The organism is Leminorella grimontii, assembly GCF_039789245.1.
In the GTDB taxonomy this organism is placed as follows: domain Bacteria; phylum Pseudomonadota; class Gammaproteobacteria; order Enterobacterales; family Enterobacteriaceae; genus Leminorella; species Leminorella grimontii.
In genome coordinates, this window is record NZ_CP146357.1 from 542,672 (window position 1) to 600,177 (window position 57,506).

The 57,506-nt window shown below is 52.7% G+C and carries 49 protein-coding genes and 1 tRNA gene (1 of these 50 cut by a window edge); 31 read left to right on the forward strand and 19 right to left on the reverse strand.

Annotated elements, in window-relative coordinates; all coding sequences use genetic code 11:
• A protein-coding gene (gene mgtE, locus V8L73_RS02685) for a magnesium transporter (RefSeq protein ID WP_347254058.1) crosses the window boundary here: on the forward strand, positions 1-126 show its 3' portion. Its footprint begins 1,317 nt before the window's first position; 126 of the gene's 1,443 nt are visible here — the last part of the coding sequence; its start codon lies off the left edge, out of view; its stop codon occupies positions 124-126.
• 18 nt (positions 127-144) lie between these two features.
• Here the strand turns inward: mgtE and ulaR are convergent, their stop codons facing one another.
• Together ulaR and ulaG are read right to left on the reverse strand one after the other, a co-directional pair.
• The gene (gene ulaR / locus V8L73_RS02690; RefSeq protein ID WP_027275313.1) at positions 145-900 is read right to left on the reverse strand and encodes an HTH-type transcriptional regulator UlaR; all 756 of its coding nucleotides are present in this window, start codon (positions 898-900) and stop codon (positions 145-147) included.
• 133 nt (positions 901-1,033) lie between these two features.
• A complete protein-coding gene (ulaG, locus tag V8L73_RS02695) occupies positions 1,034-2,098 on the reverse strand; it encodes an L-ascorbate 6-phosphate lactonase (protein WP_347254059.1) in 1,065 nt (354 codons plus the stop codon).
• 409 nt (positions 2,099-2,507) lie between these two features.
• On the opposite strand from ulaG, the gene ulaA reads away from it, so the two are divergent.
• Genes ulaA through V8L73_RS02725 form a run of 6 tightly spaced genes read left to right on the forward strand, consistent with a single transcriptional unit; the run spans position 2,508 to position 6,975 of the window.
• The gene (gene ulaA / locus V8L73_RS02700) at positions 2,508-3,929 is read left to right on the forward strand and encodes a PTS ascorbate transporter subunit IIC (RefSeq protein ID WP_027275311.1); all 1,422 of its coding nucleotides are present in this window, start codon (positions 2,508-2,510) and stop codon (positions 3,927-3,929) included.
• Between the two features lie 3 nt (positions 3,930-3,932).
• Positions 3,933-4,238 carry a PTS ascorbate transporter subunit IIB gene (gene ulaB / locus V8L73_RS02705; protein WP_027275310.1) on the forward strand — a complete coding sequence of 102 codons (306 nt, stop codon included), beginning with the start codon at positions 3,933-3,935 and terminating at the stop codon, positions 4,236-4,238.
• Positions 4,239-4,250: 12 nt separating this feature from the next.
• On the forward strand, positions 4,251-4,724 hold the full coding sequence (gene ulaC / locus V8L73_RS02710; RefSeq protein WP_347254060.1) for a PTS ascorbate transporter subunit IIA: 474 nt from the start codon (positions 4,251-4,253) through the stop codon (positions 4,722-4,724).
• A 25-nt stretch (positions 4,725-4,749) separates the two neighbouring features.
• Entirely contained in the window at positions 4,750-5,406 is a 657-nt protein-coding gene (locus V8L73_RS02715) for a 3-keto-L-gulonate-6-phosphate decarboxylase UlaD (RefSeq protein ID WP_261832641.1), read from the forward strand.
• A gap of 10 nt (positions 5,407-5,416) precedes the next feature.
• Complete coding sequence (locus V8L73_RS02720; protein ID WP_347254061.1) at positions 5,417-6,277, forward strand: L-ribulose-5-phosphate 3-epimerase; 861 nt, start codon at positions 5,417-5,419, stop codon at positions 6,275-6,277.
• The gene (locus V8L73_RS02725) at positions 6,277-6,975 is read left to right on the forward strand and encodes an L-ribulose-5-phosphate 4-epimerase (protein ID WP_347254773.1); all 699 of its coding nucleotides are present in this window, start codon (positions 6,277-6,279) and stop codon (positions 6,973-6,975) included. Before V8L73_RS02720 ends, V8L73_RS02725 begins: the two co-directional genes overlap by 1 nt.
• A 76-nt stretch (positions 6,976-7,051) precedes the next feature.
• Here V8L73_RS02725 and panE read toward each other — a convergent pair whose 3' ends face one another.
• Complete coding sequence (panE, locus tag V8L73_RS02730) at positions 7,052-7,984, reverse strand: 2-dehydropantoate 2-reductase (RefSeq protein WP_027275305.1); 933 nt, start codon at positions 7,982-7,984, stop codon at positions 7,052-7,054.
• A gap of 189 nt (positions 7,985-8,173) precedes the next feature.
• Between panE and V8L73_RS02735 the strand changes: the two genes are divergently transcribed.
• The gene (locus V8L73_RS02735) at positions 8,174-8,770 is read left to right on the forward strand and encodes a phosphatase PAP2 family protein (RefSeq protein WP_036024204.1); all 597 of its coding nucleotides are present in this window, start codon (positions 8,174-8,176) and stop codon (positions 8,768-8,770) included.
• A gap of 179 nt (positions 8,771-8,949) precedes the next feature.
• Positions 8,950-9,978, forward strand: a complete 1,029-nt coding sequence (locus tag V8L73_RS02740; RefSeq protein WP_027275303.1) for a TerC/Alx family metal homeostasis membrane protein — start codon at positions 8,950-8,952, stop codon at positions 9,976-9,978.
• Positions 9,979-9,987: 9 nt separating this feature from the next.
• Here V8L73_RS02740 and V8L73_RS02745 read toward each other — a convergent pair whose 3' ends face one another.
• The 3 genes from V8L73_RS02745 to V8L73_RS02755 all read right to left on the reverse strand — a co-directional run bounded on the left by V8L73_RS02745 (position 9,988) and on the right by V8L73_RS02755 (position 13,645).
• On the reverse strand, positions 9,988-10,353 hold the full coding sequence (locus V8L73_RS02745) for a 5-carboxymethyl-2-hydroxymuconate Delta-isomerase (RefSeq protein WP_027275302.1): 366 nt from the start codon (positions 10,351-10,353) through the stop codon (positions 9,988-9,990).
• A gap of 147 nt (positions 10,354-10,500) precedes the next feature.
• A complete protein-coding gene (locus V8L73_RS02750; protein ID WP_027275301.1) occupies positions 10,501-11,853 on the reverse strand; it encodes a sigma-54-dependent Fis family transcriptional regulator in 1,353 nt (450 codons plus the stop codon).
• Positions 11,840-13,645, reverse strand: a complete 1,806-nt coding sequence (locus V8L73_RS02755; RefSeq protein ID WP_347254062.1) for an ATP-binding protein — start codon at positions 13,643-13,645, stop codon at positions 11,840-11,842. Before V8L73_RS02755 ends, V8L73_RS02750 begins: the two co-directional genes overlap by 14 nt.
• Before the next feature lie 337 nt (positions 13,646-13,982).
• Here V8L73_RS02755 and V8L73_RS02760 point away from each other — a divergent pair, with 337 nt between their 5' ends.
• On the forward strand, positions 13,983-14,498 hold the full coding sequence (locus V8L73_RS02760) for a periplasmic heavy metal sensor (RefSeq protein ID WP_261832635.1): 516 nt from the start codon (positions 13,983-13,985) through the stop codon (positions 14,496-14,498).
• A 73-nt stretch (positions 14,499-14,571) separates the two neighbouring features.
• On the opposite strand, the gene V8L73_RS02765 is transcribed toward V8L73_RS02760, so the two are convergent.
• On the reverse strand, positions 14,572-18,894 hold the full coding sequence (locus V8L73_RS02765) for an acyl-CoA dehydratase activase-related protein (protein ID WP_347254063.1): 4,323 nt from the start codon (positions 18,892-18,894) through the stop codon (positions 14,572-14,574).
• Between the two features lie 809 nt (positions 18,895-19,703).
• Here V8L73_RS02765 and V8L73_RS02770 point away from each other — a divergent pair.
• Positions 19,704-20,501 carry a peptidoglycan DD-metalloendopeptidase family protein gene (locus tag V8L73_RS02770; RefSeq protein ID WP_051155775.1) on the forward strand — a complete coding sequence of 266 codons (798 nt, stop codon included), beginning with the start codon at positions 19,704-19,706 and terminating at the stop codon, positions 20,499-20,501.
• A 126-nt stretch (positions 20,502-20,627) separates the two neighbouring features.
• The gene (locus V8L73_RS02775; protein WP_347254064.1) at positions 20,628-21,779 is read left to right on the forward strand and encodes a YbfB/YjiJ family MFS transporter; all 1,152 of its coding nucleotides are present in this window, start codon (positions 20,628-20,630) and stop codon (positions 21,777-21,779) included.
• Here the strand turns inward: V8L73_RS02775 and pbpC are convergent.
• The 4 genes from pbpC to V8L73_RS02795 all read right to left on the reverse strand — a co-directional run bounded on the left by pbpC (position 21,760) and on the right by V8L73_RS02795 (position 31,154).
• Positions 21,760-24,165 (reverse strand): penicillin-binding protein 1C, encoded by a 2,406-nt coding sequence (gene pbpC, locus V8L73_RS02780; RefSeq protein WP_347254065.1) that lies wholly within the window; start codon positions 24,163-24,165, stop codon positions 21,760-21,762. The genes V8L73_RS02775 and pbpC overlap by 20 nt on opposite strands.
• Positions 24,166-24,174: 9 nt before the next feature.
• Positions 24,175-30,210: an alpha-2-macroglobulin gene (locus V8L73_RS02785; protein ID WP_347254066.1), complete on the reverse strand. Its 6,036-nt coding sequence runs from the start codon at positions 30,208-30,210 to the stop codon at positions 24,175-24,177.
• A 177-nt stretch (positions 30,211-30,387) separates the two neighbouring features.
• Positions 30,388-30,852 (reverse strand): NifB/NifX family molybdenum-iron cluster-binding protein, encoded by a 465-nt coding sequence (locus V8L73_RS02790; RefSeq protein WP_347254067.1) that lies wholly within the window; start codon positions 30,850-30,852, stop codon positions 30,388-30,390.
• The gene (locus tag V8L73_RS02795) at positions 30,849-31,154 is read right to left on the reverse strand and encodes a DUF134 domain-containing protein (protein ID WP_027275294.1); all 306 of its coding nucleotides are present in this window, start codon (positions 31,152-31,154) and stop codon (positions 30,849-30,851) included. The genes V8L73_RS02790 and V8L73_RS02795 overlap by 4 nt, the downstream gene beginning before the upstream one ends.
• 138 nt (positions 31,155-31,292) lie before the next feature.
• On the opposite strand from V8L73_RS02795, the gene V8L73_RS02800 reads away from it, so the two are divergent.
• Positions 31,293-31,625 carry a hypothetical protein gene (locus V8L73_RS02800; protein WP_027275293.1) on the forward strand — a complete coding sequence of 111 codons (333 nt, stop codon included), beginning with the start codon at positions 31,293-31,295 and terminating at the stop codon, positions 31,623-31,625.
• Between the two features lie 62 nt (positions 31,626-31,687).
• On the opposite strand, the gene V8L73_RS02805 is transcribed toward V8L73_RS02800, so the two are convergent.
• On the reverse strand, positions 31,688-33,391 hold the full coding sequence (locus V8L73_RS02805; protein ID WP_347254068.1) for a phosphoethanolamine transferase CptA: 1,704 nt from the start codon (positions 33,389-33,391) through the stop codon (positions 31,688-31,690).
• Positions 33,392-33,816: 425 nt separating this feature from the next.
• Between V8L73_RS02805 and inaA the strand changes: the two genes are divergently transcribed.
• The 10 genes from inaA to V8L73_RS02855 all read left to right on the forward strand — a co-directional run bounded on the left by inaA (position 33,817) and on the right by V8L73_RS02855 (position 43,940).
• The gene (gene inaA / locus V8L73_RS02810; RefSeq protein WP_347254069.1) at positions 33,817-34,467 is read left to right on the forward strand and encodes a lipopolysaccharide kinase InaA; all 651 of its coding nucleotides are present in this window, start codon (positions 33,817-33,819) and stop codon (positions 34,465-34,467) included.
• Between the two features lie 459 nt (positions 34,468-34,926).
• On the forward strand, positions 34,927-35,985 hold the full coding sequence (gene rfaQ / locus V8L73_RS02815; RefSeq protein ID WP_347254070.1) for a lipopolysaccharide core heptosyltransferase RfaQ: 1,059 nt from the start codon (positions 34,927-34,929) through the stop codon (positions 35,983-35,985).
• Positions 35,982-37,106: a glycosyltransferase family 4 protein gene (locus tag V8L73_RS02820; protein ID WP_027275288.1), complete on the forward strand. Its 1,125-nt coding sequence runs from the start codon at positions 35,982-35,984 to the stop codon at positions 37,104-37,106. Before rfaQ ends, V8L73_RS02820 begins: the two co-directional genes overlap by 4 nt.
• Positions 37,099-37,896, forward strand: coding sequence for a lipopolysaccharide core heptose(I) kinase RfaP (gene rfaP / locus V8L73_RS02825; RefSeq protein WP_027275287.1), 798 nt, complete (start codon positions 37,099-37,101; stop codon positions 37,894-37,896). The genes V8L73_RS02820 and rfaP overlap by 8 nt, the downstream gene beginning before the upstream one ends.
• A gap of 26 nt (positions 37,897-37,922) precedes the next feature.
• Positions 37,923-39,008, forward strand: a complete 1,086-nt coding sequence (waaB, locus tag V8L73_RS02830) for a lipopolysaccharide 1,6-galactosyltransferase (protein WP_027275286.1) — start codon at positions 37,923-37,925, stop codon at positions 39,006-39,008.
• Positions 39,008-40,051: a lipopolysaccharide 3-alpha-galactosyltransferase gene (gene waaO, locus V8L73_RS02835; protein WP_422655619.1), complete on the forward strand. Its 1,044-nt coding sequence runs from the start codon at positions 39,008-39,010 to the stop codon at positions 40,049-40,051. The genes waaB and waaO overlap by 1 nt, the downstream gene beginning before the upstream one ends.
• Positions 40,044-41,051, forward strand: a complete 1,008-nt coding sequence (locus V8L73_RS02840; protein WP_347254072.1) for a glycosyltransferase family 8 protein — start codon at positions 40,044-40,046, stop codon at positions 41,049-41,051. Before waaO ends, V8L73_RS02840 begins: the two co-directional genes overlap by 8 nt.
• A gap of 5 nt (positions 41,052-41,056) precedes the next feature.
• Positions 41,057-41,764: a lipopolysaccharide core heptose(II) kinase RfaY gene (gene rfaY / locus V8L73_RS02845; RefSeq protein WP_347254073.1), complete on the forward strand. Its 708-nt coding sequence runs from the start codon at positions 41,057-41,059 to the stop codon at positions 41,762-41,764.
• Between the two features lie 35 nt (positions 41,765-41,799).
• Positions 41,800-42,588, forward strand: a complete 789-nt coding sequence (locus tag V8L73_RS02850) for a glycosyltransferase family 25 protein (RefSeq protein WP_347254074.1) — start codon at positions 41,800-41,802, stop codon at positions 42,586-42,588.
• A gap of 56 nt (positions 42,589-42,644) precedes the next feature.
• Positions 42,645-43,940 (forward strand): O-antigen ligase family protein, encoded by a 1,296-nt coding sequence (locus V8L73_RS02855; protein ID WP_347254075.1) that lies wholly within the window; start codon positions 42,645-42,647, stop codon positions 43,938-43,940.
• A gap of 54 nt (positions 43,941-43,994) precedes the next feature.
• Here V8L73_RS02855 and V8L73_RS02860 read toward each other — a convergent pair.
• Positions 43,995-44,070, reverse strand: a tRNA-Phe gene (locus V8L73_RS02860).
• A 287-nt stretch (positions 44,071-44,357) separates the two neighbouring features.
• Between V8L73_RS02860 and V8L73_RS02865 the strand changes: the two genes are divergently transcribed.
• Both V8L73_RS02865 and V8L73_RS02870 read left to right on the forward strand, forming a co-directional pair.
• Positions 44,358-45,038: a MarC family NAAT transporter gene (locus V8L73_RS02865; RefSeq protein ID WP_261832616.1), complete on the forward strand. Its 681-nt coding sequence runs from the start codon at positions 44,358-44,360 to the stop codon at positions 45,036-45,038.
• 157 nt (positions 45,039-45,195) lie between these two features.
• Positions 45,196-45,738 (forward strand): DUF2628 domain-containing protein, encoded by a 543-nt coding sequence (locus tag V8L73_RS02870; RefSeq protein WP_027275280.1) that lies wholly within the window; start codon positions 45,196-45,198, stop codon positions 45,736-45,738.
• A gap of 55 nt (positions 45,739-45,793) precedes the next feature.
• Here V8L73_RS02870 and V8L73_RS02875 read toward each other — a convergent pair whose 3' ends face one another.
• A complete protein-coding gene (locus V8L73_RS02875; protein ID WP_347254076.1) occupies positions 45,794-47,221 on the reverse strand; it encodes a sodium:proton antiporter in 1,428 nt (475 codons plus the stop codon).
• 119 nt (positions 47,222-47,340) lie between these two features.
• The gene (locus tag V8L73_RS02880) at positions 47,341-48,216 is read right to left on the reverse strand and encodes a LysR family transcriptional regulator (RefSeq protein ID WP_027275278.1); all 876 of its coding nucleotides are present in this window, start codon (positions 48,214-48,216) and stop codon (positions 47,341-47,343) included.
• Between the two features lie 230 nt (positions 48,217-48,446).
• Here V8L73_RS02880 and V8L73_RS02885 point away from each other — a divergent pair, with 230 nt between their 5' ends.
• The 6 genes from V8L73_RS02885 (at position 48,447) to V8L73_RS02910 (ending at position 54,044) form a co-directional block, all read left to right on the forward strand.
• Complete coding sequence (locus V8L73_RS02885) at positions 48,447-49,760, forward strand: CitMHS family transporter (RefSeq protein ID WP_027275277.1); 1,314 nt, start codon at positions 48,447-48,449, stop codon at positions 49,758-49,760.
• A gap of 35 nt (positions 49,761-49,795) precedes the next feature.
• Positions 49,796-51,133: an acyclic terpene utilization AtuA family protein gene (locus V8L73_RS02890; RefSeq protein ID WP_027275276.1), complete on the forward strand. Its 1,338-nt coding sequence runs from the start codon at positions 49,796-49,798 to the stop codon at positions 51,131-51,133.
• Between the two features lie 2 nt (positions 51,134-51,135).
• The gene (locus V8L73_RS02895) at positions 51,136-51,435 is read left to right on the forward strand and encodes an AtuA-related protein (protein WP_027275275.1); all 300 of its coding nucleotides are present in this window, start codon (positions 51,136-51,138) and stop codon (positions 51,433-51,435) included.
• 116 nt (positions 51,436-51,551) lie between these two features.
• On the forward strand, positions 51,552-52,211 hold the full coding sequence (gene atoD / locus V8L73_RS02900; RefSeq protein ID WP_347254077.1) for an acetate CoA-transferase subunit alpha: 660 nt from the start codon (positions 51,552-51,554) through the stop codon (positions 52,209-52,211).
• Positions 52,208-52,855 (forward strand): 3-oxoacid CoA-transferase subunit B, encoded by a 648-nt coding sequence (locus V8L73_RS02905; RefSeq protein WP_027275273.1) that lies wholly within the window; start codon positions 52,208-52,210, stop codon positions 52,853-52,855. Before atoD ends, V8L73_RS02905 begins: the two co-directional genes overlap by 4 nt.
• A gap of 10 nt (positions 52,856-52,865) precedes the next feature.
• On the forward strand, positions 52,866-54,044 hold the full coding sequence (locus tag V8L73_RS02910; RefSeq protein WP_027275272.1) for an acetyl-CoA C-acetyltransferase: 1,179 nt from the start codon (positions 52,866-52,868) through the stop codon (positions 54,042-54,044).
• Positions 54,045-54,087: 43 nt separating this feature from the next.
• Here the strand turns inward: V8L73_RS02910 and V8L73_RS02915 are convergent, their stop codons facing one another.
• The 4 genes from V8L73_RS02915 to mutY all read right to left on the reverse strand — a co-directional run bounded on the left by V8L73_RS02915 (position 54,088) and on the right by mutY (position 57,383).
• A complete protein-coding gene (locus tag V8L73_RS02915; protein WP_027275271.1) occupies positions 54,088-54,834 on the reverse strand; it encodes a nucleoside/nucleotide kinase family protein in 747 nt (248 codons plus the stop codon).
• An 86-nt stretch (positions 54,835-54,920) separates the two neighbouring features.
• Positions 54,921-55,994, reverse strand: coding sequence for a membrane-bound lytic murein transglycosylase MltC (gene mltC, locus V8L73_RS02920; protein ID WP_261832661.1), 1,074 nt, complete (start codon positions 55,992-55,994; stop codon positions 54,921-54,923).
• 46 nt (positions 55,995-56,040) lie between these two features.
• Positions 56,041-56,313 carry an oxidative damage protection protein gene (locus V8L73_RS02925; protein WP_027275269.1) on the reverse strand — a complete coding sequence of 91 codons (273 nt, stop codon included), beginning with the start codon at positions 56,311-56,313 and terminating at the stop codon, positions 56,041-56,043.
• A gap of 14 nt (positions 56,314-56,327) precedes the next feature.
• Positions 56,328-57,383, reverse strand: coding sequence for an A/G-specific adenine glycosylase (gene mutY / locus V8L73_RS02930; RefSeq protein WP_027275268.1), 1,056 nt, complete (start codon positions 57,381-57,383; stop codon positions 56,328-56,330).
• Between the last annotated feature and the right edge of the window lie 123 nt (positions 57,384-57,506).

The window sequence follows — 57,506 nt, forward strand, 5'->3', positions numbered from 1 at the left end:
ATCCCTATGGCGATGAACAAGTTGGGCCGCGATCCCGCTATCGGTTCCAGCGTGATGATTACTGCGCTGACCGATACGGGGGGCTTTTTCATTTTCTTGGGGCTGGCGACGCTGTTTTTGGTTTAAGGGCGAAGACGCCCTTGGCTAAACCAGAATAACCTGAACGCCCTGAGCGATAAGCTGTTCTACGATGCCGCGATCGGCATTTTGCCCGGTGATGACGATATCGATAAGATCTGCGCGGCTAAACAGCATGCCCGCACGCTGCCCGACCTTGCTGCTGTCGACCAACACCACCAGCTTGCCGACGTAGTTGAGCATTTTCTGTTCCGCCATGGCGGTGAGCATATCCGTTTTGTACAGGCCGTCTGCAGTCAGCCCCTTGCCGCTGGTAAACATCCAGTGCCCGGCATAGAGGGAAGCGTCTCCGTCCTGCGGCGCCAGGGTGATCGCCTGACTCTTGTTGTATTGACCGCCCATAATGACCACGCTGTCGTGCTCCTGCTCAATCAGAAAGTTAGCCAGCGGCAGGTAGTTGGTAATGATTTGCGCATCTTTGCCGCAGATCTCCCGCCCTAGCAGAAAGGCGGTGGAGCCACAGTTAATCACCACGCTTTCTCCGGGCTTCACCAGTTGGGAAGCCGCCCGGGCGATTTTCACTTTCTCATCGTGATTTTGCGCCTGATGGATGTTCATCGGCGTCCAGGCGATGCGGTTTTGGCTAACGGCCTGAGCGCCGTTGCGGACTTTCTTCAGCTTGCCGGCGTCGTTAAGCTTGTTGATGTCCCGACGCGCGGTCGCCGGTGAGACGTCCAGGCGTTGAATGACCTGTTCAACGGTAACGAAGCCAGCCTGCTGCAGCATTTCCTGAATAATCTGGTGTCTTTGTGATTCAGTCATGAAAAGTCCGGAAGTTTAGTGATTACTCGGTGATTATATTTGAAACAAAGCCCGTCGCCTACTCTCAAATGAGGGAAATGACATAAGCCGGAAATGTCCGGCTTATGTTTTATCGCGCATAGCGTCTGAGCAATTACAGGAATGATTTAAACGGTAGGTCCGGCTCGATGGTGAAGCAGTCGTCAAATCCTCTCGGATAGTGATATTCAAAGTTGTCCTTATCTAACGGCCAGACAAACTTGCCGCCCACTTGCCAAATATAGGGCTTGAACTGGTACTGTAGCCGGTCTTTCTTCATGTCCCATAGAACCCGGATTTCCTGTGGGTCGGCCTGGAAGTTCGACCAAATGTCGTGGTGGAATGGAATAACGACTCGGGCATTAAGGGCTTCTGCCATGCGCAGGATGTCGGCGCTGGTCATTTTGTCCGTGATGCCGCGGGGATTTTCACCATAGGAGCCCAGCGCTACGTCGATATGGTGCTCGTTGCCGTGCTTGGCATAATAGTTGGAGTAGTGCGAATCACCACTGTGGTACAGGGTGCCGCCCGGCGTTTTGAACAGATAGTTGACCGCCCGCTTGTCCATGCCGTCCGGCAGCTTGCCTTCGGCTTTCTCTGTGCTGGGCAGCGTAATGAGCGCGGTGCGGTCAAAGGCGTCCAGCGCGTGGATCTCGATATCTTTAATCTTTACCACGTCGCCAGGCTTAACCACGATGCAGCGCTCTTTAGGCACTCCCCAGCCGATCCACATATCCACGCAGGTCTGCGGGCCGATGAAGGGGACGTCGGCGCTGCAGTTTTTCATTACCGCCGCCGCGACGTTAACGTCGATATGGTCGTTGTGGTCGTGGGTCGCAAGAATCGCGTCCACCTGGCGAATAGCGAACGGATCGAGAACGAAAGGCGTCGTTCGCAGATTAGGCTGAAGCTTCTTTACGCCCGCCATACGCTGCATCTGGTGGCCGGTTTTCATTAGCGGATTCGCGTGACTTTGCTTGCCCGTACCGCACCAGAAGTCGACGCAGACGTTGGCGCCGCCCTGCGATTTTAACCAGATTCCGGTACAGCCTAGCCACCACATGGCGAACGTGCCCTGCGCGACTTCCGTCTGTTCTATTTCTTCATTCAGCCAGGACCCCCATTCAGGAAACGTACTCAAAATCCAGGATTCTCTGGTGATGGCGTCAATTTTACTCATGGCGTCTTTCCTCATTGCATTATGTTGTAGTCATATTTAATCACAAAAAGATTATTTATGATTAAATTTTCATGAAAATATCATTTTATAACTAAGATTGAAAACGTTATTTCCAGAATAATCGGACGCTTTTTATTCCATTGAGAGGCGGAGATAAAGGAAGCATGAGGGGATATTCTCATTTTATTCAAGGTAATGAGAATGTCTCTGATTTGGCTTTGGCGGTAAGAAACCTAATAGTTACTGAAATAATTAAGTTGGGATATAAATCACATATAGTCAAATTTAATCTTTTTGTGATCAAATTTGATTGATAGAGTGTGCGGGAAAACAAGACAGCCTGTCGCTCATGGGAAGCAGAAAACAATTATCGAGCTACGGGTCCACCGAGTGCTGAATGGAGTGCTTTATGGAAACCCTCTACACCATTTTTACCGTTTTTTTCAATCAGGTAATGACCAATGCTCCTCTGCTGTTGGGCATTGTAACCTGCCTTGGCTATATGCTGCTGCGTAAAAGCGCAACGGTCATCATCAAAGGGACAATCAAGACCATTATCGGCTTCATGCTGCTACAGGCGGGTTCCGGCATTCTAACCGGAACGTTCAAGCCCGTTGTCGCCAAAATGTCGGAAGTTTACGGCATTAACGGCGCAATTTCCGACACCTATGCCTCCATGATGGCCACTATCGAACGCATGGGCGACGCCTACAGCTGGGTAGGATATGCGGTTTTATTGGCGCTGGCGTTGAACATCACATACGTTCTGCTGCGCAGGATAACCGGCATTCGAACCATCATGCTGACGGGACACATCATGTTCCAGCAGGCGGGGCTTATCGCCGTATTCTTCTTTATTCTGGGCTATCCGATGTGGACGACGATCGTGTGCACCGCCGTGCTGGTCTCCCTTTACTGGGGGATTACGTCCAACATGATGTTTAAGCCGACTCAGCAGGTGACGGACAACTGCGGCTTCTCCATCGGGCACCAGCAGCAGTTCGCCTCTTGGATAGCCTACAAGCTGGCGCCCTACTTGGGGAAAAAGGAGGAAAGCGTTGAGGACCTTAAGCTGCCGGGCTGGCTGAATATTTTCCACGACAACATCGTTTCTACTGCCATCGTGATGACGGTGTTTTTTGGCGCAATTCTGGTCTCTTTCGGGCTCGATACCGTGCAGCAGATGGCGGGGAAAACCCACTGGTCCGTCTATATCATCCAGACCGGCTTCCAGTTCGCCGTCGCCATTTTCATCATCGTTCAGGGCGTGCGTATGTTCGTTGCCGAGCTGTCCGAGGCGTTCAACGGCATCTCCCAGCGCCTGATACCCGGCGCGGTGCTGGCGATTGACTGTGCGGCAATTTATAGCTTCGCGCCCAACGCCGTCGTTTGGGGATTCATGTGGGGCACTATCGGCCAGCTTATTGCCGTCGGCATTCTTATCGCGGTCGGATCGCCTATCGTGATTATCCCCGGTTTTATCCCCATGTTTTTTTCCAACGCCACAATAGGCGTCTTTGCCAACCACTTCGGCGGCTGGCGCGCGGCGCTCAAGATCTGCTTATGTATGGGGATGATTGAAATCTTTGGCTGCGTTTGGGCGGTAAAGCTGACCGGCCTTAGCGCGTGGATGGGCATGGCCGACTGGTCGATCCTCGCGCCGCCGCTGATGCAGGGGCTGACGCTCGGGCTGTGGTTTCTCGGCGTGGTTGTCGCGATAGCGCTGGTCTACATGTTCTTCGCCGGTCGCAGCCTGCGGCGTGAAGAAGATAGGGAAAAACGGTTTACGGCCTCTTCCGTAAACTCTGCAAACTCACTTACTGAGGAATAAATCATGACAGTACGCATTTTAGCCGTATGCGGTTGCGGGCAGGGCAGTTCAATGATCATGAAAATGAAGGTCGATCAGTTTTTAACGCAGCAGGGGGTAAGCCATTCGGTGAACAGCTGCGCCGTAGGGGAATACAAGGCCGAGCTGGGAAGCGCTGACATTATCGTCGCTTCAACCCACGTTGCCGATGAGATAAGCGTGACGGGGAATAAGTACGTTGTCGGCGTGCGCAATATGCTGTCTGCTGAAGACTTCGGACCGAAGCTGATGGACGTTATCAGGGCGCATTTTCCACAGGACGTCAAATAGGAAGGAGAGAATATGAAGCTGCGTGATTCTCTGGCTGAAAATAACTCGATTCGCCTACAGGATGAGGCCGACACCTGGCAGGAAGCGGTCAGGATAGGCGTTGACCTGCTGGTAGAGGCGGGCGTCGTTGAGCCTCGCTACTACCAGGCCATTCTGGACGGCGTTGAGCGCTTTGGCCCCTATTTTGTTATTGCCCCCGGTCTGGCTATGCCGCACGGTCGCCCGGAGGAGGGCGTCAAAAAGACCGGCTTTGCCCTGGTGACGCTGAAAAAGCCGATAGCCTTTAATCATGAAGACAACGATCCGGTGGACATTCTCATCACGATGGCCGCCGTTGACGCCAATACCCATCAGGAGGTCGGCATCATGCAGGTCGTTAATCTGTTTGAGGATGAGGAGAACTTTGACCGGCTGCGCGCCTGCCGGACGGCTCAGGACGTACTGGCGCTGATTGACGCCACGGATGCCGCGCTTTCGGCGGCGTAACGACAAACTTAACGAGGAAAATACGATGTCTCACGCTTTACCCATGCTGCAGGTCGCGCTGGATAACCAGACGCTGGACAGCGCCTATCGCACTACCCGTTTGATTGCCGAAGAGGTCGATATTATTGAGGTCGGCACCATCCTTTGCGTCGGTGAAGGCGTTCGCGCGGTGCGTGATTTAAAGGCGCTCTATCCACACAAGATTGTCTTGGCGGACGCCAAAATCGCCGACGCAGGGAAAATCCTTTCGCGCATGTGTTTTGAGGCCAACGCCGACTGGGTTACGGTCATCTGCTGTGCCGATATCAATACGGCAAAGGGGGCGCTGGAGGTTGCTAAAGAGTTTAACGGCGACGTTCAAATCGAACTGACGGGGTTCTGGACCTGGGAGCAGGCGCAGGAATGGCGTCAGGCCGGCATCGAACAGGTGGTGTATCACCGCAGCCGGGATGCGCAGGCGGCAGGCGTAGCCTGGAGCGAGGCCGATATTAGCGCGGTTAAGCGCCTGTCCGACATGGGCTTTAAGGTGACGGTGACCGGTGGACTGGCGCTGGAAGACCTGCCGCTGTTCAAGGGGATACCGATCCACGTCTTCATTGCAGGGCGCAGCATTCGCGACGCTGCCGACCCGGTTGAGGCCGCCCGGCAGTTCAAACGTTCCATTGCCCAGCTTTGGGGATAAGGAGAAGCCTATGCTTCGTAAAGCCGTACCGCTCGGCATTTATGAAAAGGCACTGCCGCCGGGAGAAGACTGGTTTGAGCGCCTGAACCTGGCGGCCGAGTTGGACTTCGACTTTGTTGAGATGTCGGTGGATGAAAGCGATGCCCGACTGGCGCGGCTTGACTGGAACAAAGAGCAGCGCCTGGCTTTGGTTAACGCCGTTGCCGCCACGGGCGTTCGGGTGCCTTCCATGTGCCTTAGCGCCCATCGTCGTTTCCCGCTGGGCTCGGAAGACGATGAGGTGCGAAATCGCGGTCTGGAGATCATGCACAAGGCTATTCAGCTTGCGCAGGACGTCGGCATTCGGGTCATCCAACTTGCAGGGTACGACGTTTATTATCAGCAGGCCAATGACGAAACCCGAGCCCGCTTTCGGGACGGCCTGAAGCAGGCGGTGGAAATGGCCAGCCGCGCACAGGTGACGCTGGCGATGGAAATCATGGACTATCCGCTGATGAATTCCATCAGCAAAGCGTTGGGATACGCCAGCTATCTGAATAACCCCTGGTTTCAGCTTTATCCCGACATTGGCAATCTGTCGGCCTGGGATAACGACGTGCAGATGGAACTTAAGGCCGGCAGCGGTCACATTGTCGCGGTCCACATCAAGGATACCCGCCCCGGCGTGTTTAAAAACGTCTCGTTTGGCACAGGCGTCGTGGACTTTGAACGCTGTTTCACCACGCTCAAGGACTGCGGCTACTGCGGGCCCTATCTGATTGAGATGTGGAGCGAAAGCGCCGACGATCCCATCAAGGAAGTAAAGGACGCGAGGGACTGGGTGAAGCGAAGGATGGCCAACGCCGGCCTGCCCATGGAGGCGGTTTTATGATCACAGCGTTAAAACAGCAGGTCTTTGAGGCCAATATGGACCTGCCTCGCCACGGGCTGGTGACCTTCACCTGGGGAAACGTCAGCGCTATCAACAGCGAGCGGAACGCCGTCGTGATTAAGCCGAGCGGCGTGGCGTACGAAACGATGCGGGTGGAGGACATGGTCGTGGTCGATATGGAGGGCCGCGTGATTGAGGGGAACTTTCGCCCGTCGTCGGATACGGCGACGCACCTGGCGCTTTACCGGCGCTACCCTCAGATAGGCGGCATCGTACATACCCATTCAACCTACGCGACCGCCTGGGCGCAGGCCGGGTTGCCTCTCCCTGCGCTTGGTACCACGCATGCGGACTACTTTTATGGCGATATTCCCTGCACGCGGGCGCTGACCCGTTCGGAGGTTGAGAGCGACTATGAGCTGAACACCGGGCGCGTGATTATCGAGACGTTGGGGGAAGTCAACCCGCTGCATACGCCGGGCGTCGTGGTGTATCAGCACGGCCCGTTCGCCTGGGGAAAGGATGCGCACGACGCGGTGCATAACGCAGTGGTGATGGAGGAAGTGGCCCACATGGACTGGGTGGCCTGCTCAATCAATCCGCGCCTGCGCCCGATTGATGGTTATCTGATGGATAAACACTTTAATCGCAAGCACGGGCCCGGCGCATATTACGGCCAGACTGATAAGCAGCGCTGACCGATACCGTTGTTGTTGAGGTGGTTTTTTGGTTGTTGATTGGTGCGCCCTGTGTCGACGGGGCGCGCCGTTTTTTTTAGGCTTGCTCTTTACGCTGGCTCTCATAGGCCTTCATATGAACGTAGGCCGTCCGCAGTCGTACCAGCGCATCGTCGGCGAAGCCCGCCCGTTTTGCCCGCAGTAAAAGATCGCCAACTATCTGATCGGCCTCGATTCGGTATCCCTGCTGTAAATCGCGATACATGGACGCAGTCAACGAAGAACCCGGCTCTGTCAGCATTTGATGCGCGCGCTCGGCGCTTGGCGAATAGCCGCAGGCCTGGGCGATGCTTTTGATTTCGTCTATCAGGGCCAAAATGAACGCCTTTCCCCCCGGCGCTGCGACAATCTCGCCTATCGGCGCCCGCATCAGGCAGGTACTGGCGGCAAGGGAGGAGAGAAACAGCCACTTTTCCCACATGGAAAGCAAAATGTTGTCGCTTTGCTGTGAGTTGAACTCAGCCCGGCTAAACGCTTCAGTAATGGCCTGCGTGCGTTTGGACGACGTTCCGTCCAGCTCGCCGAAGGTGATGTTATGAACGGGCGTCATGCGATGAACGGCGCCGCTTTCATCAAGCGTTGCCACGACGTTGCACAGGCCGCCGAGTATCTTCTCTTTGCCAAACCGGTCGCTGAGGGTTTGAACGTGCCGCATGCCGTTAAGCAGCGGCAGAATCGCCGTTTCTTTTCCTACCGCCGGGGCGAATGAGTTCATTGCGCCGTCGAGATCGTAGGCCTTACAGCTTAGCAAAATCAGATCGAACGTGGGGGTGAGGTCCTGTTCCAATACGATTGGAGGATTGGAAAAGGTGATGACCGGTTCCTGCGGGTTGCGAAGCACCAGGCCGTTCTTTTTTAACAGCTGCGCGCGGGTGGGGCGAACGAGAAAGGTGACGTCCTGGGACGCCTGTAAAAGCCGCCCGCCAAAGTAACCACCGACGGCGCCTGCGCCTACAACGAGTATACGCATTACTCCTCCTTACATAGGGCTTTTTTATTCGTTACATCATCATAGCGCCTGACGAGGAAATCGGTTGGAAATTGTGTGCAATCGGTTCTTAATATTTCTTTCATATTTACGCTCTACGCTTGCGGTGAATGGGGGCATTTTGCATGAGAAACGCCCGTTTAGGCTTTGAAAAACCGCGCGAGGCGACGGATGACGTTTACTGAACACATTAATCAGGTCGGATTTTTGGCTATCAACGGCACGCCAAACTCTCCCGAGTGGCTAACCGCCATCGCCTATTTTTTTGCCCAATGGGCCATGATGATTGTTCCCATATGGATTGTCGTAGACTGGCTGTGGCGCGGCCAGCGGCCGTTCGCCTTAAGGGCCGTCATTGCGTTGGCGCTGGGGATGCTGGCGGCGAAGCTTATAGCCGCGCTTTTCCCCCATGCCCGGCCCTTTGTTGACGGTTTGGGCTATCAGCTGCTTGCCCATTCGTCGTCTCCCTCTTTCCCCAGCAACCACGGCACCGCGGCCTTTACCTTTGCTTTAGCCTTTTTATTCTGCGGGCGCTATCGGCAGGGGGCTGCGTTTATGGCCTGGGCGGCGGCGATCGCTTGGTCGCGCATCTATCTCGGCGTTCACTGGCCGCTGGACATGGCGGGAGCGTTAGCGGTTGCGGTGTTTGCTAACCTGTTGGCCCGTACCGCCTGCGTACGCTGGGGCGACGGGGCATTGCGGGCGATTGAGCGAATTTATCGTGCGGCTTTTATGGTGCCGATTAGGCGGCGCTGGGTAAATTATTAAGCCGCCTTCGTCTAACCCGAACCCGTGCAGCGGGGGCTTTTCAGCCTCCGCCTTGTCTCCCGCATTCTCACCAGGCTCGCTTTTTATCGCCTACCGCCCCTTTCTTTTCATGGGAGTGGTATAATCTCCCCCTTAATTAAAATCCCATCCGCTTTCGCTCACTGAAGGTTTTATCTTTTATGGAACAGTCCGGCCTTGGTTTCCCGACGTTGACGGTGACGGTATTTGTCGTGCTTGCCGTTTCCGCCCTTGCTATCGATCTTATCGCGCACCGAAAGGATAAGCCGATTAGTCTGAAAAATGCGGCGGCGTGGTGTGTATTTTGGCTTTCAATCGGCCTGGGCTTTGGCGCGTTTTTGTATTTCCGACACGGGGCTGAAGTCGCCAGCCTCTATCTGACCGGCTATGCGCTGGAAGAGGTGCTGTCGGTAGACAACCTGTTTGTGATTATGGCGATCTTCGCCTGGTTTAAGATCCCGGAAGGTTTCCGCCATCGGGTGCTGTATTGGGGCATTATTGGCGCCATCGTTTTTCGCGGTATTTTTGTTGCCGTCGGTACCGGGCTGTTGGCGCTGGGCCCTTGGGTTGAGATGGTTTTCGCGCTGGTGGTTTTCGGCACCGCGGTGATGATGCTTCGCGCCAAGCACGACGGCGACGAGATTGAAGACTACTCAAATCACCCGGCTAACCGCTTGGTTCGCTTGTTCTTTCCCGTTTATCCCAAACTTGTTGGCCATCGCTTTTTGGTCAGTGCGAAAGAGATCGAAGAGGATTTAGCCCGCCCGGAGAATCGAGGCTTTCAGTTTTCGGTGAAGAAAAACGTACGCTACGCGACGCCGCTGCTGCTGTGCGTCGCGGTTGTCGAGCTGTCCGACGTGATGTTCGCCTTTGACAGCGTTCCCGCGGTGATCGCGGTCAGTCGGGAACCGCTGATCGTCTATTCCGCCATGATGTTTGCCGTGCTGGGGCTAAGAACGCTTTACTTTGTGCTTGAGGCGCTGCGCAACCACTTGGTGCATCTGGAAAAGGCGGTCATCTTCCTGCTGTTTTTCGTCGGCGTAAAGCTGGCGCTAAACGCCAGCAACCACCTGTGGCATCACGGCTATAACATCAGCGCTTCGGCCAGCCTTTTGGTCGTGCTGGCCGCGCTCGCGCTGGGGATCCTCGCCAGCCTGATTTTCCCCGAGAGGGAGAGTAAGAAAGAGTAACCCGTCGGCTTATTGGTTAACGATAACCTTATGATAGTTGTCGTTATCCAGGTTGCCGACTTCAACGGTAATTTCCGTCTCGATACCGCCGGCTGCGCCAAAAAGCGCTTTGGCCTTGGTCAAAATTATCTTGGCCACTTCCTGCTTCACCGCCGCGCTGCGCCCGGCGAACATGCGAAAATCCACGTGCATGACGGCCTTTTCTTTATTGCCCAGTCCGATAACGGCGTGGGCAATGGGGATAAGGTAGGTTTTGAAGTTGCTCGCATCGGACGCAATAACCGGCGCCAGCGCGCTGTGTATTTGCAGCGCAAAATCGTCCAGCTTCTCTTTGGCGGGCAGGTTTGGGGTGTAAGTCACGTGTATGTTGGGCATCTGGTATTTCCATAGAATGAGTCGAAGGCCGTCCACTATATATACCGGCGCGTTTGGATTTACGCAAACATAACACAATAAAAACCTGAGACTTTTTCTATTAAAAGTGAAAGCGTCGGCCGCCAGGCGCAGCGGCCGCAGGAGAGGCTATTTTTGCAGCTTGGCCAGCAGCGTTTTTCGCGTAATGCCGAGCTGCCGGGCCGCTTCGGTTTTATTGCCGCCGGTTTTTTCCAGCGCCGTCAGAATGGCCTCTTTTTCTACCAGTTCCAGCGGCTGGATAGGCGCATTGGGATCTCTTTCGAGGCCATTCTGCGCCGTTTCCAGAAACTGATTGATTGAGAGAGGAAGCTCCCTTTCGCTGATGTAGTCGCCGCTGAGTAAAATGACCGCCCGCTCGACGGCGTTTTCAAGCTCCCGCACGTTGCCGGGCCAGGAGTACTTCAGCAGCATGTCCATCGCCTGCGGCGTAAAGCCTTTGACCGTTTTACGGTTTCTGGCGGCGAATTTTTCCATAAAGTACATCGCCAATACGGGAATATCCTCCGTGCGTTCGCGAAGCGGAGGGCTGTCTATCGTAACGACGTTGAGTCGGTAGTACAGATCCTGACGAAAGCGGCCCGCGTCCACTTCTGCCTTGAGATCGCGGTTGGTGGCGGCGATCAGGCGAACGTCGACGTTTAGCGTCTGGTTGCTGCCGACGCGCTGAATCTCTCGCTCCTGAATAGCGCGCAGCAGCTTGGCCTGCATCAGGAGCGACATTTCGCCAATTTCGTCCAGAAACAGCGTCCCCTTGTCCGCTTCCATGAATCGGCCTTCACGCCGCTTGTCTGCTCCGGTAAAAGCGCCTTTTTCGTGGCCAAACAGCTCGGACTCCAAAAGCGATTCGCTTAATGCCGCACAGTTTACGGTAACCAGCGGCCGGTCTTTACGCGCGCTGTTGGCGTGAACGGAACGGGCAATCAGCTCTTTACCGGTGCCGGATTCGCCGCAGATGAGCACCGTGGCTTCCGATGGCGCGATCGTGGCGATCATGTCCATCAGTCGGCGCATTTGCGGGCTGCGGCCTATCATGTTTTCTCTATCGAGCGTCAGGCGCTGTTTGAGATCCTGATTTTCCGTCTTCAGACGGGCGTGTTCCAATACCCGCTCAATGGTCAGGCGCAGCATGTCGAAGTCCAGCGGCTTGGTTAGGTAATCGTAAGCGCCGGATTTGATGGCTTCAACGGCGGATTCGACGTTGGAGTAGGCCGTCATGATAAGAATAGGAATAGCGGGGTTGTAGGCTTTTATCGCTTTCAGCGCTGCGATGCCGTCCATTTCGGACATGCGTACGTCGCTGAGCACCAGATCGAAAGGCGTTTGCTTGACGCGTTCTATCGCCTCAAGGCCGTTGTGCGCCAGGGTGACATCAAAGCCCCAGCCCTTCATCAGGGCCTGAATAATCGTGCAGTGGCTGATGTCATCGTCCACGACCAGAACGTGGGGTTTATGGCTCATCATTACCCGATGCCTCCTCAATTTGGCTGCCCGTCTCGCGCCGGACGGGAATGTTCATCGTAAATTGCGTACCTTCCCGGAGTCGGCTGGTGACGCTGATTTTCCCCTGATGTTCTTCAATCACTTTTTGCACGATAGTCAGCCCCAGTCCTGTGCCGGAAGCCTTGGTGGTGAAATAGGGGTTAAAGATGTTGGCGAGATCTTCCGGTTCGATGCCCTTGCCGCTGTCCTGAACGATGACGTTGATGCCTCCTTCCTGTGCGTTTTCCAAAGTGACGCTCAGAACGCCTTCGCGGTCGATAGCCTGAATCGCGTTCAGGTACAGGTTCAGCAGCGCCTGCGTGAAACGGTCCGGGTCGATATTGACGTCGGGAAGCGCGTCGTTGCGGGTGAAGCGTAGGGATATTCCTCGAGCTTGAACATCCTGACGGATAAGCAGCAGCGAGTGGTCGATAACGTCGTTAAGATTGACCAACTGCTCCTTGAGATCGGAAGGGCGCACCAGCTCAAGCAGCTCGGTGACGACGCGGTTAAGCCTGTCGACTTCTTTCGTCATGACCTGAGCCAGCTCTCTCTCTTCGCTGCCCTGCGCCGAGCGGCCTTCGAAGTATTTAGCGAAACCCTTGATCGACGAGAGCGGGTTTCTGATTTCATGAGCGACGCCGGCGGCCAGGTTGCCTATCGCCGCCATCTTTTCTTTACGGCGCACCTCTTCCTGTAGCTGACGCACTTCTCGCATATCGCGGAAGAGAAAAACGTTGCCCAGAAAGCCGCCGTCGTCGCTTTTTATTCCTGCGACGCTAATGCTCAGGGGAATGAGCCGACCGTCGCTAAGTCGGATATCCAACTCCTGCTCAATGACCGGTCTCTGGCGCTGGCTGACTTCCGCCAGCTGCTTCCACTGGGCGGGCAGGGCTTGGGCAATGTCCCTATTGCACAGGCTGGCCGAGTCGGCCGCCAGTATTTTTTCCGCCGCCTGATTGACGACGCCGATTCGCGATTGGGCGTCGGTCATAATCAGGCCGACGGGCAGATGGCTGATGATTTCGCCGGAAAACGTGCGGGAAACCTGAAGTTCGCGACTTGATAGCTGATAGCGTCTGGCCCAGAACATGGCGAGAACGCCCGCCAGCGCCAACAGTGCGAGGATGGCTAAAGAGACTCCCGTGTTGCGAAGGTCTTTTGCCTGCATGGCATCCAGCGCACTGGTGTCAAAGGCGGCAAAGACTACCTGCGGCTCCTGTGCGTCATCTTCCGGCGTCGCCTCTTCCGGCGGCGGGCGATGCATCATTCCCATATGTCCGCGATGGCCCGCGCGCGCCATGGGTTTGAAATAGCGGTAGACCTCAAAGGCGTTCTGCCCGTCGTTGTTTTCGTCAATAACGCGGGTCATCCGCCACTGCTCGGTGGAGCCCGGCTGCAGCGCTTTCATTTCGCTTTCAGAGTAAAGGCTGCGGCCAATCATATCGGGGTTGCTGTGGGCCAGTATTCGGCCAGAGGGGTCGGTTACTGCGATGTATAAAACGCCCGGCTGATAGGTCATCTCTTGCAGCAGCGCCTGCCTTTGTTCTCTGCGCCAGCGCATCCCGATCCCGGTTCGAGTGCCGGATTCAAAGGCGCGGATAAGGACGGCGCTTTTTTCCATCAGGGTTTGGATCTCGCTGTCTCGATTACGATTAAGATCCCGGATTGCCATAGTCACGATGATGCCGAGCAACACCATGATAAAGCCGATAAACAGCCAGGACGGCAGAGTAAACAGCGGGCCGGGGCTTTTTTTCACGGTTTTAAACATTGCGGACCTCATTGCCTATAGGGTGGGTAGTTATGACCCGGAGGCGAGTAATAATTACCCGTACTATAGCCGCTGTGGGTAATTATTACTCGCTTTCTGCGCGCCTTTTTGCTCTCTTGTAGAAAGCGCCTTCTTAATGCTTACCGGTACGGGGCATTATTACTGGCTGCTTGCAGGCATAACCTATTTATAAAACAGCGTTTTTTTCCTTCTTAACGCTCTCTTTACCATTCAATTTTCATGCCAGTAATCAGGTTGGCACGGTGGTTGCAATATTCCCATTGAGCATGCCGTAAGGCAATTATCTGATTGAGTAACCCAAAGAAGGAAGATGATTATGACTTTTAAGAAAACCGTTATTGCTGCCGTTCTCTCCTTAACCGCGCTAGCCAGCGTGAGCGCCATTGCCCAAAACGGCGGGCCAATCAACGCCGCTCCGGCCGCCAGCGGCCAACAGATGGGATACGGTGGATATCATCGCGGCTACATGGCCAATCTGACCCAGGAACAGCAGGCTAAAGTGCAAAAAGCGCATGACGACTTCCGTACGAAAACGGCCGATCTGCGTCAGAAACTGGTTTCTAAAAACTATGAATATCGCGCTTTGCTGACCAGCAACCCGGTTGATGATCAAAAGGTTCAGGCCGTCAGTAAAGAAATCATGCAGCTGCGTGACGACATCTATCAACAGCGCGTAGCGCTTGATACCCAGCTTGCCAAAGACGGCATTCCGATGATGGGAAATCATATGGGCGGCGGGCATAAAGGCATGAGAGGCGGCCATATGGGCGGCGGCCACATGGGAATGGGCGGAGGACAGATGGGCATGGGAGATATGCCCTGCGGCCGCTAGTTCTTAAGTAAGCCGTCTTGGTATAAGAATGGGAACCCCGGCGAGAGTCGGGGTTTTTGCGTAATGCGAGTGCCTATCCCGTAGACGGCTTTGGTCGATAGGATTTGCCGAAGCCGATGCTTTTTGACTCAGATTCCTGATCCACTCTGATATCGATAGCGTTTTGCGCCACCGACATCATAAGCTTCAGCCGGTTTAGCTGATTGACTTCGCTGGCGCCGGGGTCGTAGTCGATAGCAAAAATGTTGGCAGCCGGATATCTCTGCTTGAGGCTTTTAATCACGCCCCGCCCGGTAATGTGGTTTGGCAGGCAGCCGAAGGGTTGGACGCAGACAACGTTGTTTACTCCCATCTCCAAAAGCTCCATCATCTCTGCCGTTAGCAGCCAGCCTTCACCGGCCTGGTTACCCAGTGACACGACGCTTTCAGCCATGGACGCCAGCTCGGCGATGGCGGGCGGGGCGCAAAAGCGCTGGCTGCGTTTTAACGCTTTGTTTACCGACTTGCGCATCCACTCGATGGTGGACGTAGCCGCTTGATTGAGCGCCATGCTCAGGAAGTCCAGTCCGTACTGGCGTCGGTCATAGCGGGTGCCGTAGGTGCAGGAAAGGAAAAAGTCGAGCATGTCGGGAACGACCGCCTCGCCGCCTTCCGCTTCAATCTGCCCAACCAGATCGTTGTTAGCGCCGGGGTGATATTTCACCAGGATTTCGCCGACGATGCCGACTCTGGGCCTTCTCTCCGGGCGTAGAGGAAGCCTGTCAAACTCGGCGACGATTTGTGCCACGTCCTCTTTAAACTGTCCCATGCTGCCTTCGGCTTCAAGATTCTGCTTTACCCGCTGGTTCCAGTATTCGTAAAGGCTTTGGGCCGATCCTGGCTCCGCTTCGTAGGGGCGCGTTCGCAGCAGCGCCTTCATCAGCAGGTCGCCATAAATTATCGACATGACCGCCTTTTTCACCATGCGCAGGCTGTAGCGGAACCCTGGGTTTTCCTCCAGCCCCGAGGCGCTTAAGGAGATAACCGGCACCTGCGGAAAGCCTGCGTCCTCCAGCGCTTTACGAATAAAAGCGATGTAGTTGGTCGCCCGACAGGCGCCGCCGGTCTGGGTAATAATGGCGGCGCTGGTATGGGGGTCGTACTGCCCGCTGGTGAGCGCATCGACGATTTGCCCGGTGACCAGCACGCAGGGGTAGCAGGCGTCGTTGTTGACGTACTTTAATCCCTGTTCAATCGCGGACTTGGTGACGGTAGGCAGCACCTGCAGGCGATAGCCTTCGGAGCGGAAAACCGACTGAATCAGGTCAAAGTGAATGGGCGCCATCTGCGGCGCCAGAATAGTATGGGTGTCGCGCATCGCCTCGGTGAAGGGCGTTCTTTTCGATTCGTAAGGCGTATCCGAAATCGTAACGCCGCGCTGTCGTCGGGCGGCCATGGCCGCCTTAAGGGAGCGAATGCGGATCCTGACCGCGCCCAGGTTGGCGCCTTCGTCGATCTTGATCAGGGTATAAACCTTATTGGCGGCTCTTAGCACTTCCTCCACCTGATCGGCGGTCAGGGCGTCAAGGCCGCAGCCGAAGGAGGTGAGCTGTACCAGCTCCAACTGAGGGCTGGCCGCTACGTAGGCACCGGCGGCGTACAGGCGAGAATGGTAGGCCCACTGGTCAACGACGCGCAGCGGGCGGCGAAGAAGCGACTCGCCCAGGTGCGCTACGCTGTCTTCCGTTAGCACAGCCATGCCTTCTTCGACGATGATGCGGTCAATGCCGTGATGGATGCCCGAGTCGACGTGATAGGGGCGACCGGCGAGCACGATGCCGGGCAGATCGTTTTCCACCAGCCAGTTAACGACCTCTTTGCCCTTGTTGCGGACGTCCTGCCGCATTGCTTGAAGCTCTTGCCAGGCTTCCTGTACTGCCTGCTTGATCTCTTTATGCTTTAGCCCGAGCGGCCTGAGCTCGTTAAACAGCGCTTTTTCCACCGAGTCGAGGTGATTAAAGTTAATGAACGGGTTATGGAACGCGACCTCTCCCTGACTTATGGCGTCAATATTGGTGCGAATAACTTCCGAGTAAGTGCTGACTACCGGGCAGTTGAAGTGATTATCTCCACCCTGCGTTTCTTGCCACTCATAGGTAACGGACGGAAAAAAGATGCGGTCAACCTTACGTTCTATCAGGTGCTCGATGTGGCCGTGCACCAGCTTGGCCGGATAGCAGGCCGACTCGGAAGGGATGGTTTCTATGCCCTTCAGGTAAAGGCGTTCAGTCGACGGCGGAGACAGCACTACGCGAAAGCCCAGCTGAGTGAAAAACGTGTGCCAGAAGGGGTAGTTTTCGAACTGGTTAAGCACGCGCGGTATGCCCACCGTTCCCCGTACGGCCAGCTCTTTGGGCAAGGCCTTGTAGTTGAACACCCTGTTTTCTTTGTACTCGTACAGGTTAGGCAGACGGCTTGGCGCCACTTCAACGCGGGCGCCTTTTTCACAGCGGTTGCCTGAGATAAACTCTCGCCCGTCTTCAAAGGCGTTGATCGTCAGCATGCACTGGTTGTTGCACTCGCGACAGCGGTCGCTGCTTTGTTCTACGCCAAAGGCTTCAAGTTCGCTTGGGTGCAGCAGCTGGCTGGGGCGTCCGTCGTTGGCCCCGTCTCGCGCGATAAGCGCCGCGCCGTAGGCCCCCATCAGCCCCGCGATGTCCACGCGGGTGACGCTTCTTTCAGTGAGATTTTCAAACGCGCGCAGCACCGCTTCGTTGTAGAAGGTGCCGCCCTGAACCATGATTTTTTGCGGCAGCATGTCGAGCTGCTTAAGCTTAATCACCTTATACAGCGCGTTTTTGATGACAGAGTACGAAAGACCGGCGGAAATATCGGCAACCGTCGCGCCTTCCTTTTGCGCCTGTTTGACCTTTGAATTCATAAATACGGTGCAGCGGGTGCCCAGATCGACCGGCCGCTCCGCCAGCAGCGCCTGCTGAGAAAATTCGGTGACGGGGATATTCAGCGAGCGGGCAAACATCTCGATAAACGAGCCGCAGCCGGCGGAACAGGCCTCATTAAGCAAAATGCTGTTGATGACGCCGTCGCGAATATACAGGCACTTCATGTCCTGGCCGCCGATGTCCAGAATAAACTCTACGCCGGGCAGGAGCTGCTCCGCTGCGCGGTAGTGGGCGACGGTTTCCACCTCGCCCGCGTCGGCGCGAAAGGCGGCTTTTATCAACTGCTCGCCGTAGCCGGTCGTCGCCGCCTTGGCGATGGTGACTTCGGCAGGCAGCTGGCGATAGATATCGCACAGCACTTCGCGTACGACGTTGAGCGGGTTGCCCTTGTTGCTGCCGTAGAAGTCATACAGCAGTTCGCACCTCTCCCCGATCAAAACGACTTTTGTGGTGGTGGATCCTGAATCGATGCCCAGATAGGCCCGCCCCCGATAGTCTTCCAGCGCAATGCGCGTCACGTTGGCCTTGGCGTGGCGCTCGCGAAAGGCGTCAACGTCGGCCTGCGTCTGAAACAGCGGCGGCAGAAGGTCGACTTCTTTAACGGTGCTTTCCTTGGCGTCGCGCAGCGCGCCGATGAGCTGGCTCAGTGAAACAGCTTCTCCCTGCTTATCCGCCAGCAGCGCGGCGCCGATGGCGACGAACAGCTGAGGGTTTTCTGGAAAGATGACCTTATCCTTTTTCAGCTTCAGCGTTTTGATAAACAGCTTTCGCAGGTTATCAAGGAAGTACAGCGGCCCGCCCAGGAAGGCCACGTTGCCCCTGATGGGCTTGCCGCAGGCCAGGCCGCTGATAGTCTGGTTGACGATGGCCTGAAGGATTGACGCCGCGATGTCCGACTTGGCCGCGCCCTGGTTGATAAGCGGCTGAACGTCGGTTTTAGCGAACACGCCGCAGCGTGAAGCGATGGGGTAGAGGGTTTGATAGTCGTTTGCCAGCTGGTTTAATCCGGCGGCGTCGGTCTCCAGCAGGGACGCCATCTGGTCAATAAACGCCCCCGTGCCTCCGGCGCAGCTGTTGTTCATGCGCTGGTCGACGCCGTGGCGGTCGAAGTAGGTGAGCTTGGCGTCTTCCCCGCCCAGTTCGATAGCGACGTCGGTTTGAGGGATAAACGTGGTGATAGTCTTTGAACTGGCAATAACTTCCTGCTCAAACGGGATGGAAAGCAGCTCCGACAGCGCCAGACCGCCGGAGCCGGTAATTACAGGGACAACGGTCAGCGTCGGAAATGCGTTCTGCACCTGCTCGAACAGGGATAAAAGCGTCTGACGGATGTCGGAATAGTGGCGCTGATAGGCGTGGTGAACTAGTTGCCGCTGTTTGTCCAGCAGCACCAGTTTGACGGTTGTCGAACCTACGTCGATTCCTGCAAGATGGTAATTGGGCACAGACGCCATGTTTACATCAACCCCTTTTAAAAACGTTCCGTATCTCTATGCGCTTTCTCCTTCTGGTTGCCGCCTTGGCGGCGCCGGAACGGGGGCGTATAGACAGGGTGTGGGTTCCGAACCTGTCGGAATGCCCAAATGTTACGTTAAGCTGCGAAAACGCCTTTCGGTGTGGGCTCTTGTTTTCGGTCCCTGCGCCATTTTGGCGTATATTCTGGGTAACTTACGCATTTTTATGTAATTAATCGATAAGCTACCATTAATTGTCGGGGCTTTCTATAGATAAATTAGTGGTGATATCGACACTTTAAAGAATTTTATTCGAAAATGAGGAGGGGTCTCAAAAGGTTGGCGGCTTTCCCATTGCCAATGATTCTTTGGCCGCCTTGGCAAAGAGTGTGGAAGAGCGATGAGCATAAAAGGAACGTGCGCGCTTTCTTTCCGTTCTTAAGATGATGTTTACGCGAATGCTTCAAATCGTCGTTTCCAAATAGTTACTCTTATCACTGTTCTTATGAAAAAAGCTGAAACTCTTTATAAATACTTCAGTTTTGGCTAGAAAAACAAAGAGGGAAGTGACAGTTTATTGCTTTTCCCGCAATAAAACTTTCCTTGATTGGCTGACATTATTTATTTGATATTAAAATAAATAATGAAGTATCAGCGAGCGGGGTTGGCGCGATTTTATGGGTAATCTCTCGAAATTTACAAATATATACCCAAACGAAGGAATTATTAGGGCATAATGCGGTCTAGATTTTAACCTTACCTGATTAAATGGCTTCCAGAATGTCGAATAATAATGAGGGCCAGGCATCATGATGAGCATGCTGAGCCCAATAACCAAACGACTGAGTAATCCGCTGATAAAACTCATTTGTTTTTCTGTACTGCTGACCTCCGGCGCAGCTTATGCCTCTCAACAGAGTCCGACCAAAAGCAAGAAGACGCAGGCGTCGTCAAGCGCCAGTGCCAGCATAAGCAATGCATCTCTGCTCCGCTATCCAACGGCAGAACCTTTTCAGGTCACGTCTCAGTTTAATCCTTCGCGCGTCAACCCCGTTACGCGTAAGCGTATGCCCCATAAAGGAATTGATTTTTCAATGCCCATTGGCTCTACCGTGATATCAACGGGAGCAGGTGAAGTGGTTATTGCCAAATTCAGTCGTTCCGCCGGTAACTACATTGTCATTCGTCATGCGAACGGCTACAGCACTCAATATATGCATTTGAGCAAACTGCTGGTGACGCAGGGGCAAAAAGTTAAGCAGGGGCAGAAAATCGGCCTGTCCGGCAATACCGGTCGCAGCACGGCCGCCCATCTCCACTACGAACTGTGGGCGAACAACAGTCCTATCGATCCGCTGTCCAGCCAGTTTAGCGGCGTGGCGATTGTAAACAATTTCAATCTTAATCATCCGGACATCTCAACGCCGGTAACCGCCAGCGTGGCGCCAAAGGCGTCGAAGGTTAAAAGCCCGTTTAGTGCATCGAAAGGGCAGGCCGTGCGTGATATTCAATCCGTTAGCCTGCAGGATGCCAATTACGAAACTCGGATCCTCGGCGACGGTAAAATTCTTTACACTAAGCGAGTCGCTTCAAACGAAGCGAACTGATTTCGTTTTCTGATAATCAAAAATAGAAGGCCGACGCTTTACCGCGTTGGCTTTTTTATTTATCTCCCTTCTCTTTTCAATCGCCTAATTTAGCTATAGTTATTTAATAACCAAGCGGGAGGGGCGATGGCCTGGAGAATTGCGTTCAGCGGATTTATTGCGTTAGTCATCGTAATGGGGATAGGACGCTTCGCCTTTACGCCCCAAGTACCTTTAATGCTGGGGGAGGGCCAGTTCTCTCTGACCGGAGCCGGGCTGGTGGCCGCCAGCAACTATCTGGGCTATCTGTGCGGATCTTATGATGCGATGCGCGCATCCAAACGAATAGAGATGCGCCTGTGGGGCGGCGTGTGGGGCGCGGTAGCGCTGACGCTGCTGTCCGGCCTGGTTGAGGGCGCCTATTGGCACGGCGCAATTCGCTTTGTTATCGGCTGGGCCAGCGGATGGGGGTTGGTGATGGTCGCCGCCTGGAGCAGCGAACGGCTGCTGGCTCTGGGGCGACCCGGGCTTTCCGCCGCCGTGTTCGCCGGGCCGGGTGCGGGTATTTTTCTCAGCGGCCTGCTGGCCGTTGGCTTTCACTCGTGGGGATGGAATGCAGGTTCCGCCTGGTTGGGCTACGGTGCGGCAGCGCTAGCGCTCGCCTGCGCCGTAAGCGCCAACTTTCCCCGCAGCGGCGACATGCACCGTGCGCAGAGTGCAGTTTTGCCGCCCGCAGCCGTAGGTGGTCGCATCCGGCGGCTGGTGTGGAGCTACAGCCTGGCGGGATTTGGCTATATTCTTCCCGCCACCTTTCTTTCCCAAATGGCGAGTGTTCGCTTTCCTGATTCTCTGCCGGCACAGTTTATGTGGCCGCTGTTCGGCGGCGCTTCCGTGGTGGGGATCGCCATCGTTATCGTCACTCGGCACTATCTGACGACGCCAACGCCCATCAGGTTGGCGGTAGCGCTTTGGCTACAGGCCGCGGGCGTCCTGTGCGCAGAGCTGCTGCCCGGCATTGCGGGGCTTGCCGTTGGCGCTACTCTGGTTGGCGGCGGGTTCCTGTGCGTCGTGCAGCTATCGCTTTTGTACGGACGGGAGCTGGCGCCGGATTCGGCGCGCTATATGGCGGGGCTATTGACTACCGGCTACGCCGTCGGACAGCTCGTTGGGCCCGTGCTGTCGGCGCTGTCGACGGCGCTGACCGGTAGCCTGACGCCCGCGCTCTACGTCGCCGCCGTCGCGCTATTTGCCGCCGGGGTGTTGGTGTGGCCGACGAAGACTAGCCTGAGGGAACGTTAGTAATGTCGACGTTAACCGTTCTTGTATCGGCTCGACCGCGATCGTCTATTGCGCGGATGCGATAGCGCCCGCTGGACTCCGGCGCCCACTCGATTGTCCGCTGGCTGGCAGTATTGCCGAGATAGGCGTCGTCGACAAACCAATAGATCACGCTGCCGTCGTTGTCCGTAATGGCGCTAAAAACGATGGGCGTCTTTTTCAAAGCCGTTCGTCGCAGCGTGTAGGTAGTGTTGCGCAGCGGCGACGTAATGCGGGGCGGCGCTCCGGCCGTTACGCTGGCGCCGTCCTTACAGTGGGCGGTTGAAGGGGGCGTTTTTTTTGGAAGCCCCGCCAGGGCGAATACTTTAGCCAGGTCGGACGGCCAGTACTCAAACACCTCCACGTTGACTCGGGACGGATCGTAAGGCGGGCAGGTGACTTCACCGCTTTCCTTATCGATGGCTACCGGGCGATAAACGGTGTCGACCTGAATCGGCGACTTGCCGGGAATAAACCAGGTTTTTCCCCTCCGTTGGCACCAAGGAGTCGGCAGGCTGCCGCTGGAAAGGCAAACCTCAACCTGCTTTAGGTTTTCCGGACGTCGATGGGGCGGCTCTTTCAGTTCTGGATAGTCGGCAATGACGTTATCAATAATGTTGAAAAACAACGGTGCGGCGGCGTCTGCACCGATGAACGCGCTGTTGCCTTTACCGTCGAAGTTGCCCTGCCAGACGACCAGCACGTAGGGGCCGAATATGCCGCTGCTCCAGGCGTCGCGAAATCCCCAAGAGGTGCCGGTTTTCCAGTAAACCGGCAGCGACATCGGCCTTTGGGCCAGCGTATCTCCCGGGCGTCGGTGCTGGCTGAGCATGTCGAGCGTAATAAAGCTGGCCTCTTCGCTCAGCAGCCGAATCGGCGACGCGCGCGGCGTCGACTCTTCCAGCCTCAGCGGGCTGAACGTTCCTCGATTGGCTAACACCGCATAAAGCTTTGCCAACTCTTGGGCGGTGACTTCTCCCCCGCCCAATACCAGCGACAGCCCGTAGTGTCTTTCGCTTGCCATGTTGGCGACGCCGGACATTTGCAAAAACTGATAAAGGTTAGGCTGCTTAAGCCGGGCTGCGACGGCAACGGCGGGCACATTGCGGCTGTAGTTGAGCGCATCGGTCGCGGAAAGGGGGCCCAAAAAGCGGCGGTCAAAGTTCTCCGGCGCGTAGGCGCCGAAGGTTGAAGGCACGTCTTTGAGAATGGTCATTGGGTGAAGAACGCCCTGTTCTAATCCCAGCGCATAGATAAAGGGCTTTAGCGTCGAACCTGGAGAACGTTTGGCGTCGGTGCCGTTGACCTGTCCCTGAATTTGGCGATTGTAATAGTCGCCGGACCCTACCATCGCCCGCACTCCCATATCGCGAGCGTCGACTAACAGCACGGCGGCGTTGTGAATGCCTCTGCTTTGATTGCGTTCGATAAACGCACTGACCTGCTTTTCCACCAGCTGCTGAAGTCGGGCGTCCAGCGTGGTGGTGACGGTTTGCTCCTGCTCGACGCTGCGCCGTCTTTGCCTTTGAATTTGTTCGACCAGATGCGGGGCGATATAGGGCATTTTTTCCGGTTGGCGCAGGGCCAGCGGCAGATGGAAAAGCGCTGAAAGATCGGCATCTTCAGGATGTTCCGCCAGCCAGCTTTGGTAGAGGCGGTTTCGGGCGTCAGTCAACGCGGTCCCGACGACGCCGGTATTCGCATCGACCCGATAGCTGGGCGACTGCGGCAGCACCGCCAGCGTCAGGGCCTCCGGCAGCGTGAGGTTTTTGGGCGCTTTGTTGAAATAAATCAGGCTGGCAGCGCCGATGCTCTCAACGTTTCTGCCGTAGGGCGCATAGTTGAGGTAGGCCTCAAGGATGTCTCGCTTGGAATAGCTTAGCTCCAGCTGAACGGCCCGCAGGATCTGAACGGCTTTTCCGTCGAGCGTGCGGGTGTTTAGCCGCCAGTGCATGCGCGCAAGCTGCATGGTCAGCGTTGAGCCGCCCTGCAGGCGCCCGCCGCTGACGTAGCTGACCCAAAACCCGCGCAGCAGGCTGTAGGGGTTGAAGCCCGGATGATAATAAAACCAGCGGTCCTCATAGCGCATGATGCCTTCAACCGCCAGCGGGGATATCTCTTCCAGCGGCGTCCATAGCCGGTAGCGGTCATCATTGGAAAGCGTCAGCCGCAGCAGCGTTCCCTGGCGATCGTAATAGGCTGTTGACAGGGGAAGCCCTTCCGACAAAGGAGGGTGAGGCCACAGCCGAAAGCCGATACAAAACAGCGCTAGCAGAAAGGCTGCCATCAACAGGTTTTGAAGCAGTCGTTTAAATCCGGCCCTGGAGATGCGGCCGGATAGGTTTACTGAAGCGCTGCGCTGCGACATGGGTAACCGCTACCTGATCGCAACAGGTTCTGTGACCGTCAGAGTGCCGGTCCCTACCGCCAGCGCTTGAATTTCGCGATCGTACATGGCTTCGCCGAAGGCGGGCGGCACGGTGAAGATGCCGGAGTTAGTCGCTTTGATTTGATAAACGAACTCCTGCACGCGTTCGGTGGCGCTGCCATAAATAATAACCCGGTCTTCGCGAATGTCGCTGTAGCTCGGCTGCCAGGTTGACCCTGAGGCGGCCAGCGGCGACTGCCAGGAGGCTTCCGTTCCGTCATCGCTGGAAGCGCCTGCGTTTTCCTCCGACTGCTGGACGACCTCAAAGCCGCCCGGAAGCAGGTCGACTATCGCCAGGTTGTCCAGACCTTCTTTGGCGTTAGCGCGGATTTTCAGGCGTACGTAGATTTTATCTCCCAGCGCTACGCTGTTGACGATTTCTCCCTTTTCGTTGACGTAGTCGCGGGTGATTTCAAGGCCGCGGGCGATGGGCTGGGTCGGAAGGCTGCGGTCATAGCCAGCCTGCGTGACGACGTACCATGCGGGATTGCTGCTCTGATTGCTAAACAGCACTTCAGAAATGCCTGCATCAAAGTTTGCTATTGCCGTCGCGCCGCCGAGGGTGGAGACAGTCTCAGGCTGTCCATCTCCTCGTTTAACGCTCACCGCTAATCCTTTACCTTCAGCCGCCGAAGTTTTCGCCTGAGCGGTATAGTACTCCAGTGCCATAATGGTCATCGCTGAGGAATAGGTGGTATAGCGTTCCTCTTTCAGGCGCAGCACCATGTTTTCCAACAGCTGGGGTGGAATGCTGGCCGCCTTTTCAGGGAAGTGGCGGACGATAAGGTAAAGCCGCGTGCTGTCCTGCACCAGCGGGTCAAGGTAGTCTCTTGTCCACCAGGCTTTGTCGTAGCCTTTGCTGAGTTCGTCCCAGGTCGGCTGTAGCAGCGCATCGGCCTGTTTATCCATCTTCAGCATTTTGTAAGACGCGGCCAGATACAGCGCGCCGAGATCTTTCTGCCAAACGTCCGGGTAGCTTTTTTGCAGACGGGTTTGGACGGCGGCCAGCTGGCCGGTGGTAACTTCACCCTGACGCGTCAGCAAATAGACGGCAAAGGCGCGCAGGCGAAGGTCGTCCAGCGTATGCATCGCATCGTTAGCCGCCAGCTGCTTCAGGTAGCCGTTGGCCGATTTTTGCAGTGCGTCGCTCACCGGATAGTCGGCCTGCTGCGCTTCCAGCAGGAATTGGACGACGTAGGGGGTGACAAACGGATCTGCGTTCGGCGAGGAGCGCCATGCGCCGATGGCCCCCCGGCCGTTTTGACGAGCAAGCAGCGTCGCCATGGTCTTCTTAAGCTGACTGCGAATCTCTTCCTGTGAGCGGCCGTTTTTCACTTCAGGATGGCGCTGTTGGAACAGCAGCGGAACCGCCTGACTGACGATTTGCTCTGAGCAGGCGTTGGGGTAGTCCGCCAAATACTGCGCCAGACCGTTGGTTAACACCAGCGGCGACCAGGAAACTCTGGCGTCGCGCTTGGCGAAGGCGTCATACATTTGGCGAATGTCGCGTACGCTCTGCTGGCTTCCGTCCATACGGCCCATGACCGACTGCGTACGATAGGGAGCCGCAGGTCTGAGAGACAGGCTAACGGTACGCGAAGCCGACTTATCGCCGGACCGGGCCGTGAATTTGATAGACGCGTTGCCTAAGTGCTCTTTTGCCTTCAAGCGGAAGGTAACGACGCCTTCGCGTTTTTCCGCCAGAGACAGGCTATAGCTGGCGTTGCCGACCACTTCAAGCTGAGGTGGCGGCGCAATAGCCACTTCCAACGCCGTTTTTTCTCCGTTAAGCCCGGTCAGGTTGTTGGCGACGCCGAGCGTCACGTCGAACTGGTCGCCCGGAGATACGGTGGTCGGTACGTTGGGGCTTAAAACAAAGTCGTCGCGAACGGTGGTATAGCGCTGCGCGTGGCCGATGCGGTCGGGTGTAACGGCGACCGCCATGATCCGCAGCTTGCCGTTAAAGTAGTCGGGCACGTGGTATTTGAGTTCGGCTTCGCCGTTAACGTCGACAATGCCGGACCAGTAGGTGACCGGCGCATCTTTTTTCCGCTTAAACGGGTTCAGGTGAAGATCGATGCTTTCTCCCGCGTCGCCGCCCGGCGCGGACGTCAGAGACATCATCTTGCTGAACTCGGGCAGGATCAGATCGAGTATCTGGTCGCTCTCAACTTCAAGCGCCCGCTTGCGGAAGAAGTAGTCCAGCGGATCCTTCAGGCGATAGCGCGCGACCTGAAGTATCCCCTCGTCTACGGCAAAGACGGCGACCCGCTGTGCGGAGTCGGTTTTCACTTTAATGGACAGCGTATCTCCGGGCTTGATGACCTCCGGCGACTCAAGCTCTATCTTGGCCTGGCGCGCTTCATGGCTGATTTTAAACGGCTCGACGCCGTAGCTGAGCGGGCTCATAAAGACTTCGTCAGAGTTCGGATCGCGAATGAACTGAACGTTGATATAGCCGTTGCCTTCCATGTCTGGTGGGATGCGAATGGTTTGTACCGAACTGGTGGTGGACGCGTGGAACCACTGCCAGTGATAGACCTTGTCTCGTTCGATAGTGATGATGCCGCTGCCGCTGTATGGCGCGTTAATCGCGACTTCAATATTTTCACCTGGCCGATAGGCGTCTTTATTTAGCGTGAGCGTCAGCTCAGCGTTGCGTTCGAGGGAACGAGACACGTTAGCATTGCCCGCGACGGTGTAGGCGACGCGGTTAAGCACCTTGTCGTCGGCGCTTTTTATGACCAGCACGAAATTGCCCGGTTTTTCCGTATTCAGCGTAAAGTCCGTTCCTTCTTCACCGATAGCCAAAGCCGTTTCGGCAACGGGCGTTTCTTTCAGCTTGGACTGATACTTATAGACGCCGGAGTTCTGGCGGGTCAGCACGGACAGGTACTTTTGTTCCAACAGTTCAGCTTTCAGCCCCTGTAGCGCTCTCTGCTTTAATGACGGATCGACGGCGATCAGGTTTAACCTGCGTTCAGAGCGGTGGCTGATGTAGTCCAACGAGCCGTCGGCCTTGACGCCAACCAGATAGTCGTAGGGTGAAACCATGACGCGCGCCGCGGCAGTGACGGAGCGTCCGCTGCCCGCTTCAAAAGCTTCGGAAATCAGCTGGAGCTGATAGGTTGCATCGCCGTAAGCGTCGAGCCCCAGAGCAATGCTGGCCTTGCCGTCTGCGTCGGTGGTGCGCTCTTCCAGTTCGGTGTCAAAGCTGCCGCTGCTGCGGCGGTTTTCATAGAACTGATAGTTTGAGAAACGGCTGAAGCTTGGATAAACCGGACGTAGCGTCAGCTTGGACGTGACTCGCCTGTCCTGCGCAGGCGTACCGAACAGGTTCTGTACGTCGATTTCCGCCTTCAGCTCGGACGGCTTCACCCATCCCTGCTGGCGGTCTGGCGTCAGGGTGAGGGCGACTTTGAGCTTGTCCGGTTCAAACTCTTTGACCTTCACCGTCGTGCTGCCGAGCAGGCGAGCGTCTTTGTTGTCTTTCCCCACCAGATACAGGTAAATGGTCCAGTCTCCGGTAGGGGAGTTTTCTGACGTGGTGTAGCTAAGTTCGTTAAAGCCTACGGCGTCCAGCGTTAGCGGGAAGGTTGCCATCATCGCGTCGCGGGGATCGCGAACTTCCGCACGCAGGGGGATGCCGGCCACGGACGTTTTCCAGTCGGCCGTGCGCGTGATGAGGCCGATGTTGAACGTCTCTCCGGGGCGGTACACGCCCCGATCGGAGAACAGGTAACTGCTCAACGTGCGCGGATCCTGAGGCGTGCTTTCACCATAGATATCGAAACGAGAAAGCTCAAGCTGGCGATCGTAGTAGGCGTTGGTCGGCAGGAAGGAGACGTCGCCCTCCTTTTCCACCAGAAACATGACCGCCGTCTGCTCAAAGCGGAAGTCGCTTAATGAAGGAAACGCGGCGTGGCCGTCTTCTCCGGTCGTTTTGCTTAAAAGCGTCGTGCCGTTTTTAGCGACGACGGACACCGTTGCGCCGCTTACCGGGGCGCCGCTGTGTATCGACTGTACAAAAACGTCGCGAGAGCCGTCGATGGAGGTTTTCGCCATAATGCCCAGATCGGTGACGATGACGAAACGAGAGTCGGTCGCATTTTCTTGCTCTTCTTCATCGTATTCTTCCTCCTCGTACTCTCTCACGGCATCGGGATCGTTGCCGTCATACTCCGCTTCTGCGTTATTTTTTGTACCTTTTTTGGGATCCCAAGGCTTCAGGCTGAGAAGGAATATGCCGCGTTTAGACTTCGGGTCATTGGTCAGGTAGCGGCCAAGATCGATACCCTGGTACTGAATGTCTCCCGGATTATCGTTACTGAGCGCGGTTTCATAGCTGAAATGTTCGGTGAAATATTCATCGTTCAGGCGGTTAAATCCAACCGAGGTAAAGGTTCTGTTCTTGAATGAAACGATGTGCTGCAGCTGGCTTGGAATGACTCGCTTGATGTCCAGCTTCAGGCCCGGCAGGTTGCGGGCCGCGACGGTGATGTGCTTTTCCCCCTTCATGGAAAGCAGCGCGCCTTCCGATACGAAGCGAAGAGTTTGAGGATAGTCCGGCACGCGGACTACCTTGTAGTCGTCATCTTTTAACCGATAGCCACCGGCGGAAGTCAGGCCGCTGGATACCTTCACCAGAAGATATCGGTTGGCGGGCGCGCCGTAGGCGAAGCTGAAGTTGACCTGATTTTCCTGCTCGTTGTCGCTCATTTTTATGGGCAAGGCGTCGGACTGAGACAGCACGGCTTCATCAATTTCATCAAGCCTCCAGGCGTGTATAGCCTCTTCGTCGACGGGCTCTTTTTCATCCGGCATGCGCTTTGGCAGCAGCCAGGCTTTCACGCCCGCAGCCATCGCTTTTTCATTCACGACGTCGCTTAAGGAGACGATCAGCGCCCGCGCGTCTTTGCCGTTTTCTGTCTCAATCAGTTGGCTGTCGATCTGAAGCACGTTCAGGCTGTAAAGGCTGGGAACGTCTACGCTGTAGGTTCTTGTTTGCGTGGCGGAGTTTGCCGCAACTGTAGCAGCGATGCCTCGATCGATGGTCAAAGCGGCCTGCATGCGGTTATCCGACGGGGAAATCTGCTCTGAATGGATCCAGGCCTGTAGCTTTTTGTCGTCATAAACGACGGTATATTTTAGCGGACTTTTATCGTTATAAACGACGTTATATTTCGTTGGGCTGAGGTGCACCATTTTTGGATTGGACAGCAGGTGCAGAGCAAGACGCTTTTCAAAACTTTGTACGTCGATGGGGGCGTTAAAAGTTACCGATATGATGGCGTTCTTTTTCTGTGGGTCTCGCGGATCCTGATAGAACTCGGTTTGATGCAGGCGGTAGTCAAAGGGCTCTGTGGTGAACGTATACTCGCGCTGGGTGAGCTCAATCTGTGGGGCGACCAGCCGTTTGTCTTCAAGCGTAAGGCGATATTCCTGCCCCATGGGGAGCGCTTTGCTTGCGGTGAACGTCAGCGTATGGTCATCTTGCCATTTCCACTCGCCTTCGGTCGTGGGCGTAAGCGTAAGTCCTTCGGTAACGGTTTTTCCTATGCGCTCAATGGGGGCGGCGGAACGCGAAAATCGCAGGACTATCCGCTGAGGTTCCGCTTTGTCGGCGCGATAGTTAACAGCGCTTGGCGGCTGTAGGCGAACGTTGGTCTGTTGAACAACCAGCGGCGCCGGATCGATAGGGGCCGGGCGATTGAGGTGCCAATGATAGCCGTAGTAGCCGCCCGCACCCGCAGCGGCCAGAAGAACTAACGCCGTCGCCGTGGCCTTGGGGTAGCGGTTAACGCCGCTTTCAGCCCACAGCAGCGAGTAGCCAATGAAGCGCAGCCAGCCGGGAGTGCGCCACTGTACGCGCCCTATAAGCGGGGTAAGCAGCAGTCCCAGAACGCGAAGACAGGCGGAGAAGGTCCAACCGATAGCGCGCAGAAGCGTAAAGGGTAAGCGAAGTAAAAAGCGCAGTACGTCCATAGAGCAATAATCCTTTAAATGCCGCAGGCCGAGAACGAAAGGCATGATTTGGGTCAGCGTAGTTTGCCAAGCCAATATGAAGCGCGTGTGAAGTTATGGAAAACTGGCCATACCCGTCCGCGAACTTATCGTAATTATCCGGGAAGTTGGTGCGGACGGGAAGCTTTGTATATCTGTTTAATGAGATTCACAGCAGCGCTTACCGTCGCTGCGATGGCAATGGCCGTGGTCATGCTCGCCGTCTTCGTGGCTGCACCCGCAGCCGCCGCCAGCGGCCCGTTTGGCTTCATAGTTGGGAGAGCGTTCTCCCTGTTGGGCGTCCGTCAACGGAGTTAATCCTTCAAGGCTGGTGGAGCACAGCGCCTGAACGTCAATATTTCCACTGCGGGTTTTAAAGACCGACAGGTCTTGAGAAAGCAGCTTTCCAAGCATGCGTTCGCCGATATGGCGGACGATGACCCGCCGTGTGTTTTGACGTCGCAGCATGTTTAGCAGCGCTTTTTTTTCTGCACAGCCGCCTTCGCGGGCAGGATTAATGTGGTGGCATACGACGCGGCCTTCCGCGTTGATAAAAATGAAGCTTTCCGCTTTGGTAAAGTGGCCGGCAATATGCTCTTTCATTACGGGAATTGCAGTGATCATTCACGATCCTCCTGTTTTTCTTCAGCGTTATAATTCATTATCAGCGCCTTCCCCTGAGAGAGGCACTCGATCACCTTGAAGCGGGCCGTTTTCAGGATGTTAGCCAGCGTCTGACGAGATACGCCCATTTCCACGGCGGCCTCCTGCTGCTGCATGCCGAGATAGTCCACCAGCCTCAGGGCCTCGAATTCATCTTCTGCGAGCGGTACTTCATCCAGCAGCCGCATAGGAATTCCGTTGGGTTTAAAGCAGGTATTGGCCGGCTGACCGCAGACTTTTCTCGGGATTTTAGGGCGTGGCATAGCGTCTCCTTATTGGCATATGCTATATAACATACGCCCTGTTTATGGCATATGCCAGTAAAATGTTCCCATTTTTCATTCTTCAAACACAGCCAAACTGCGTTAAACTAAAGTTCGTATTCTTTCCGAGGTCAGGCGATGGCGGTTTCCTTAGTTACCTATGCCCGGGCGCTGGATAAGCCGGGAGGCAAGATTTATGTCGAGAAAAAGGAGGTACGCCGCGATAGCTATCAGGACGGCGGCGTGAACGTTGACGTATGCGAAGAAACCTATCGGTTTTGCGACGGCGTCGTGCTGCGCCGCGTCGTAGAAATAGACGACGTCTGTGCAGCGCTGGAGTCTGAGGGCGTATGCGCCGAATGTTGGATAAGCTATGACGTTCTAAACAGCGCAGGGATTGACGTTCAGCCAAAGCGGAAGGCGTTTAGCAATACCTGTCAGGCGCGGTTTTGGTTGAGGATGGGGGAGTAGGGCTGTCGTAATAATAAAAAAGCCGATCTAAGATCGGCTTTTTAGCGTTTAGTCTTGGTATCCTACTGATTCGCCACCTGATCCCCATACGGCAGCTTGTCATAATCTCGCAGCTCGTTTTTCGCGTACGGGTCGCCAATCCAGCGGGTTGCTTCCTTAAATTCCGGGCTGGTCAGAGAGCGCGTGGCGTCGTAGCCCTCGTAGCTTAGGCCGGCCAGATCGGACCAAGTGTGGATAAGCTGCGCGCTGCTGTATTTTCTGTCAACGTAGCCTTTTAGATCGCGCGGGTGTGCGGCCTGCCAGGCTGGAGACGTCCATACGATAAACGGCACGGTGTACATGTGGCGCGTCGGCTGCTTCTCATTGCGCCCCTGAATGTCGTGCGGCGGCGTATCGTAGACTTCTTCGCCGTGATCGGAGAAGTACAGTAGGAATCCGTTCGGATCCGTGGCTTTATAGTCCTTAATCAGCGACGCCACGACGTGGTCGTTGAACAGGTTGGCGTTGTCGTAGTCGTTGTAAGACTCAAGCCTGTCGTCGGATAATCCCGCCGGCGCATGCTCCGTTTTACCATCAAACTTGCCCCAGTCTTCCGGATAGCGGTACTTGTAGTTCAGGTGCGTACCCAACAGGTGGACGATAATAAACTTTTTAGGCGCCGGATCGGCCAGCACTTCTTTAAACGGATCCAAGACGTTGGTGTCGTATTCACGGGCGCTCTGAGTGCGTTGCTGGTTCATATAGTACTGAACGTCCGTCTGCTTTGAGAATACCGTCAGCATAGTGTTGCGCTTGGTCATGGTCTGCTGATTGGTTATCCAGAAGGTTTTGTAACCCGCCTGCTTCATCATGTTCATCAGCGACGGCTTGGTCAGATACTCATCGGGATGCTGTTCATCGGCAAAGGTCAGCGCCTGCTGAAGGATTTCAATCGTGTAGGGGCGTGACGTCACGACGTCGTTAAACACCGTCAGATTGGGATCTGCTTTGTGCATAGCGTCCAATTCCGGCGTCGTTTCGCGAGGATAGCCGTAAAGGCTCATATGCCCGCGCTGGGTGGATTCACCTATCACTAACACCAGCGTTCTCGGCGCTTCTCCGGTGCTGTCTTTAAGATTTTTCAGCGGCGGCAGCGCGTTATTCTGATCGAGCAGGCTGTTAAGGCTGCTTAGCTGCTGTTGGTACTTCACATAGCCCATAAGCATCTGCCAGGGAGCTGCAGGTTCCATGCGGGAAGCCAGGTGAGCGGAGCTGGATACGATCAGGGGATGGAGAATAAGCCCGTACAGCAGAGCGAAGGGAACAACCTGGCGCCAGCGGCCGGGAATATAAACCGGACGCAGCCGCGTCCAGAGGAATATTGCGGCCGCGGTATAAAGCACCAGCACGGCCAGCAGCTTGAAGCTGAAGTACTGGCTTGCGTATTCGCTCGCTTCGTTCGCGTTGGTCTCAAACATGGTAAACAGAACGCTTTGAGAGAATTCCTGACCGTAAATGACAAAATAAGCCAGCGCGCAGGCGGAAGCCGCCCACAGCACGACGCCTATAACAGCGGCTATCGTTTTAGTTTTATTCGGGAACAGGAAAACAGGGATAAGCCACAGCGAACTGTAGAGCAGCGAGTCGCGTAGGCCGGTTGTTCCACTGTAGCCGGTAATTAAAATAGTGAGCTGGAGCGCGGTGGAAAAAAACCAAAAGTAAATCAGCACCCAGAAAAGGGCCGACCAGCTAAAAGAAGGCTTGGTCCGTTCTGTCAAAGACATCATAAAATTCGCCTGTAGGATAAAAAACCTTGCAAGATTAGGTGCCAATTCTTAATCAAAGCTTAACGCTTCTCTCTCTTCGTGAAGCTCAAGATTAAAATGCGGTTGGTGGATATTTTTCGCGTGAAGTTTCCCACGCGTTCCACGGGTTACCTTTGCCAATGCGGGGGTAACGCCATGGTTTGAGTTTGCTATGGCATAATAGTTCTATATTATTATAACTAAAGATTATTATTGTGTTTTTGTAAAGAATGACCGTTTTGATGAGCTAAATAGCGATTACCTTATTTAAAGCTAAATTATCAGGGTCTATTTTTTACAGCTACACTCTGACGTGTATTGCGATTAGATCTAGATCTCATCGAATTGGGGCGACTCCTGATAATCTTATGCCCCTCTAATGAGGGATCATAAAAAGAGTGGTGGTTATGCGTTCTGAACAGGAATTATTGGAGTTTCAATCGTGGTGGGCTACGGAAGGTGACTGGGTCGAAGAACCCAACGTTCGCCGTAAGGGGATGAGCGGCGTTCAGCGGATCGTTAAAGATGGTAAAGTTCTGTACGTCAAGCGCATGACCCAGCATTTGTTCCACTCTTTACGCTATCCGTTCGGGCGGCCGACAATCGTCAGGGAGATGGAGGTTATCAACGCGCTGGCTAAAGTCGGCGTCCGTGTGCCCACCATCGTCTATGGCAAGGCGCTAAAAATTGACGGCGAGTGGCGGGCGCTGCTGGTAACGGAAGACTTAACGGGATTTGTCAGCATTGATCTCTGGTATGAACGGCACCAAAAGACGCCTTATCCTGACGAAGTGCGCTTTGCCATGCTGCGGGCGGTGGCGCATGCGTTTAAAAAGATGCACAGCATCGGGCGTCAGCACGGGTGCTGTTATGTGCGCCACATATTTGTTAATACGCAGGGTGAAGCCCAGGCCGGGTTTATCGATTTAGAGAAGGGCCGCCGCCGTTGGCGCAGAGCCAACGCGATTCGCCACGATTTTCAGCAGTTGGAAAAATACCTCTCGCCGATACCCAAAGAGGACTGGCAGTACGTGAAGGACTACTATTGGTCGCTGTAGTTTTATAAAAAGATTCACATCTTTCAGTGGCCAAATATTTAACGCTACGCGTATAAATATTCGGCCATACCTGTTCCCCGCTTCGGGCCCTGCTTCGGGCGCCTTAGCCGCGCAGGGCTTTTGTTGCTTACACCCGACGCTATTCATTATATAATTCCTCGCTGCGGGCCAGGCGGAGAGGGTTATCAGCGCTTCCTCCTATTTTTTTGCAAGAAACATGGGTAACCCGCTTTGCTACGTTGAGTTTGTTCGATAGCCCGGCCCTACGGGAGCTACGGGTACTGATTTCTTTTTAAATAAGAAAAGCCCCCTTTGCTGGTATAATATGGCTACGAATCAGAAAGGGTATAGTCGTTCAAATAGTGAACGGCGGTAGCGTTCGGGCAGCCGTAAAGCCTGGGGCGGTAGCGTGCCTTTTTCTCAATATTTTCTTCTATTATCAATGATAAAGAGCCTCTAGTGGATAAGCGATTTAAACGAATTCTTATCATCAAAATGCGTTTTCATGGCGACATGTTGCTGACAACGCCGGTTATCAGCACGCTTAAGCGACAATATCCAGAAGCGAAGGTTGACGTACTGCTTTATCAGGACACGATGCCGATTCTGTCAGAAAATCCAGAGATTAACGCACTTTACGGAATAAAAAATAAGGGAAGCGGAACGGGAGAAAAGGTGAGTAACTTCCTGTCTCTTATTAAAACGCTGCGGGCTAATCGCTACGATCTGATTGTAAACTTGACCGATCAGTGGATGGTGGCGCTGCTGGTGCGTTTCGTTCCTGCCCAAATGAAAATAACTCAGGACTATCACCATCGGCAGTCGGCTTTTTGGAAAAGCAGTTTTACGCACGTTGTGCCAGCGGCAGGGCAGCACATCGTTGAACGTAATTTGTCCGCATTGGCTCCGCTAAATATTGAAAATCCGTATACGGCGACTACGATGAGCTACAGGCCGGAGCATTGGGAATCATTACAGCAACGCCTTAGGTCATTAGGTGTAGAAAGCCGCTATGTCGTTATTCAGCCTACGGCGCGCCAGCTGTTTAAATGCTGGGACGATGAAAAATTTTCTGAGGTGATTGATGCGCTTCAGGCCAAGGGGCTTAAGGTCGTATTGACTTCGGGGCCTAGTGCAGACGATCTTGCCTGTATCAACCATATTGCTCAAGGCTGTAAAACTCCGCCTGTCACTGAACTGGCAGGGAAAACCAGCTTTCCTGAACTCGGTGCGCTAATAGATCACGCGGCCCTGTTTATCGGTGTAGATTCGGCACCGATGCATATTTCAGCGGCGGTCAAAACGCCGGTAGTTTGCCTGTTTGGCGCAACGGATCGCGTTTTCTGGCGGCCGTGGACGGATAACGCCGTTGTTCTTTGGGCGGGGGATTACCAGACTATGCCTGAACGGGATCTTCGCGATCGAAATAAGAAATATCTGTCAGTCATTCCTGCAATAGACGTAATTCAGGCTGCGGAGAGGCTTTTGCCGGAGATTGCGCCAGAGGTGAGCGAATGAGAGTCGCCTTCTGCTTATATAAATATTTCCCCTTCGGCGGACTGCAGCGCGACTTTATGCGCGTAGCTAAAACGGTTGCGGGTCGTGGCCACGACGTGCGGGTTTACGTTCAGTCTTGGGAAGGAGACTGCCCACCCGAGTTTGAAGTGATTAAGGTTCCCGTTAAGTCGCATACTAACCACGGAAGAAACGCTGAATATTCAGCCTGGGTTCACGAACATTTAAAACAGCATCCCGTCGATCGCATCGTAGGGTTTAATAAAATGCCCGGTCTGGACATTTACTATGCTGCGGACGTCTGTTACGCAGAAAAGGTAGCGCGGGAAAAAGGCTTTTTTTACCGATTAACCGGGCGCTATCGACACTATGCCGCGTTTGAGCGTGCCGTATTTGAGAAAGGCGTAAAAACGCGTCTGTTTATGCTGACCAACAGGCAGATTGCCGATTTTAAAAAGCATTATCAAACCGAAGACGAACGGTTTCTCATTCTTCCTCCTGGCATCTATCCCGATCGTAAATACGACAGGCAAATCCCGAACGCTTACCAAACCTATCGTGAGAAAAACGGCATTAAACCTGGGCAGCATCTTTTACTACAGGTTGGTTCGGATTTTACGCGCAAGGGCGTAGATCGCTCTATTGAGGCGCTGGCCGCGCTTCCGGATGCGCTTCGTAAGAATACGATATTGTTCGTCGTAGGGCAGGATAAACCGGGACGATTTGAGGCGCAGGCCGAAAAGCTTGGCATAAAACAGAACGTTCACTTTTTCTCGGGGCGTAGCGACGTAGCCGAACTCATGGCCGCCGCCGACGTACTGATGCATCCTGCATATCAGGAAGCCGCGGGTATTGTGCTGATTGAGGCGATTGCTGCCGGATTGCCGGTTATCGTAACCGAGGTTTGCGGATATGCGCACTACATTGCCAACGCGGCTTGCGGAGAAGTGATCCAGGGACCGTTTAGCCAGGAAGCCCTTAATAAGGCGCTCTATCGTGCGTTGAACGATGGCGAGCTTCGCCGTGGATGGGGAGAAAATGCCCGCCGTTATGCCGATATTGAGGATCTCTATAGCCTGCCGGAGAAAGCGGCCGATATTATTTTAGGTGATCGGAATGGTTGAGTTAAAAGAGCCGCTGCTTACCCTGTGGCGCGGCAAAGACGCCTTTGATGAAGTTGAAAAGCTGCAGGGGGAAGTCTTCCGCGCGCTGGAGACGCGTCGGACGCTGCGATTTGAGCTTGAGGGAAAGAGCTATTTCCTCAAGCTGCACTATGGCACGACGCTAAAAGAGGTGATTAAAAACCTGCTTTCTTTTCGCCTGCCGGTCTTAGGTGCCGATAGAGAATGGAAAGCGATCCACCGCCTGAAAGAACTGGGTGTGGATACCATGCAGGGCATCGGGTTTGGCGAAAAGGGATTGAACCCAATTCGTCGTACCTCTTTTATTATCACCGGAGATCTGGCTCCAACGGTTAGCCTGGAAGATTACTGCGCCGAATGGATAAACACGCCGCCAGAGCCGCGCGTAAAAAGGATGATTATCCGCCGGGTTGCGAATATGGTAAGAAAAATGCACGGTGGAGGTATTAACCACCGCGACTGCTACATTTGCCATTTTTTACTGCATTTGCCGTTTGACGGTAATGAAGAGCGCCTGAAGATTTCGGTTATCGATCTCCATCGCGCCCAGATTAGGGATAAGGTTCCTCTGCGCTGGCGGGATAAGGATTTGATTGGTCTTTATTTTTCATCATTGAACGTTGGGTTGACGCAAAGAGACGTTTTTCGCTTTATGAAGGATTACTTTGCTCAACCCTTGCGCGATACGCTGCGTCAGGAACGCGCGCTCTTGACCGAGGCCGGAGCGAAGGCGGAACGAATTAGGGAAAGAACCGTTCGTAAATCACTTTAACGCAAAGATATAGTGGACGTATAACGATGAAAATAGCGTTTGTTGGTGAGGCGGTATCTGGTTTTGGTGGAATGGAAACGGTTATTCGCGATGTGATCCACGCCTTTCGTGAGGCGCCGCTTTCAGCTGAATGTAAAACGTTTTTCTTCTGTCGAAACGACAAAATGGATAAGGGGTGGCTTGAAGGCATTGATTCTGCCTACTCCTTTTCAAATATCAAATTCTCTTTTTTGCGCAGAGCTAAGCATATAAGCGCCTTTACCTCTTGGTTAAAGCAGGAAAGGCCGGACGTAGTTATTTGTATCGACGTGCTTTCCTGTCTGCTGGCCAGTAAGGCGCGCAGTAAGGCTGGGCAGAGCTTCCCACTATTTTCGTGGCCGCATTTTTCGTTGGACCATAAAAAGCACGCGGAATGTGTAACCTATGCTGACTATCATCTCGCTATAAGTTCGGGGATAAAGCAGCAAATGATGGCCAGAGGCATACCGGAAAGCGCGATTAGCGTAATCTACAATCCGGTTTCTCCCAAATCCGTCATTATCCCAGCTCCAGAGGAAGGGGAAACGCCGACGTTTTTATACGTAGGACGCATGAAGTTTGAAGGGCAAAAGAGGATTAAAGATCTTCTTGATGGCCTTTCCCGCGTTCAAGGGCCGTGGAAGCTGCACGTTATCGGCGACGGATCTGACTTTGAACGCTGCCAGTCCTATGGGCGTGAGCTCAATATTGACAAGCGTATCACTTGGCACGGCTGGCAGTCTCATCCTTGGGAAGTGGTTCAAGAGGATATTCAGAAGGTTACTGCGCTGTTGTTGACGTCGTCGTTTGAGGGATTTCCCATGACGTTATTGGAAGCTATGTCATATGGTATACCGTGCGTTAGTGCGGACTGCATGTCTGGGCCTAGAGATATTATCCAAGACGGAATTAATGGTTATCTTTATGCGCCGGGGCAGGTGGAAAAATTCTCTTCTATCTTGGATGGTTTGATTAAAGGCGAAAAGTGTATTGATCGCAGCTCTGTTCAGGCATCCATTCTCCGTTTTTACAATGATTCTTACTATGATGGGCTGAATAGCGCCATTTTTACCAGTATGAAAAAGAGTTCATGATGAGCAAAACGTATTTTAATGAAGCCGAAGTTATTCGAACCGTCATGGACTTCAATCACTCGGAAGGAGGCAGTGAGAATGCCTTCAATATTGCTTACGGTATTGATAAGAACTTCCTGTTCGGCTGTGGCGTTTCCATTGCTTCAGTGTTGTTAAGCAATCCTTCTGGGCACTTTGTTTTTCACGTGTTTACTGACTACTTTAGCGACGACGACAGACAGAAGTTTGACGATTTAGCCGCCCAGTATAAAACGCATATTTCGGTTTATTTGATTGACTGCGAAAAGCTGAAGTCGCTGCCCAGCACGAAGAATTGGACTTACGCTATCTATTTTCGCTTTATCATTTTTGACTATTTTGCCAGCAGGCTGGATCGCATCCTGTATCTTGATGCCGATATTGTTTGCCAGAATAGCGTTGATGAACTGCTTAGTCTTGAGTTTGCAGGGGGGGCTTGTGCTGTCGTTGCTGAAGGTGAGGCGCCGTGGTGGAAGAAGAGGGCCGAAGCCCTACGTTGTACTGGGATTGAGAACGGCTATTTCAACACGGGCTTTTTATTTGTTGACTTACGTGCGTGGCAGTCGCAGAAGATTACTTTTCAGGCAATAGAGATGCTGCAGAAAGCAGAAGTTGCCCAATTGGTTTCTTTTCCCGATCAGGACGTTTTGAACATGATCTTCTCGGGCAACGTTCTGTTTTTGGATAAGAAATACAATACGCAGTTTAGCTTGAACTATGAACTCAAGGAGAAGGGGAGTTTTGTTGTTCCGATAAATGAGCATACTGTGTTTATACACTATATCGGTCCAACCAAGCCTTGGCATAATTGGGCTGTGTATGAAAGCGCCGAGCCATTTTTTATTGCGAAAAGTTATTCTCCGTGGAACGAATATCCTCTATTGGATCCACGTAATAGTAATCAGTATCGGTATTGTGCTAAGCACATGGCAAATCAAGGGAAATTATGGAAGTCAGTTTGTTCTTATACTAATTACTATATTGCGAAACTAAAAAAGAAATGGAATAGAGGTGGTAATGAGTAGCTTTATCAGGGAAATTATTAAATTAGGGGATATAGAAGAAAATAATTCATTCTTGAATGTATCTTATGGTGTTGATGAGAGTTTTCTTTTTGGTGCGGCAATTTCAATAACATCAGTATTGATGAATAATAGGAAGTTAAGATTATCTTTTCATGTTTTTACTGATTATATTGATGATGATTATATAACGCGTTTTAATGAATTGTCTGAGCAGTTTAACACAAATATAAACATATACCTTATTGATCCTAAAGCTTTTTCTTCTCTTCCGACATCTCAAATATGGTCATATGCTACTTATTTCAGACTGCTATCCTTTGATTATTTAAGCAATTTTATATCATCTGTATTGTATTTAGATGCAGATATTGTCTGTAAAGGGCAGTTAGACTACATTTATAATATGGAGTTTGATGGAAAGTTTGCTGCAGTAGTTCTAGATGTTAGTGATATGCAATCTAAGTCAGCTGAGAGGCTAAATTGGCCAGAGTTAGTAGGTAAATATTTCAATGCCGGTATGGTTTATGTAAACTTAGCAGCGTGGGCCGAATATGATCTTACTAATAAATCTTTGCGATTGCTTCGAGGGGAAAGTGAATATGGATATCTGAAATATTTAGATCAGGATGCTTTGAATATTTCATTTAACATGAATAATATTTATCTTCCTAGAGATTATAATTGTATTTATACAATAAAAAATGAACTAAAAGCTAAAAATCAGAATGAGTATAAAGAAATAATTAAGGATTCAACAGTTTTTATACATTATACGGGCGCAACTAAGCCATGGCATGAGTGGGCAAATTATCCTTCTTCCCAATATTTTTTACAAGCCTGGAGAATTTCACCATGGAAACAGCGACCTTTAAAGAATGCAGAAAAAATAGTTGAATGGAAAAAGAAATACAAACATGAATTTAAGCAAGGAAGATACCTGAAGGCTGTCATAAGCGGCATTAAATATAGTTTAGTCAAAAGAAATAAAGGCAATAAGTAGATACTATGATTACGAAGAAAAAAAAAGGTAAACTTACTGTCTATTTAAAAGACAATGATCCATTTTACGAAAGTATACTTGATGATTTTCTTCATTTCAAATTGAATGTGAAGAAAGTATTTCGTTCTATAGAAGATACCAAAGTATTATTGATTGATACAGAACGAGGTAAATTTGTATTAAAAGTATTTGTTCCTCAGGATAGAAAGAAAGAGCGATTTTTTAAGTCCTTTGTTAAAGGGGATTATTATGAAAATTTAATTTTACAAACAGATCGGGTCAGAACAGAAGGTTTTTTACTCGTTAATGATTATTATTTTTTAGCTGAAAATAAAATATTTAACTATGCTAAAACATTTATTATGTTAATTGAATATATTGAGGGACAGGAATTGAGTGATATGAATGTGATTCCTGAATATGTCAAAAATGATATAGCATCATCAATAGATACTCTTCATAGTCATGATATGGTTTCTGGCGATCCTCATAAAGGAAACTTTATTCTGTCATCTAATGGCATTAGGTTAATTGACTTGTCTGGAAAAAAATGCAATTCACAACGAAAAGCTAAAGATAGAATTGATTTAGAAAGGCATTTTGGTATTAAAAATGAGATAAAAGACGTTGGCTATTACATGTTAACTTATAAAAAAAATATTAGAAATAAAATAAAAGAATTTAAAGTTAGAATTAGATCGTGTTTTCGATAATTTTTTATATAAATTGTATTCTATGGAGTTAGAAGGTGAGTATTCCTATTTATATAGTTTCTCTCGAAAGAGATGAGGTAAGAAGAACGAAAATATCTGATTCTCTATCAAGTTTAGGTGTAGGATTTAAATTTTTTAATGCAGTTGATGCTAAAAATAGTGACAATGAGGATATCTTCCTTAGGAAAAAAACTACGGGTGACGGTAGTACCATGACAAATGGGGAGATAGCATGTACTTTAAGTCATCAAAGTGTATACCAAGATATTATTAATAAAAATCATAAGTGGTGTATTATTTTGGAAGATGATGTTACTGTTGATCATCGATTAAAACTCTTTCTGGAAGGGTTAGATATGGAGAGAAAGCTGAGTAAACTAAGTGAAGATAATCTCTATATTCTAGGTGGTCAAAAAGGATTGCATGATTATCCCGTTCTTGGCTTAAGCTTCTTTAACTTTATATCAATAGGCCCAATTAAACTTCGTCGTGTAACGTATAATCAAAACAAGATTAGAAGAACGTGTTGTTATTTGATTAGTAATAAAATGTGTCGTGAGCTATTGTCTTTAGATAGAAGATATGGAACCTATAGAGCAGATAGTTGGAAATTAATGAAGAAGGAAGGAATAATAAAAGATTTTTACCTATCGGAGTTTATTTCTCATCCTATAGCAACTGTTGATAATAGTCATTTAGAGAGAGAAAGATTACTTGCATCAAAAGAGAAATATTTTAAAAAACATCCGCGAACTTATACACAATTAATTATGAAAAAAGTAAGATCATGGATAAAGGTTTCTTTCTTTTCTCTTTATTGGTAAATTGAGATATTTTATAAAGCAGTTTTATATTGTCTTATGGATTTAAATTTAAAAATATGAATAAGTTTATAACTATTTCTCTATGTTCCAGCATTCTTCTTCTTCACTTTATTGGCTTCATTTTTATCCCTATAGATCCAAATGTTACCAATAAAATAATAATTATTTCTGGAGGGATTTCTTTTCTTATTGTTATTTCTAATGTAAAAATATTATTTACTAGTAATCCTGGGATTCCATTTTTTTATACACTACTAATATTAGGTTTTGTCAACCTATTATGGTATGGGTTTTATAAGTCTTCTGACTCGCTATATGTAAATGCATATAGAGGATATTTAGAGATGGGAAAAATTGCAGTATTTGGCGCATTCTCATTTCTTGTGTTGACAAGTACCAATGTCTCGGAAGTAATGAAAAACCATAAAATACACTTAATAGTGGCTGCTATTGGGCAAGTTATTTGTTTTGGATGTGCTTTTTATCAAGGTGTTTATTTGGGAGTTGATAGGATCCCTCTCTCGGCAATGAGTGGGGTTGCGGGGGAAATGGGAGCTGCGACGATTGCTGCATACATGCTAACATTTTCATCTGGTTATGCGACATTAGTTTTATTAAGAAGTGATATTAGGTACAAAACACTCCTATTTTCTCTCAATTTCTTTTTAAGTTTTTCTGCTATTATAATGACAGGTACGAGAGCTGCAATAATAGCTTATCCTGTCATGATAATTATGATGCTTATTATTGATTCTAAGGTTAATTCTCTTAATATGAAAAAAGCATGCCTCCCTCTCCTTGCTTTATTTATTATTTGTGGGTTTATATTTAAAGATCAAATTAATGAGAGGGTAAAGTATTTTCATTCAGATATTTCAAATTATGAAAAGGAGAATAGCGATACTTCTATAGGTGCAAGACTGGCAATGATAGAAGCGGGAGTTGCATCTTCTTATAAGAACTTTTTCTTCCAGTCACTAGAAAAAAGAGCCGATGCAATAAAATCTCTGAACGATCTCAATAATAATAAATTTTATGGTGCGACTGTCTTCTTAAATGTTCATTTGCACAATGAAATTGTCGAGGCCTTGTCTACGAAAGGAATATTTGGAGTTATTCTGCTTTTCCTATTCTACTTTTCTCTAATTAGATACATCATAAAAATTCGAGAGCCAATTTTGTTATCTTTTGTACTTGCCATGTTCCTCTTCGGGCTAAGCGACGTAATCATGCACGCAAAACCTATACCGTCATCTTGGATAATTACCCTATACTTATCTTGTGCGTTTTTGTTGGCATCAAAGAAGTCGGGTGGTCAAGTTGAGTCCGGTGCGACTGCTAATAATAAATGACAAAATAAGGTAGGATAAAAAAACAAAAACCCGCCATTGGCGGGTTTTTTAATATGGTGCCCGGACTCGGAATCGAACCAAGGACACGGGGATTTTCAATCCCCTGCTCTACCGACTGAGCTATCCGGGCAGTGGAGCGACATTAAACCGGATTATGGCCGGAAGGTCAAATACTTTAGCTTCATAAGGACATAAAATCGGTTCGTTTGCGCTTTTTTCAATCAACTATAGGCGGTAAGGCGGGATCGCAGGCCTTGTACGTTGGTGTGGGAACGGATAGTGTGCACGGAGGTCTGATTGATTACGGGACGTAAATATTTTAGTTTCTACTGAGCGGCTGAATGTTTATTCGCATAGGCTCACGTTTCTTCTCCTTCGGGTGACTTTGTTTTAAATCGTTGAGAGGTGGTTTGTCCAATGGACGTCGTACTACAAATAGTGCACTTAATCGGCCTGGCGCTGGTGTTGCTGCTTCCGTTAACCAACCCGTTAACGTCGGTGGCGCTGTTTTTGAGCATGAGCGGGGATATGACCCGGGAAGAGCGCCATCGGCAGGCAATGATGGCGTCATTTTACGTTTTCCTCATTCTCGTACTTGCCTTTTTCTGCGGTGAGCTGGTTATGAGAGTGTTTGGTATCTCTATTCCCGGTCTGCGCATTGCGGGTGGGCTTATCGTCGCCTATATCGGCTTCAGGATGCTCTTTCCGCCTCCGCCTCACGCGAAACCGGCCGAATCGCAGGATGAAAACGGCAAAGTATTAAAACCCGCGACGCAAAGTATCGCCTTCGTTCCAATTGCAATGCCGAGCACGGCAGGGCCGGGTACGATTGCGATGGTTATATCCGCGGCATCAACCTGGCATCAGGCGACAAGCTATAGCGCTTCCGTAGTTTATACGGCCGTGGTGTTAAGCAGCCTTTTGCTGTCGCTTATCCTATGGGGAAGCTTGCGCAGTTCAGACCTTATCATGAAAGGGCTGGGTAAGAACGGCATTGAGGCCGTTTCCAGAGTGATGGGCTTTCTGTTGGTCTGCATGGGCGTTCAGTTTATTATTAACGGCGTTTTTGAGCTCATTAAGACCTATCCTGGCGCATAATGGACAAAACACTGCAGCATCTCCGCGCGCGTGTTGAAAGCCGCCTGATGCGACGATACTATAGGCTCACTCTGAGGTTTCGCCCAGCGGAATGGCGTATTGGTTTTTTGAATAATAACGGGAAGATGCGATGGAGAAGTGTTCAAAGTGCGGGAATATGTCGGTTAATGATGACGGGCAGTGTGTCGTTTGCGATGAGTCGGCGTCAGTTAACCCTTATGCCGTGTCCAGCACGGTAGCGGAAATTACCGGCGAGACGTCTGATGCTTCTTCTGAAAGTTATTCAAAAATATTTGTCGGCAGTAAGTATTATTCGTTTTTTCCCCACGGTGGCGATATCCCTAAACGCTGGAACTGGGCGGCCTTTTTCTTCGGCGCATTTTGGTTTGTTTATCGCAAGATGTATCTCTATGCCGTTATTTATTTGGGGCTCGGTTTCCTGCTGACGGGGATTCAGATGACGCTGGGCATCTCTGAGATTTTGATTAACGTCACCAGTATTGCGCTGGGGGTTGCCGCGGGAATTTGGGCTAACCGACTGTATAAGCAGCATATTGATAAGAAAATTGCAGAAACGCTGGTGATGGCTAAAGGGGACGACGTCGTTCCGGCTTTGAAAGCTAAAGGTGGAACCAACATTGGTGGGCTTATTGGCGCTATCGTGTTGGTCTTTGCATTGATAATGCTGACCAGCGTGTAGTCTACTTAAGATGGGATTTAAAAGGCCTGACGCGTGAGCGTCAGGCCTTTTTGCATTAGAACAGGAAGAAAATGACCGTTAACACTAAGAACAGCGGAATGAGAATACCGAATGACCACTTCATGTAGCCAAAGAAGCTCGGCATTTGAATCCCCCGCTGGGTGGCGATGCTTTTAACCATAAAGTTCGGCGCGTTGCCGATGTAGGTTAATGCCCCCATGAAGACTGAACCCATCGAAATTGCCAGCAGCGTTTGCGGCAGCTGGTTCATCAGCATTTGAGCATCGCCGGCGGCGAGGTTGAAGAACACCAGATAGGTCGGCGCGTTGTCCAGGAAGCCGGAAAGGGCGCCGGTTAGCCAGAAGTACATTGCGTTGATTGGCTGCCCCTGAGGATCGGAAACCATAGAGACCAGTCCAGCCATATGGCCTTCGGAACCGGCGCGCAGAATGGCGAGAACTGGACCGATGGTGATGAATATGCCGGCGAACAGCTTGGCGACTTCAAGGATAGGTTCCCAGTTGAACTCGTTACCGGCGCGGATAGGCTTGGCGGTTGCCGCTAAAGAGATACCTGCGATGACTAACAGCGCAACGTCGCGAGTGATGTCCTGCAGGGCCATATGGACGCCGAAAAGGGATACCTCGATACCGGGGCGCCAGAAGCCGGAAAGCAGAACGCAGCCGATGATCGCGAGCAGTAGAACAAAGTTGAACTTGCCGTACAGGCGGAGCTTCGAATCAGGCGTAGGGTCGCGCGGCTCCATCTCGTCTTCACGCTTATAGTAGTAGCTGTCGACGACGTAGAACATTGCCAGCAGAATCAGGCTGCTGATAATCACCGGCGGCAGCATATGGATAGCGGTCCAAAAGAAGTCAACGCCCTTCAAAAAGCCGATAAACAGCGGCGGGTCGCCCAGTGGAGTGAGGCCGCCGCCGATGTTCGCCACCAGGAAAATAAAGAAAATAACGACGTGAACGCGGTGTTTACGGTTGTCGTTGGCGCGGATCAGCGGGCGGATAAGCAACATGGCCGCGCCGGTTGTACCCATTAGCGACGCGAGGATAGTGCCGATAGCCAACAGCGCCGTGTTGAGCTTCGGCGAACCGTGGAGGTTACCCTGAACGAGTATCCCGCCCGAAACGGTAAACAGGGCAAACAGTAGAATAATAAACGGAATATACTCCGCGAGCATGGCGTGCGCGACCAGCCCCACGCTGGTATCAATGCCGAACGTCATCGTAAACGGAACCAAAAACAGGATTGACCACAGCGCGGTGATTTTTCCGAAGTGGTGGTGCCAGATGGTTGGAATTAGCAGAGGACAGAGGGCGATGGAAAGCAGAATGCCGACAAACGGAATGCCCCATCCCAGGCTGAGCGTAGTGCCGTCAACGTCTGCGGCAAAGCTTAACGCCGGCATGGTCAGCCCGAGTAGCAGGCCGACATACTTTAGTCGTTTTAGTGTTGACCGGTGAGCCATTTAAGATAACTCCAATTTTAATAAGATTCTAATCACATTGGTAAACGCCCATTTGAGCAAAAAGCCAGTGGCGCTGTCAAAGCGCCGTTGACACTTTCTTCAGAAGAGCGGCGGACAAATTATGGCTCGGTGAGGAACTCATAAAATTTTTGGCTGATGTCCGAGAGCGTTTTTCCGCTCTTTCGGATGATATAAATATCGCGGCTCAGAGCCTCTTCGGCGACGGGTTTGACCATAATATCGGGATGCTGGAACATGTACAGCGTAAGCTCGGGTAAAAACGTAATGCCGGAATTTGAGAGCAAAAGCCCAAACAGCGTGCTGAGTTGCTCAATATCGATATAGTTAATATTTTTATTATTTGTAATATCGACATGCAGCGATTGATAAATGCTGGTAGTGGGCGCAAATCGAATGACGGTTGAATGACTGATATCGCTGAGGCTAACCGTATCCCTTTTCGCCAAAGGATGATGGCGATTAAAAACCAGATAGTATCTTTCACTATGTATTTTATAACTTTCAACTCCGCTGTCGTTCGGCAAATATCCCACCATCCCCAGTTCCGTTGTTTCATTCATTACTGAAGACAGGCAGTAGTCCGACTGTAAGTCTTTCACGTCAAACGCGGCTTTAGGCTGAATAAGACGAAAACGCTGAATATACGAAGGCAACAGTTTCACTGCGATAGAGGGTAAAACCGCAATGGAAATCTTGAACTGTTCCTGATTAATGTGGTCGTGCCAGCGGGATAGACCTAAATTAAATTCATTGACGATGCCCAGCGCGATATTTTGAAACACCTCACCGTCAGGGGTAAGATCGACGGTTTTTGGTTTTCGGTCAAACAGCCGCGCTCCGGCCTCTTTCTCTATTGCGTAGATGAGATTGCTAAAGGCCGGCTGAGAAAGGAAAACGGATTCTGCCGCACGGGTAAAATTGCGATGCTTACACAAAGCCAGAAAGGCGCGAAATTGTTTAATCGACAGATTCATAGCTACCGTTCTCCAAAAGGGGAACATTGTATAAGCGATTTGTTTTTTGGATAGTGTGACTGGACGCGCATTCTATTTAATTACCTATTCATCTTTTAAATAGTGCTATCTGATTAATGAATTTCCCTGTTTTTTTCATGCCGCTAGTATGGAGATGAAAATAAGAACGCATCCTCCGATAACTATTTTTTCTTCATTTCCTACAACGTTAAGAACAGGAAATCTTATCTATGATAGCTTTATTTGGACTTCTCACCATTCTCGTCGTTCTTGCGGCGATTATGACAAAAAAACTGTCGCCTATGGCGGCGCTGATTGCAATTCCCGTCATTATGGCGCTTCTGGCCGGTTTTGACGTCGCTTCCGTAAACAAGTTTGCCGTTAGCGGCGTGAAGAACATCGCGCCGGTTATCGGCATGTTCGTTTTCGCCATTCTGTTTTTTGGCATTCTTACCGATGCGGGCATGCTGGATCCGATTATCGATAAGGTGCTTAAAGTCGTTGGCAACAAGCCGTCTCGTATCGTACTGGGTTCCGCCGTGCTGGCTTCAATTGTTCATCTGGACGGCTCCGGCGCGGTAACCTTCCTGGTCGTCGTTCCGGCGATGCTGCCGTTGTATAAGCGTCTTAAGATGGACCCGCGCATACTGGCCTGCGCCGTCGCTATGGCTGCCGGCGTGTGTAACATGCTGCCGTGGGGCGGGCCGACGCTGCGCGCCGCGTCGTCTCTCAACGTTCCCGTAATGGACCTGTTCCTACCGGTGTTACCGGTTATGCTGACCGGCTTGGCGTTTGTGTACATCTGTTCCTGGCTGCTGGGCAAACGCGAAGAAAAACGTCTGGGTTACAGCTCCGGCTCCGCCTCAGCGTCTGACATGGAGCACCATCGTACCGAACTGACTGAAGAAGAACGCGCTATACGTCGTCCTAAGCTGTTCCTGGTCAACATTGGGCTGGTTGTTCTCGTGATTGGCACCATGATTAGCGGTAAGGCTGCGCCCATCGTCTGCTTCATGCTGGGCACCGTACTGGCGCTGTTGATTAACTACCGCAAGCCGGAGCAGCAAAAGGCTCGCATCGACGCGCACGCCAAGTCAGCGCTGATGATGGCGGGGATCCTGTTTGCCGCCGGCATTTTCACCGGCATCATGAAAGATTCCGGCATGCTTAAGGAAATGGCGTCTTACATGGCCGCGCACATCCCGGCTGAGTCTGCATCGCACTTCCCGTTCATTATCGGCCTGATCGCCATGCCGCTGAGCATGATTTTTGACCCGGATTCGTTCTACTTCGGCGTTCTGCCCGTAATGGCGACCGCAGGTCAACATCTTGGCGTTCCCGCTATGGAGATGGGGCAGGCTGCTATTTTGGGACAAATGACCACCGGTTTCCCCGTAAGCCCCTTAACGCCTGCGACCTTCCTGCTGGTTGGGTTGGCGGGTATCGATCTGGGCGAACATCAGAAGTTTACCTTCTTCTTCCTGTGGGCCGCCTCTATCGTGATGACCATCGCGGCAGTGTTGATTGGCGTATTCCCGATTTAATTTCGATATAGATAGATGAATTAAGCGTGGTAACTATGAAAAAGTTAAGAATTGGCGGCGGAGCCGGCTATGCCGGTGACCGTATTGAACCAGCGGTTGAGCTGGCGGAAAAGGGCGATATTCAGTATCTGGTTTTCGAATGCTTGGCCGAGCGTACTATTGCCATTGGTCAGCGCCAGAAAGCGGCGGATCCAACGAAAGGGTTTAACGAACTGCTGGCGGACAGAATGAAGGCCGTTCTGCCTATCTGCATGAAGAAAGGCATTAAGATTATTACCAATATGGGCTCGGCCAACCCGCAGTATGCCGGCAAGCTGGTCGCAGAAATTGCCCGCTCTCTGGGGGCTGAAAAGCTGAAGATTGCCGTAGTCAGCGGCGATGACGCTCTGGACGTCGCGACTAAAGCCAACGTGAAGCTGGATGAAATCGGCCTGCCTATCGCCGAGTGCGGCAAGCAAATCATTTCTGCCAACGCCTATATGGGCGCTGAAGCGATGGTTGAAGCGCTCAACGGCGGCGCAGACGTCGTCATTGCCGGTCGCGTGTCCGATCCGTCACTGTTCCTGGCGCCCATGATGTATGAATTCGGCTGGAAGGCCAACGACTGGGAGAAGCTGGGCAAGGGAACGCTTATCGGGCACCTGCTGGAGTGCGGCGGCCAGATAACCGGCGGTTACTATGCCGATCCGGGCTTTAAAGACGTGCCTAATCTGGCGCGCCTGGGCTTCCCGATTGCAGAGATCGACGAAGACGGCAACGCCGTGATTACGAAGGTTGAAGGCGCTGGCGGTTGCGTAACGGTAGATACCTGTAAAGAGCAGATGCTGTATGAAATTCACAAGCCTGACCGCTACCTGACGCCTGACGTCGTTGCGGATTTCTCTCACGTCACCTTCACTCAGGTAGGGCCGGATCGCGTTGAAGTCAAGGGCGGTACGGGTTCAGAGCGTACCGGTACGCTGAAAGTCTCCGTAGGCTATCAGGACGGCTTCATCGGCGAGGGCGAGATTTCTTACGCCGGGCCGGGGGCGGTCGCTCGCGGCCAGCTGGCGCTGGAGATCGTAAAAGAACGCTTTGCCCTGTGCGGCTTTGCGCCAGAAGAGGCGCGTTATGACCTGATCGGCGTGAATTCACTGCACGGCGACGCACTGTCTCGGAGCAGTGAGCCATATGAAGTTCGCGCTCGCGTTGCGGCACGCTGCAAAACCCGCGCAGATGCGGCCAAGGTGGGTAACGAGGTTGAAACGCTGTACACCAACGGCCCGGCCGGCGGCGGCGGTGCAACCAAGTCAGTAAAAGAGATCCTTGCGATGGACTCTACGCTGCTTTCCCGCGATCTGGTCACCGCGACCGTCGAGTTTTTGGAGGTTTAATCATGAAACTGCGCGAAATTGCACACTCTCGTACCGGCGATAAGGGTAACACCTCGAATATTTCCGTTATCGCCTACTCAATGGATGATTACGAGAAAATTAAGAACGCCGTGACGGCGGAAAAAGTAAAGGCGCACTTTGCCGATATCGTCAAAGGCGAGGTCGTTCGCTATGAGCTGCCTGCCATCGGTGCGCTGAACTTCGTCATGTACGGCGCGCTGGGCGGCGGAGTGACCCGCTCTCTGGCGCTGGACATGCACGGCAAAGGGCTGAGCTCCGCCATGATGGATATGGATATTTGATAGTGTCAGGGCCAGCGTTCGCTGGCCCTCATCAATTACAACGCTTATTAACGTCAACTGCGGCGCCCGTCGTTCGTAGCGGGTTTATTTTGCCGCAGTTTGGCAGGAGAAGGGCAATGAAGGACAAACGAATCAGTCTTGACGCATTTCGCGCACGCCTGCGCGACGGCATGACCATCATGTTCGGCGGATTTATGGGCGTCGGTACGCCCGCGGTGCTGGTGGCCGAAATTTTGGCTTCCGGCGTGAAGGACTTAACGCTGATCGGCAACGACACCGGATTTGTCGATACCGGCGTTGGGCCGCTGATTGCCAGCGGTCAGGTAAAGAAAGTGGTTGCTTCCCACATCGGCACCAACCCGGAAACCGGCCGGCGCATGATCGCTGGCGAAATGGAGGTTGAGCTGGTGCCGCAGGGAACGCTGGTTGAGCGTATTCGCTGCGGCGGAGCCGGGCTTGGCGGCTTCCTGACGCCGACCGGCGTAGGCACCGTGGTGGAAGAGGGCAAACAAAAAATCACCCAAAACGGCGTGGAATACCTGCTTGAGCTGCCTCTGCGCGCCGATCTGGCTATTTTGCAGGCCGCGAAGGCCGACCAAAGCGGCAACCTCGTTTATTCTCTGACGGCGCGCAACTTTAACCCCATCGTCGCGCTGGCGGCCGATCTGGTGATAGCCCAGTGCGATGAGATCGTAGACGTAGGAAGCATTGCGCCGGACGCCGTAATGACGCCGGGCGCACTGGTAGACCATCTTTATCTGGGAGAAGCGCAATGAACGCCAAAGAAATTATCGCTCGCCGCGTAGCGAAAGAGCTGACGGATGGCGACGTGGTCAACCTGGGAATTGGCCTGCCGACGCAGGTGGCCAACTACCTTCCTGGCGACGTTCACGTCACGCTGCAGTCTGAAAACGGTTTTCTTGGCCTTGGCCCGGTAACCGAGGTCGACCCTAATCTGGTCAACGCTGGCGGTCAGCCGTGCGGCGTCGTTCCCGGCGCAGCCATGTTTGACAGCGCCTTCTCCTTTGCCCTGATCCGCGGCGGCCACGTCGACGTTTGCGTGCTGGGCGGGCTTCAGGTGGATGAAGAAGCCAATCTGGCCAACTGGATGGTGCCGGGGAAAATGGTGCCCGGTATGGGCGGCGCGATGGATCTGGTGGCGGGCGCGAAGAAAGTCATTATCGCTATGGAGCACTGCGCCAAAGACGGCAGCGCCAAGCTGCTGCACCGCTGTAACTTCCCGCTGACGGCGAAGGGCAAGGTCAGCATGGTAGTGACCGAAATCGCCGTTTTCGCCTTTATTGATGGGAAAATGGTTCTGACCGAGCTTAGATCTGACGTGACGCTTGACGCGCTGCGCGAAATGACCGAGGCCAATTTTGTCGTTGCCGACGATTTGCGCCCCCTGTGCGTAGAGTAAGGAGAGAGAGATGACGAATTCTGTTGTGATCGTAGCCGCGAAAAGAACGGCTATCGGCAAGTTTGGCGGTACGCTCGCCTCCGTTCCCGCCGTGTCTCTGGGCGCTAAGGTGATCGCCGACTGTATGCAAAGCCTGCCCGGCGATATCAGCGTTGACGAAGTTATTTTAGGCAACGTATTGCAGTCCGGCCTTGGTCAGAATCCGGCTCGTCAGGCGGCGATTGGCGCAGGCCTGCCGATTGAGACGCCTGCGTTTACCGTCAACAAGGTGTGCGGGTCCGGCCTGAAAACCGTTGCGCTGGGCGCACAGGCCATTCTGTCAGGCTGTGCCTCAGTGGTCGTCAGCGGCGGGATGGAAAACATGAGCGCCGCGCCTTACCTGCTGGATAAGGCTCGTCAAGGCTATCGGATGGGGAACGGCACGCTGGTCGACTCCATGATTAAGGACGGCCTGTGGTGTGCATTCAACGACTACCACATGGGCATTACGGCGGAAAACGTGGCCGAACGCTACGGTCTAAGCCGTGAAGAGCAGGACGCCGTCGCGTTGGCTTCACAGCGCAAAGCTACTGCGGCAATCCAGTCCGGTCGCTTTGTTAATGAAATCACGCCGATTGAAATCAAAAGCCGTAAGGGCGTGACGCTGTTTAATCAGGATGAATACCCGCGTGCGGACACTACGATGGAAACGCTGGCCAGCCTGCGTCCTGCCTTTAAGCCAGACGGTACCGTTACAGCGGGCAACGCGTCCGGCATTAACGATGCGGCGGCTATTTTGGTGCTGATGCGTGAGGACGAAGCGGCTGCCCGCGGCCTGACGCCTCTGGCGCGCATTCGCGGCTGGGCGTCGGCGGGCGTAGCGCCGGACGTTATGGGCATCGGCCCCGTTCCCGCTTCGCAAAAAGCGATGAAGATGGCCGGCGTAGCGCTAAGCGACATTGACCTGATTGAAGCCAACGAGGCGTTTGCCGCTCAGTTCCTGGCGGTTGGCCGCGATCTCGGCTTCGATCCGGTACGCGTTAACGTCAACGGCGGCGCTATCGCGCTGGGCCATCCGATTGGCGCCAGCGGCGCGCGGATCCTGGTGACGCTGATCCACGCTCTGAGAAGCCACGACAAAACGATGGGCCTGGCGACGCTGTGCATCGGCGGCGGACAGGGTATTGCGATGGTGGTTGAACGCGTTTAATCGTTCAAAACGTCCGAATCTGACGCGACGTTAGTACGCCGCGTCAGAGAATGATTGTGGGGGGCTTCTCATCGAGAAGCCCGTCGATAAGGCGATAAGAGCCGTCTTTTAGCATTTCCAGCGTCAGGTCCGCTCTGCGGCTGTTAGTAAGCACTCGCATGACGTTCGGCCCGTCAGACCGTTCAAAAAAGCGCTCCGCGTCCTCTCTGCTCACGCCGCCTTTCATCTTGCGGGCGATAAGCCTCTCTTTTAAATAGTCGATATAGCTGCCGATGAAGATGCTGTAGTCGCAGCGCCGTATCAGATCCTGCCAGCCGGGCTCTTTAAGTAAAAGCCAGTTGCCTTCAACGATCACGATGGGAGAAACCACCTCGATAGCGTTTTGCTGCGGATCGTGCAGGTTTCGGTCATAGCTGGGCCAGCGAGGCTGGGGAGACTTCAGGTCAGCAAGATAGTCCTGCAAGAGCCCAAGATTGAAGGTGTCCGGCGCGCCTTTGCGGCCGCGAAGGCCGTGTTCGTCCAGGTAGCTGTTGTAGTGGTGAAAGCCGTCCATCGGCAGGCCTTGCAGATCCTGAAGGTCGGTTTCCTGACGAGAAAGCATCTGCCAAAAGCCGGTTAGCGTCGATTTCCCCACGCCGGGCGGCGCGCTTAAATACACCACCAAACGCCTTTTCTTTTCTCGCTGTAGCCGAGTCAGCGTGCGCAGCAGGGGCAAATGGAGGTCGCGAACGTCTCTGTCTGGAAACGTCGCAACATAGTTCAGGCCGTTAACGTTGAGTTCCACATTCATCGACTTTCTCCCTGTAGGCTATACGCCAGTGCCAGGCTGCGGATTTTCCTCAGCCTGGCGTCGACGCTTCCGGCTAGAGCTGCCGCCTATCGACGATAGCTTTTCTGCGCGGTATTTACCTTTTTCAGATAGTTACGCGATTCGGCGGACGGGTGCTTGGTCGTCAGCGTTTCGTACACCTCGCCGGGCTCCATGCCGTTTATCACGCTCGGCGCTTTGTTCCTGTCGCTGGAGAATACGCGCAGCACGCTGCCGGCGCCGCCGTTGTAGGCGGTAATAACGGCATAGCGGCGGGACGTCGCGTTGCTAATTCCGCCCAGATAGCTGTTTTGCAGAATGGACAGATAGGCCGTGCCTGCGTCAATGTTATTCGCCGGGTCAAACAGGTAGCTGCGGCTCGGCTGGCCGGATTTACCCTGCATCTTGAAGACGTCTTTGCCCGCCGTGTGCTGCATGACCTGCATGAGGCCAATTGCGTCGGAACGGCTGACCGCGTATGGGTTGAAGCTGGATTCCGTCTGCATGATAGCCAGAATCAGCGACTCCTCCACGTTATACTTACGGGCCGCCTGTCGCACCAGCGGCAGATACTTATGCGCCCGCTTGTCGAGGTGGTTTGACACCAGCGGAATATTTACCGACCAGATGACCTTAAGCCCTGAGGTGCGTCGCTGCAGTTTGTTCTGAATCAGGTAATCGGCAAAGCGGCTTGCGCGCCATTCCCAGCGAATGGTGTTTCCGTCTGAGTCGAGCACCTGGCCATACAGGAATGGTTCTTTACTGAGCTGGATGTCGTTGGCGTCCGAATAAAGGTCGGTGCTTTGCGGATCTTCGCCCATCAGCAGCGTGGTAATGATGGCCTGCCGCAGGCTGGCCTGCGGATCGGCGTTAAGCGTCTCGATGGTGATGACGCCGGCGTCAAAGTTGATGTGGCTACGCGTCTGGTACTGGTCCGTATATTTCACGTAGTCCTTGGGGCCGGCGATAAGAACTTCACTCCTGCCCCAGATATTTTCGACGTTATGGGCGAACTGGCCCATCAGGATGTCGAAGCCGTTCGTATCTTTCACGTAACGATCGTCGTCGACGGGCTTTTTTGAACCGCCGCCGCATGAGAACAGCAGCGGCGTAATCAGCAGTAGGGCACAGGTTTTCTTTATATTTAGCATGGTTGGTTGACGTTATTGGTTTGAATGAGACGGTGCGCTATTCGCTCGGCGGCGTATAGCCTTCAATGTGAACGTCTTTACCTTCAAACAGAAAATTCACCATCTCCTGCTCAAGCAGCTTGCGGTGCTCGGGATCCATCATGTTGAGCTTTTTCTCATTGATAAGCATGGTCTGCTTGGTCATCCACTGTGACCATGCCTCTTTGGATATTTCATTGAAAATTCGCTTGCCTAACTCACCGGGATAAAGCTGAAAATCCTGCCCATCGGCCTCTTTTTGTAGGTAGGTGCAAAAAATGGTTCTGCTCATGCTTTATCCTCAAGTTAGTTGCTCAAATGGCTTAGCTGGTGGAGTAACCGTTCCACCGGTGCGGCGAGGCCGACCTGCGGGGGATTTGCCAAATCGTACCAAATGCCGGGCTTTTCTTCACGGCAGGCGTTGTTTGAATCTACGTCTTCCAGCAGCATCGGTACGATATCTAAATGGAAGTGGCTAAACGTATGGCGAAACGCGGTCAACTGCTGCAACGTCGTTGAGCTCAGCTTCTGCTGCGCCAGCCATGCATCAAGCTCATCGCGTTCGCTAAACTGCGGGAAACAGTAAAGCCCGCCCCAAAGGCCGACGGCTGGCCTTTTCTCCAGCCAGACTTTACCACCGTTCTTAAGTAACACAAACCAGGCGTTTCTTTCCGGGATCTGCTTTTTAGGCTTTTTGCCCGGGTAGTCCGCAAAGCTTTGGTTGGCATAGGCGATACAGCCAGCGTTTAGCGGGCAGAGCTCGCACTTGGGGCGTGAGCGAGTACACACCATTGCGCCCAGGTCCATCATCGCCTGGTTGAACTGCGCGACGCCTTGCGCCGGCGTCACTTCATCACTCAGTTCCCACAGCCGGTTTTCCACCTCTTTCTTTCCGGGCCAGCCGCTAACGGCGTAGCAGCGGGCGATGACTCGCTTTACGTTGCCGTCAAGAATGGGGTAGCGCTGGTTAAGAGAAAGCGACAGAATGGCGCCCGCCGTGGAACGGCCAACGCCGGGAAGGTCGTGTACGGTGTCAAAATCGGTTGGGAAAAGCCCCTGATGCTGCGCTGCAATCTGCTGCGCAGCCTTATGGAGATTACGGGCCCTTGCGTAGTAGCCCAGCCCGGTCCACAGGTGCAGCACTTCATCTATCGGCGCTGCCGCCAGAGAGGAAACGTCGGGAAAGCGCGCGATAAAGCGCTGGAAGTAGGGAATAACGGTGGCGACCTGCGTCTGCTGAAGCATCACTTCGGACAGCCAGACGTGATAAGGCGTTTTTTCAATTTGCCAGGGAAGGGTCTTACGGCCGAATTTCTGATACCAGTCCAGAACCGCCTGTGCAAATACCTTTGCTTGTAGCATGAATTAAGTGAAATTCCCAAGATGTAAAAGATGCCGAGATTCCAGCACAGACGGCGACTACAGTCAAACCGCAGCCTAGCGTTTTATTGCAAGAGAGCGATAAGCGAAAGGTGCTTTTTACCG

What these genes read in the sequence shown, in the direction of transcription:
- ulaR (WP_027275313.1), bottom strand. Translation starts at nt 900, where the DNA reads ATGACTGAATCACAAAGACACCAGATTATTCAGGAAATGCTGCAGCAG.
- ulaG (WP_347254059.1), bottom strand. Translation starts at nt 2,098, where the DNA reads ATGAGTAAAATTGACGCCATCACCAGAGAATCCTGGATTTTGAGTACG.
- ulaA (WP_027275311.1), top strand. Translation starts at nt 2,508, where the DNA reads ATGGAAACCCTCTACACCATTTTTACCGTTTTTTTCAATCAGGTAATG.
- ulaB (WP_027275310.1), top strand. Translation starts at nt 3,933, where the DNA reads ATGACAGTACGCATTTTAGCCGTATGCGGTTGCGGGCAGGGCAGTTCA.
- ulaC (WP_347254060.1), top strand. Translation starts at nt 4,251, where the DNA reads ATGAAGCTGCGTGATTCTCTGGCTGAAAATAACTCGATTCGCCTACAG.
- V8L73_RS02715 (WP_261832641.1), top strand. Translation starts at nt 4,750, where the DNA reads ATGTCTCACGCTTTACCCATGCTGCAGGTCGCGCTGGATAACCAGACG.
- V8L73_RS02720 (WP_347254061.1), top strand. Translation starts at nt 5,417, where the DNA reads ATGCTTCGTAAAGCCGTACCGCTCGGCATTTATGAAAAGGCACTGCCG.
- panE (WP_027275305.1), bottom strand. Translation starts at nt 7,984, where the DNA reads ATGCGTATACTCGTTGTAGGCGCAGGCGCCGTCGGTGGTTACTTTGGC.
- V8L73_RS02735 (WP_036024204.1), top strand. Translation starts at nt 8,174, where the DNA reads ATGACGTTTACTGAACACATTAATCAGGTCGGATTTTTGGCTATCAAC.
- V8L73_RS02740 (WP_027275303.1), top strand. Translation starts at nt 8,950, where the DNA reads ATGGAACAGTCCGGCCTTGGTTTCCCGACGTTGACGGTGACGGTATTT.
- V8L73_RS02745 (WP_027275302.1), bottom strand. Translation starts at nt 10,353, where the DNA reads ATGCCCAACATACACGTGACTTACACCCCAAACCTGCCCGCCAAAGAG.
- V8L73_RS02750 (WP_027275301.1), bottom strand. Translation starts at nt 11,853, where the DNA reads ATGATGAGCCATAAACCCCACGTTCTGGTCGTGGACGATGACATCAGC.
- V8L73_RS02755 (WP_347254062.1), bottom strand. Translation starts at nt 13,645, where the DNA reads ATGTTTAAAACCGTGAAAAAAAGCCCCGGCCCGCTGTTTACTCTGCCG.
- V8L73_RS02760 (WP_261832635.1), top strand. Translation starts at nt 13,983, where the DNA reads ATGACTTTTAAGAAAACCGTTATTGCTGCCGTTCTCTCCTTAACCGCG.
- V8L73_RS02765 (WP_347254063.1), bottom strand. Translation starts at nt 18,894, where the DNA reads ATGGCGTCTGTGCCCAATTACCATCTTGCAGGAATCGACGTAGGTTCG.
- V8L73_RS02770 (WP_051155775.1), top strand. Translation starts at nt 19,704, where the DNA reads ATGATGAGCATGCTGAGCCCAATAACCAAACGACTGAGTAATCCGCTG.
- V8L73_RS02775 (WP_347254064.1), top strand. Translation starts at nt 20,628, where the DNA reads ATGGCCTGGAGAATTGCGTTCAGCGGATTTATTGCGTTAGTCATCGTA.
- pbpC (WP_347254065.1), bottom strand. Translation starts at nt 24,165, where the DNA reads ATGTCGCAGCGCAGCGCTTCAGTAAACCTATCCGGCCGCATCTCCAGG.
- V8L73_RS02785 (WP_347254066.1), bottom strand. Translation starts at nt 30,210, where the DNA reads ATGGACGTACTGCGCTTTTTACTTCGCTTACCCTTTACGCTTCTGCGC.
- V8L73_RS02790 (WP_347254067.1), bottom strand. Translation starts at nt 30,852, where the DNA reads ATGATCACTGCAATTCCCGTAATGAAAGAGCATATTGCCGGCCACTTT.
- V8L73_RS02795 (WP_027275294.1), bottom strand. Translation starts at nt 31,154, where the DNA reads ATGCCACGCCCTAAAATCCCGAGAAAAGTCTGCGGTCAGCCGGCCAAT.
- V8L73_RS02800 (WP_027275293.1), top strand. Translation starts at nt 31,293, where the DNA reads ATGGCGGTTTCCTTAGTTACCTATGCCCGGGCGCTGGATAAGCCGGGA.
- V8L73_RS02805 (WP_347254068.1), bottom strand. Translation starts at nt 33,391, where the DNA reads ATGATGTCTTTGACAGAACGGACCAAGCCTTCTTTTAGCTGGTCGGCC.
- inaA (WP_347254069.1), top strand. Translation starts at nt 33,817, where the DNA reads ATGCGTTCTGAACAGGAATTATTGGAGTTTCAATCGTGGTGGGCTACG.
- V8L73_RS02820 (WP_027275288.1), top strand. Translation starts at nt 35,982, where the DNA reads ATGAGAGTCGCCTTCTGCTTATATAAATATTTCCCCTTCGGCGGACTG.
- rfaP (WP_027275287.1), top strand. Translation starts at nt 37,099, where the DNA reads ATGGTTGAGTTAAAAGAGCCGCTGCTTACCCTGTGGCGCGGCAAAGAC.
- waaB (WP_027275286.1), top strand. Translation starts at nt 37,923, where the DNA reads ATGAAAATAGCGTTTGTTGGTGAGGCGGTATCTGGTTTTGGTGGAATG.
- waaO (WP_422655619.1), top strand. Translation starts at nt 39,008, where the DNA reads ATGAGCAAAACGTATTTTAATGAAGCCGAAGTTATTCGAACCGTCATG.
- V8L73_RS02840 (WP_347254072.1), top strand. Translation starts at nt 40,044, where the DNA reads ATGAGTAGCTTTATCAGGGAAATTATTAAATTAGGGGATATAGAAGAA.
- rfaY (WP_347254073.1), top strand. Translation starts at nt 41,057, where the DNA reads ATGATTACGAAGAAAAAAAAAGGTAAACTTACTGTCTATTTAAAAGAC.
- V8L73_RS02855 (WP_347254075.1), top strand. Translation starts at nt 42,645, where the DNA reads ATGAATAAGTTTATAACTATTTCTCTATGTTCCAGCATTCTTCTTCTT.
- V8L73_RS02865 (WP_261832616.1), top strand. Translation starts at nt 44,358, where the DNA reads ATGGACGTCGTACTACAAATAGTGCACTTAATCGGCCTGGCGCTGGTG.
- V8L73_RS02870 (WP_027275280.1), top strand. Translation starts at nt 45,196, where the DNA reads ATGTCGGTTAATGATGACGGGCAGTGTGTCGTTTGCGATGAGTCGGCG.
- V8L73_RS02875 (WP_347254076.1), bottom strand. Translation starts at nt 47,221, where the DNA reads ATGGCTCACCGGTCAACACTAAAACGACTAAAGTATGTCGGCCTGCTA.
- V8L73_RS02880 (WP_027275278.1), bottom strand. Translation starts at nt 48,216, where the DNA reads ATGAATCTGTCGATTAAACAATTTCGCGCCTTTCTGGCTTTGTGTAAG.
- V8L73_RS02885 (WP_027275277.1), top strand. Translation starts at nt 48,447, where the DNA reads ATGATAGCTTTATTTGGACTTCTCACCATTCTCGTCGTTCTTGCGGCG.
- V8L73_RS02890 (WP_027275276.1), top strand. Translation starts at nt 49,796, where the DNA reads ATGAAAAAGTTAAGAATTGGCGGCGGAGCCGGCTATGCCGGTGACCGT.
- V8L73_RS02895 (WP_027275275.1), top strand. Translation starts at nt 51,136, where the DNA reads ATGAAACTGCGCGAAATTGCACACTCTCGTACCGGCGATAAGGGTAAC.
- atoD (WP_347254077.1), top strand. Translation starts at nt 51,552, where the DNA reads ATGAAGGACAAACGAATCAGTCTTGACGCATTTCGCGCACGCCTGCGC.
- V8L73_RS02905 (WP_027275273.1), top strand. Translation starts at nt 52,208, where the DNA reads ATGAACGCCAAAGAAATTATCGCTCGCCGCGTAGCGAAAGAGCTGACG.
- V8L73_RS02910 (WP_027275272.1), top strand. Translation starts at nt 52,866, where the DNA reads ATGACGAATTCTGTTGTGATCGTAGCCGCGAAAAGAACGGCTATCGGC.
- V8L73_RS02915 (WP_027275271.1), bottom strand. Translation starts at nt 54,834, where the DNA reads ATGAATGTGGAACTCAACGTTAACGGCCTGAACTATGTTGCGACGTTT.
- V8L73_RS02925 (WP_027275269.1), bottom strand. Translation starts at nt 56,313, where the DNA reads ATGAGCAGAACCATTTTTTGCACCTACCTACAAAAAGAGGCCGATGGG.
- mutY (WP_027275268.1), bottom strand. Translation starts at nt 57,383, where the DNA reads ATGCTACAAGCAAAGGTATTTGCACAGGCGGTTCTGGACTGGTATCAG.